The sequence below is a fragment of the Acinetobacter sp. SwsAc2 genome, assembly GCF_013391465.1.
Lineage (GTDB): Bacteria > Pseudomonadota > Gammaproteobacteria > Pseudomonadales > Moraxellaceae > Acinetobacter > Acinetobacter johnsonii.
Genome location: NZ_JACBEZ010000002.1, coordinates 115,344 through 173,014 on the forward strand (window position 1 = coordinate 115,344; position 57,671 = coordinate 173,014).

Genomic DNA, 57,671 nt, shown 5'->3' on the forward strand with positions numbered 1-57,671 from the left:
AATTTTTCCAGCAAAATGCTGAATAGCTGGAATAGAAATTCCTGCTTCCGAAGGTGAGCATGGACCGGGGCCAATCACAAGATACTTAGGTTGCCATCGCTCAATATCCTCCAATGTCACGGCATCATTACGTACTACTTTTACTTCTTGATTTAACTCGCCAAAATACTGGACGATGTTGTAGGTAAAAGAGTCATAGTTGTCGATCATTAAAAGCATGAGCTTAACCTATTGAAATTTATGCATATAAATGTGCTTGAAGAGTCCTATGGTATTCGTGCGTTTACATTATAATGCTATAAGTAAATTATTTTTCTCATTCAATGACTTGAATGGAGGCACAAAACCGAAATTATCATAGCAAAAAATACACAGCTAGGGCGCGACATTTTTTTCCGGACCTAAAAATTACAATGGGTTTTGTTACTAACTGATATAGAGTTTATGAATATCTCAGATTCAAATCCTAACGAGAAACCTCGTGGACTATGTGTAAATATCATGAAGTATGTACATTCAAGGAATATAAAAGAATATCTTTTAATGCAGTGAGCCAAAAACTCCCCTAATGTCACCAAAACAGAGCATATTTTTTTGCTTGCTCACATCTGAAATGTCGGCTTTATATTTAGTTTGAAAGGAGAGGTTTTTTGTTTTTTGAAAATCAAATAAAAACAGTTAATTACACCGCTTATATTTGATTTCAGGTATATCGCTCGCCGTGATATGAGGTGTTGAAGTCAAATCAAGGCGAAAATAACAGCTTAAAAAGCACTCTAATTTATAAAAAACGGGTGTAAATCGACCCGTGATATTTAAAAATGCACCATTATGATCCACACTCAAAATCTTTTAGATTAAATGTGAAGAAGCGTGCTTGAATATGGTGCATTTACTTTTTAGCTCAGTATAATAGAGTCAAAGCAAACAGCTTAAAACTGTTATTCTGATAATGAATTCAATATTTTAGCTAAGCTTTTTAAAGTTGGTACGGTAATTGCTTTAGAACAACCAACTACTAACACGCACTAAAGAGTGCAACAAAAATTCATCGGAGCAAAATGAGCATGGCGAACAAGGTCCTACAACTCATCCAAGAAAGTGGCGCAAAATGGGTCGATTTCCGTTTTACGGATACTAAGGGTAAAGAACAACACGTAACTTACCCAGCAGATACTATCGACGAAGATACTTTTGAAGACGGTAAAATGTTTGATGGTTCTTCAATTGCTGGTTGGAAAGGCATTGAAGCATCTGACATGATCTTACGCCCAGATGCTGCAACTGGTTTTATCGACCCGTTCTTCGCTGAGCCTACAGTAGTTGTTACTTGTGACGTTATTGAGCCATCAACAGGTCAAGGTTATGACCGTGACCCGCGTTCGATTGCTCGCCGTGCTGAAGAATACCTAAAATCGACAGGTATTGGTGATACTGCATTCTTTGGTCCAGAACCAGAATTCTTCGTATTTGACGAAGTAAAATGGGAAATTGATATGTCTGGCGCGCGCCATACATTGATTGCTGAAGAAGCTGCTTGGTCAACAAACAAAGATTACGAAGGCGGAAACTCTGGTCACCGTCCACGTGTTAAAGGTGGTTACTTCCCAGTTCCTCCAGTTGATTCTTCACATGACATGCGTGCTGATATGTGTGCGCGTATTGAAGACATCATGGGCCCAGGTCGTGTAGAAGTACACCACCACGAAGTTGCATCTTGCCAATTAGAAATTGGTGTAAGCTTCAACACAATGGTTCGTAAAGCTGACGAAGTACAACAGTTCAAATATGCGGTTTGGAACGTTGCACACCAATATGCTAAAACTGCGACTTTCATGCCTAAGCCAATGGTTGGTGATAATGGTTCTGGTATGCACGTTCACATGTCTATCTCTAAAGATGGCAAGAACTTGTTTGCTGGTGATGAATACGCTGGTCTTTCAGAAATGGCGCTTTACTTCATCGGTGGTGTAATCAAACACGCTCGTGCATTGAACGCAATTACGAACCCTTCTACAAACTCGTACAAGCGTTTAGTTCCACACTTCGAAGCGCCGATTATGTTGGCATACTCAGCACGTAACCGTTCTGCTTCTATCCGTATTCCTTACGTTTCTAGCCCTAAAGGCAAACGTATCGAAGCTCGCTTCCCAGATCCAATGATGAACCCGTACTTAGGTTTCGCAGCATTGTTAATGGCGGGTCTTGATGGTATCCAAAACAAGATTCACCCAGGTGAAGCAGCTGACAAAAACTTATACGACCTTCCTCCTGAAGAAGAAGCGAAAATCCCTACAGTTGCGCACAGCCTAGATATGGCTCTTGAAGCGCTTCAAGCGGATCATGAGTTTCTTCTTAAAGGTGGTGTATTCACTAAAGAAATGCTTGATGCATATATTGAACTTAAAACTGAAGAAGTGCGTCGCTTGAACACGACAACTCACCCAGTTGAATTTGATATGTACTACAGCTTGTAATTCTGAACTGAATTTCACTGTAAAAAACCCGCGCTAGTCGCGGGTTTTTTTGTATCATCTGTTTAACTTGAAAAAAATTGATGAGAGCAATGGCACAGCGTAAGAAGCACACCAGTTTTTATCCTTGGATTGACCCTAAAGATCACGACAAAGGTTTTAAGCTAAATTTTTCGATGGTGACTTATATCGAAGTTGGTCGCACCCCTGAAGGCTACAAGCAGGCAGAATTTGTTGCATTGAAAAGCCCAGAGTTAGCACTGGATTATGATTATCCTCAAAGTTTTTATTTGAGTGCTGAAGGTTTTATTTTGGTGAAAACTCCGCAAGGTAAATTTGAAACCATTGCAAAAACAGATAATTGCTAAAGATTGATCTTAGAATTGAATCAATGACATTCTTCATAACTCAAAAAGCGTTTAAGCGCACAGTAAATCAATGGTACAGGTAGGCTTATGCAGCAGATTCCAGCTGAACTGAAAACATGGTTATATGCTTCAGGTTCACTTACTCAGCAACTGACGGATTTGGCTGATGGAGCGTTTAGGGTTCAACCAACCAAAGAGCATTTTCAGCGTCTTCAGTTTATCGATGCAAAATGGATGGGCATGCCGTTTCAGCATACGTCATGGGTACGAGAAAGTTTTTTATATGGCAGTGATGCAGAGCCTTGGGTTAAAGCTAAAAGCATTTTCCCGATCTTGAGTTTGCAAGGTCGCGCACGGCTTTTTAAACATATTGGTAAAAAACCGATTGGCTGGTTCTTGTTTCAGCGCACCAATCCAGCATGTGAACGTCGTGTGATTTGGCTAGAAGATGGCTGGACTAGACAGAGCTGTTATACTTGGCACGGCTGCAAGTTTATTGTTCAAGAAACTTTTTTAGCGAGTTTTGAGCAATTTTTGCAAAAGCAGAATTCAGCATCTGAAGGACAGTCATGACAACTGCGCATCAAATTACTTGGCGTGAACGTTTAGAAGCCTATTATTATTTATGTCGTTTTGATAAGCCTGTTGGCACAGAATTGGTGTTCTGGCCTACCATGTGGGCACTATGGATTGCAGCAGAGGGCATACCGCCAATTGGTATTCTGATTCCGATGGTACTTGGCACGATATTTATGCGTGCGGCTGGGTGTGCAATTAATGATTTTGCTGATCGTAAGGTCGATGCGCATGTAGAGCGCACTAAAATGCGGCCTTTAGCAACAGGGATTATTACGGCTAAAGAAGCCATTTATGTGTTTTTAGCTTTAGTCTTTGCCAGTGCTTGTATGTTGTTGTTTCTACCGATTGAAACGTTTTATTGTGCTTTAGGTGGGCTTTTTCTCGCATTTATATATCCTTTCATGAAGCGCTATACCCATTTGCCTCAGGTTGTTTTAGGCATGGCTTTTTCGTGGGGAATTCCGATGTCATTTACGGCCATGGGTAAACCATTAGATTTAACCTGTTGGTTGCTGTATTTTGGCAATCTGGCTTGGACTGTGGCGTACGATACTCAATATGCGATTACCGACCGTGAATATGATTTAAAAATTGGGGTGAAGTCTACAGCCATTTTGTTTGGTCGTTTTGATATTCAAATCATTGCACTTTTACAGGCGATGAGTGTGGTTTTGATTGGTATGGCGCTTTACCTTGAAAATTTATTGATGCCATTGGGTTTAATCGCATTGCTGGTAGTCGTGGCTGACTTTATTTATCAATGGTCAAAAACTAAAGACAGAGATCCACAGTATTGTTTTTGGGCATTCCGTCACAATCGTTGGGTGGGATTCATTATTTTTACTGGAATCTTTTTAGAATTAATTATTTAAAGTGATTGTTTGGTTGAAAAGCGTCCTATACAGGGCGCTTTTTTTATGTCTTAATAAAACGGCATGTAGTTTCATGCTTAAAAAAACAACGAATAAAAGGATATTTTATGAAACGCTCGAAAATAGCATTAGCCCTTACAGTTGCCGTTTCAATGCTGTCTTTAACTGCTTGTAATGACGATGATGATTCGCCCGCTTCAAATCAAAAACAGACCTATGTTTCTGAAAGTACCTATTCAGAAGACACATTAACCACTGCAGCTTCTATTAAGGTAATGACGTATAACATGGAAAATGTTCAAGGTCAGACCGCTAAAGCAACGGCGCTGGTGATGTTCCCTAAAGTAGCACCACCTACAGATGGTTATCGCGTAGTGGTTTGGGAGCATGGCACGGTTGGGGTTGGTGATAGTTGTGCGCCAAGTAATAATATGATTCACCCACGTTTTAAAATTTTAGCAGACAGTCTACTGGCTGCTGGTTATGTGGTTGTTGCGCCAGATTATGAAGGTTTGGGCACGCCAGGGATTCATCCATATTTAAACTTATCTAGTGCTGCGAAGTCAGCGCTTTCTGCTGTACAAGCGGCAAAAGATCATTATGGTAAGCAGTTGAATGGTGCGTGGATGTCTGTGGGCCAATCTCAAGGGGGTCATGCCTCATTAGCGACCGCAGAATATGCAAATACAGATGCAACCTATAAAGGTGCTGTGGCGGGTGCACCAGCTTCGAGTTTGGGTAAAATTATTTTAGAGGTTGCACCAGCAGCTTTAGCTGGCATTGAAGAGCAAGAAATTAAACTTGGTGTACCTTTGGCTGCACGTACTTCGGTCGATTCTTATGCAACCTTATTGGCTTATGCAGCATTAACGGGCGTTGGTATTAAAGCTTATGAGCCGCGATTTAATTATCAGGACATTTTCCAATCACGTGCCAAATCTTTGGCTGAGTTTGCAGAAGGTTCAACAGGGGATAATGGTCTGTGTTTAGATAATGATAATGACCCAAGTCTAAGTCTAATTAATAAGTTTAAAGATGATATTATTCAGTTTATGACTGCAAATCCTGATAAAAAAGTCATGGATTATCCTGGTTTAGATACTAGTGTGTTTGCGACCAATGAAACCGTAAAAAACTTCTTAATTAGTAGTCAGCCAGGTACTAAACGAATTGATAAACCAGTTTATGTAATACAAGGCACAGCAGATACAAATGTACCCTATCCAATTACCCAAGCTTTGGTTGCAAACTTGAAAACATTGGGTTCACCAGATGTGACACTTGATCCAGTTATCGGTGCATCTCATACCCAAGCCATAATTTGTCGGAATGCGGAGGCTGTAGACTTTATTCAGACCCATATGTCTGCGGGTACGGGTATTGTACTAACTGATGCACAAAAAGATGCTAGCATCAATGAAAATTGTACAGGTATAGCACCGACATAAAATTAACCATTTAAACTGAAGATAGAGCCTCATGATTGAGGCTCTTTTTTTGTTATAGTATTGGCCCATCAAAATCTAGATATTGGAAATAGGCTGGCTATGACGAAATCAACTCAAAAACTAACGCCAAAAGTGATGTTTTTGGCGAGTCTTGGTATTGTGATTCCATTGCTTATTTTAGGGATTGCTTTTTTAGCGGTAAAAAGCGATGCAAAAAACCAAGCGGAGTATCAGCGTATTAAGGAAGAGCAACAACAGCGTATTCAAGAAAAGTTGGCTACCGAAAAGCAATTCACACAGCAGGAAGCGAGCAGCGCGGTCTCAAAGTAATTTAAGCACGCATTGCAGGCGTGATACCAATGTGTTTGTGCAGTTGGCGAATACTTGGAATTTCTGTAAAACGCAGAACAATGTAACCTGCTTCATTGAGCATGGCATCACGTTCTGCATCTTCTTGTTTTTTGCCGATGTGGGAATGATCATCGAGTTCAATAATCACCACAACCGCTAATTGTTCATCTAATAAAACGAAATCGGTGACTTTGCGGTTAAATTTGGCCCGTATTTTATAGTGGTCACTGGTAATCAGTGAGCTAAATGAAACTTGAGCTAGAACATGATGGCGTGGGAAGGCTTCTTTTAAGCGAATAAACATTTTACGTTCAAACGGCGTAATGACGTGTTTGGCATAAAACTTTTGCTTACGGCGAAACAGGTCAGGGTAGACCGTCATCACTAGTGTAATAGTGGCAAAGCAGCCGATGATAAAAAAGATGATTTGACTCAGATCGAACACAATATTTTCTAGCACAAAGAAAAAACCCACTCGCATGGAGTGGGTTTTTAGAATTTTGGCTCTCCAACCTGGGCTCGAACCAGGGACCTGCGGATTAACAGTCCGTCGCTCTACCGACTGAGCTATTGGAGAATCTGCACGCATTCTATGTGGCAAAGCTCAAAGGGTCAAGTCCTTGGCCTGATATTTTTATATAATCTGCTTTAAATGATTTAAAAATAAACGGTTTAGCTTTTATTGATACGATTTGATTCAATCTTTTTGGTTTTCCATGGAGATATTTGGGAGATTCAAGCTGAGAAGAGCCTGTATGGAAAGCTGCTTTGGAGTGATTTTGAGAGATTGGTTTTACGTATGGGTGAATGTCATTTTTATAGACAGAAAAAAGCCCAAGTCATAATGCTTGGGCTTTTTAAAATTTGGCTCTCCAACCTGGGCTCGAACCAGGGACCTGCGGATTAACAGTCCGTCGCTCTACCGACTGAGCTATTGGAGAATCTGAAATGCAGTATAGAGAAAATTACACATCGGTCAAGTTACAATTCTAAAAAAAGTCGAATTTTAGATTAAATGTTTTTTTTATAAACAATTTGATATGTCATAGCTGTATACCAGAAGGGTATAGGGTGTGGATCAAAACAATGAGTGATAAAAAAGCCCAAGTCACGATGCTTGGGCTTTTTAGAATCTTGGCTCTTCCACCTGGGCTCGAACCAGGGACCTGCGGATTAACAGTCCGTCGCTCTACCGACTGAGCTATGGAAGAATAGTGGCTCTCCAACCTGGGCTCGAACCAGGGACCTGCGGATTAACAGTCCGTCGCTCTACCGACTGAGCTATTGGAGAATCTGATGCGCATTTTAGGGAGGAAAGGAAAATGGGTCAAGCAAAAAATATTGAGAAATGAATTGTTTGCTTTATAAATATGCGTTTAGGCAGCAAAAACAAAAAAACCGCTCAAAAAGAGCGGTTTTTTAAACAAGACGAATCTTATTTTTCAACGCCAGCAGCTTGGCCTGCATATTTCGCGTTTGCATAATCCCAGTTTACAAGACTTTCAAGGAAAGTTTTGATGTAAACAGGACGCGCATTACGGAAGTCGATGTAGTAAGCATGTTCCCAAACGTCTATGGTTAACACTGCAACTTTACCGTGTGCAAGTGGAGTGTCTGCATTTGAAGTTTTAAGGATAGAAAGGTTGCCATTTACTTCGTCAGCAACTAACCAAGCCCAACCTGAACCGAATTGAGTTGTTGCCGCAGCAGCAAATTCTTCAGCGAATTTTTCGTAAGAACCGAACGCTTCATCAATTTTAGCAGCTAAAGCACCTGTTGCTTTACCACCACCGTTTTTAGCCATACAGTTCCAGTAGAATGTGTGGTTCCAAACTTGTGCTGCGTTATTGAAGATACCTGCTTTAGATGCATCACCAGCAGAAGCTGTGATGATTTCTTCTAAAGTTTTACCTTCAAGGTCAGTACCCTTGATTAGGTTGTTTAGGTTAACAACATAAGTATTGTGGTGTTTGTCGTGGTGGAATTCTAAAGTTTCTTTGCTGATGTGCGGAGCAAGATCTTCGTAGCCATATGGAAGTGCAGGTAAAGTAATGGTTGTCATGTTTCATTCCTTGCAGATTTGCTGGGTTTTACTTTAAGTGCATTTATTGTAAATGATTCTATGGACAATAGGGCAGTCTTTTAATACACAAAATATGCAAAAAACTTCGCATGGAGACATATACGATACACAAGATATCGTTAGAGTCTTTCGTGCAGAATATATTCATTTTAAAAGACTCTAAGCTCTAGATGGATTGAGGTGGTGATTAATTTTTAGTCTGCAACGCAGCATGGTAACGGCGATTTACTTCATCCCAATCGACCACATTATAAAAGGCATTGATATATTCAGGACGGCGGTTTTGGTATTTTAGATAATACGCATGTTCCCATACATCTAAACCGAGAATAGGGGTATGACCGTGCATCAGTGGTGAATCCTGATTTGCACTGCTTTCAACAATCAGCTGGTGTTCAGGTGTTACGCTCAGCCATGCCCAACCACTGCCAAAACGGCTAATCGCTGCTTTGGTAAATGCATCTTTAAAAGCATCAAAACCACCGAGTTGCTCATCAATAGCCTTTGCCACAGCCCCAGTCGGTTGCCCACCACCTTGTGGACTCATAACTGTCCAAAACAGTGAGTGGTTGGCATGACCACCTGCATTATTGATCACCATATTTTTAAGATCAGTAGGGACTTCATTGACTTTGGCAACCAAATCTTCCACAGACAGTTTCTCCCATTCTGTGCCTGCAATCGCGCCATTAATGTTATTGATGTAGGTTTGATGGTGTTTACTGTGATGAATTTCCATCGTTTTCGCATCAATATTGGGTTCGAGTGCATCATAGGCATATGGAAGAGCGGGTAAAGAATAAGCCATGTGTTTGATTCCTTTAATCATCAAAGTTTGTTTTATTGGGAGTTTTTAAAGCAGTTTTATTATCCACCTAAAAGTTAATGAGAATCAATATGTTTATTATTTGCATTTTTAGGGTGGAAGGTAGCAAGTTTTATTGTTCATATTGGGTTGGAAGTTCAGTATGTATAACAAGAATGAGATGCAAAGCGTTTTTTTGAAATGATGCTATGTTTTGATTTAAAAAGATGAAAGGCTAGGAATAATATTTTAGAAATTAATAATTTGCTGAAATGGAAGTGATATCGGATGCCATGCGATGTAAGCGCATTGAAAGGACTGGGATGAAAGAAGTCTCATCCCAGTGATTGCTTAAATCGGGTTATTTAGCTCGAAATAAACGTATTCAATATCAAATTGTTCTGAAATGGCTTGACCTAATCGCTGCACACCATAGCGTTCAGTCGCATGATGTCCGCAAGCAAAATAATGTACGCCTAATTCTTTGGCTTCATAGAAGGTACGTTCACTGACTTCGCCTGAAATATAGGCATCACAGTCTTGTTCAGCTGCTTTTACAATAAAATCTTGTGCACCACCGGTACAAAAACCGACTTTTTCAATCATGGTCTTGTCCGCAGGAAGATGGGTGACATCAAACTTTAATTTCTCAGACACAAACTTTTTAAACTCTTCTACAGGCATAGGCTGGTTTAAATAACCAATATTGCCAATAGGATGACGCTCAGATGGGTCAAGCGCTTCAATACGTTCTAGTTCGAGCAAATCTGCAATCGCTGCATTATTTCCAAGACTCGGATGGCTGTCGAGGGGGAGGTGATATGCCAACAAAGAAATGTCATGTTGAATCAGACTCTTGATCCGTTTACCGCGCATACCTGTGATGGGAGAGGCTTCACCTTTCCAAAAATAACCATGATGCACCAGTAAAAGATCTGCATTTTCTTGGATCGCGGCATCTATGGCATCTTGCGATGCTGTCACCGCAGCTAAAATTTTACGTACTTCGGTCTTACCTTCAATTTGAAGGCCATTCGGTGCATAGTCCTTAAACTCAGGTGATTTGAGGGTTTGATCACACCACTGAATAATGTCTTGTAATTTTGCCATATCGACTTAAAAACTCTTTTAAATTGATTACATCGGAACCTATTGTTTATTGTAACTAAAGCATGACAAAACTCTTGCTTATTTTTGTGCTTCGGCTTGAATTTCGCTTTACAATAGGCATAAATTACTTAGTCATCAATGAATTAAAACATTTTAGAGGGTGAAATCGTGCGCAGGACCTTTTCCTGGTTACCTTGGGTATTACTCATTTTAGTCATTGCTGGATTTTTTGCTTGGCAGCAGTATCAAAAGCCAAAAGCGCCTGTGGCGTCCGATGGGATTAAAATGCCTGCTGAAAAGGTGGAGCCTTTAATTAACACCACGCGTACCGGTGGTGTAGTTTCTTATAGCGCTGCAGTGAAAGTGGCTGCACCAGCAGTAGTAAATATTTTTACCACGCAAAAAGTCAAACAGCTTGACCATCCGTTACTCAATGATCCTGCGTTCCGTGAATTTTTTGGCAATCAAATTCCAGATCAGTTTAGCCAAAATAAAAATGAAAACAGTTTGGGTTCAGGTGTTATTGTTCGCCCAGATGGTTATATTTTGACAAACAACCATGTAATTGCTCAAGCTGATCAAATTGTTGTGGCATTGCAAGATGGTCGTCGTGCAGTGGCAAAAGTGATTGGTACCGACCCCGATACCGATTTGGCTGTGATTAAAATTGAGCTGGCAAATCTGCCTGTTTTACCCTTTAAGCTAAGTGGCAACGAAGTGGGTGATGTGGTCTTGGCTATTGGCAACCCATTTGGCGTAGGTCAAACCGTTACGCAGGGTATTATCTCTGCTACAGGACGCTCTGACCTGGGTATTAACACTTATGAAGACTTCATTCAAACCGATGCTGCGATTAATCCCGGCAATTCTGGCGGTGCTTTGATTGATGTCGCGGGGAATTTGATTGGAGTGAATACAGCAATTTTCTCTCAGTCAGGTGGGTCTTTAGGTATTGGTTTTGCCATTCCTGCAAGAATTTGCCAGCAAGTACTGAACTCTATTCTTAAAGACGGCCGTGTGGTACGTGGTTGGCTAGGTATCAGTTTATTGCCTGTTGAACAAGTCAATATTCTAGAGCCTAAAGGGCCAGGTGTGGTTGTCGCGGACGTATTAAAAACGGGACCTGCTGCAAAAGCTGGTTTAAAGAAAGGCGACAAGATTGTGAAAGTGAATGATGAAGTGATTACTTCAACCTCACATTTGATTAATTTTGTGGCTCTACAACCGCCGAATAGCACCATTCAGATTTCACTTGAGCGCGATGGCAAACCTTTAGATGTTGCTGTGGTTGTTGGGGAAAGAAAAGAGCAAAATCAGGACTCTCAATTTATCCCATTACCTGAATAAGACTAAAAAACGTAAATAAAAATGCCTCTTTTATAGAGGCATTTTTTATGTGTAGATGATTTACAGTGTAAATATTAAATGCAGAGCATGATCAGTAGAAAACCTTGTGCATTTTAAATGCCTAAGATTGGTAAATGATGATCTTAGTTTGAGTCGAAAATCAAAGCTCACTTATTTTTACATATTGCCCAATGGCATCAAGCATTCATAACGCGATTAACTTATGTGGAGTGGAAATATAAGTCTAAGTAAAATGAAAGTGTGTGGCTGAGGGTGCATTGTACAGCCTCTCATTACGCTTCTTATTTAACATCGATGATAGTTTTACTTCTAGGAAATGTTGAGCGTAACTTTTAAAAAACCATTGCTGTTATCGTTTTTGATGGTGTTTTTGTTTAAGCGAGGCGCTGATGACTCGGTTGAATCGATCGGAGGATTTATTAAGGCACAAAAAAACAGCAACCGAAGTCGCTGTTTTTATATATCTAGAAATTATGCTTCTTGTTGGATACCCGCAACGAGCCAGTCTTGGGTAGAACCAGCTGGTTTTACAAAGTGCCAAACTTCAGCAAAAGGTTGCGGTAAGCTGTTGAGATCTTCACTTACTGTACCAGTAAAACGTACGCTAACCACGTATTGGCTATTTTCTGTCGCAGAGTCCGCAACCATCGCATTAAGGTTTGAAAACTCAGCTACATCTTGATCTTGATTCGCCATAATGTCTTGATACATAGACTGGTAAAGATCAGGTGTTAAGTAACGCTGAATTTCAGAAATGTTACTTGCAGTGTTCATCGACTGAATATGATTGAAACGTTGACGAGCAATACGTAAGAAAGCCGCAGGTTCTGTACCGTCTGGCAGCTGACTACCACTATTGGTATAGGCAGCGCCAAAAGGTGCGTTGTTTTGTGGTGTAGCAGCTGAACCACCTACAGACTGACCAAAAATATTGCTATTGTCATTTGATGTACGTGGTGCAGCTTGTTGGCCAAACGGTGCTTGAGTTGAACCATTGTTTGGCGCGTATGGATTAGCTGCTACTTTTTTTTTTGCGCCCATTTTACGGAAAATGAAGAAGGCAACAGCAGCGGCAAGAAGAATCCAAATCCAGCTCGGAATACCACCTTTTTCTTCCTGTGCTTGCGCTTGAGAAGCAGAGTTATCATCTGCCAATGCATTTGCAGCAACAGCACCAATTGCAGCACCAGCTACACCAGCCGCAACCATACCGCCGACGCCTGGACCAGATTTAGCTGGAGCCGTAGCAGGCGCGCTAGGTTGTTGAACTGGAGTTGCTTGACGAGGTTGTTGATAAGACTGAGTTGGTGCAGCTTGACGGCTCATGCCGTGGCTTTTACCACCACCTGCACGTTTAGCTTCTGCGGCTAAGGGTGCAACTAAAAGAGCCGCTGTTAAAAAACCAGCAATCAAACCACGCTGTCGAACTTCCATCAAATTTTCCTACTCTATAAAAAATAAATTTTAACTCTACCTTTATGCAGTCTTTCAGCCTAAATTTCAATAAAAAACGTGTTTATTTTATGAGAAATCCAAACGAATGGAATTTAGCTTAGTTGAGTTCGTCACTTAAGCCCATGGCTTCAGTGAGCGCCTCATGTAAGCGCGCCACAGCGATGACCTTCACCCCAGCAATGTCTTTTTGCGGTGCGTTGCCTCGCGGTAGAATAATGTACTTAAAACCATGTTTAATGGCTTCTTTTAAGCGTTCCTGTCCATTGGGGACTGGGCGAATTTCCCCGGAGAGCCCTACTTCACCAAAAACAGCCAGTTGTTGTGGCAGCGCTTTACCTCGCAGGCTAGAGGCACAGGCCAATAAGACAGCCAAGTCAGAGCCTGTTTCCGTGATTTTTAAACCACCGACAACGTTGACATAGACATCTTGTCCAGATGTTTGCACGCCACCATGGCGATGCATTACCGCCAAGAGCATATTTAAACGGTTTTGTTCTAAACCTAAGGCGACTCGGCGCGGTTGACCATGTGCATCATCAACCAAAGCTTGAACCTCAACCAACAGAGGACGTGTGCCTTCACGGCTGATCATCACGATTGAGCCTGCAATGGCTTCATCATAACGACTTAGGAAAATGGCTGAAGGATTCGCCACTTCTCTTAATCCTTTATCGGTCATGCCAAAAACCCCGAGTTCATTGACTGCACCAAAACGATTTTTAACGGCACGAATCATCCGATAACGTGAGTCGGACTGACCTTCAAAGTACAGAACACAGTCCACCATATGTTCAAGCACACGCGGGCCAGCCAGTGCACCTTCTTTGGTGACGTGTCCGACAATGAACAAGGCTGTACCACTATTTTTAGCAAAACGTGTCAGTAAAGCTGCGGACTCGCGAATTTGAGAAACGCCGCCCGGCGCTGACTGGAGTGTTTCGGTATATAGGGTTTGAATGGAATCTAAAATTGCCACGGCGGGACGCTCGTGGGCAAGCATTTCACATATCCGCTCAACACAGGTTTCAGCCATGACTTTGAGTTTATCTGTGGGTAGATCAAGACGATTTGCACGCAAAGCTACTTGAGAAAGTGATTCTTCACCTGTGACATACAATGCCGCACTGTTGGCCGCGGCCATATGCGTTGCTGTTTGCAATAAAATGGTCGATTTCCCAATGCCCGGATCACCGCCAATCAGTACCACGGAACCCGTGACGAGACCACCGCCAAGCACACGATCAAACTCACCAATTCCTGTAGCCAGTCGAGTCTCATGTGAAACTGAAATTTGATTTAAGGTGCTAATAGCAGCAGCTTGACCTGCATAGCCGCCCCCCATTTTGGGCTGCGCACGATGTGTGACTGCAGGTGCAATATTGACTTCAACTAGACTATTCCATTCTCCACATTCAGAACATTGACCCGCCCATTTTGAATGGTCAGCGCCACATTGTTCACAGCGGTAAACACTTTTTGCTTTTGCCATGCTTTATTTGATGCACTATTTGGAGTATTCGATGGTTCAACAGCATACAGAGGATTGCATTTGAAATGAATGCTCTGAATCAAAAAGCCACCCGAAGGTGGCTTAACTATTGAAGATTTTAAAAATGTGCTTTGAAAATAGCCTTAGTACAACTCACCTGATTTACGTTTTTCGACAAAATCACGTGACTCTTTCACAATCACCGTCGACAGCAATAACAAGGCAATTAAGTTTGGAACCGCCATTAAACCATTAAAGGTGTCAGCAAATAGCCAGACTAAATCAAGTGATGCTACACAACCAATAAAGACTGATGCGATGTAAATGAGACGGTACAACAGCACATACTTTTCACCGAGTAAATAAGTACAGCATTTTTCGCCGTAATAGCACCAACCTAAAATGGTGGAATAAGCGAAGAACACAATACCAAAAGTCACGATCCAGCCTCCAACACCCGGCAGTAATTGGTTAAAAGTATGGGTAGTTAATACCGCGCCTGTTTCGCCACCAAAACTATTGCCCGCCATAATAAAGCCCATAACCAAAACGATCCCTGTAATACTACAGACGATAATGGTATCGATAAACGTACCTGTCATTGAGACTAAGCCTTGACGTGCAGGGTGGTCGGTTTTTGCAGCAGCTGCGGCGATCGGCGCCGAACCCATCCCTGCTTCATTTGAGAAGACGCCACGAGCGACACCGTAACGAATGACAGCACCAATTGCGCCACCTGCTACAGCTTCACCCGTAAAGGCATCACGGAAGATCAGTTCAAGTGCAGGCATGACGAGTTCAAGATGGTTGAAGATAATAATGAGGCCACCGAGGACATAGCCAATCGCCATAATCGGAACGATGAAAGAAGCGGCTTTAGAAATAGATTTAATCCCGCCTAAAATAACCAAAGCAGAAAATACCGTAATGACGATACCTGTGATCCATGTTGCAACTCCCGTACTGTTTTCAACAGCGAGCGCAACTGTGTTGGATTGTACTGAACTACCAATCCCAAAAGACGCCAAGGTGCCAAATAGTGCAAAAATCAGTGCTAACCATTTCCATTTTAGGCCGCGTTCAATGTAGTACATTGGACCGCCAGACATTTCACCTTTTTCATTTTTGATTCGGTATTTAACTGCCAGTACGCCTTCACCATATTTGGTTGCCATACCGAACAGGGCTGTCATCCACATCCAAAACACCGCACCTGGGCCACCAAGGACACAAGCGGTTGCAACACCAGCGATATTACCCGTACCAATGGTGGCAGAGAGTGCTGTCATGAGGGATGCAAAGTGGGAAATATCTCCAGTATGAGAATGTGCTTGGTCATGTTTGCCAAATACTTGTTTAAAGGCCAGAGGCAACATGCGGATTTGCCAGAAGAACAAGCGTAATGTGAGGAATATCCCTGTTCCGACAATGAGGACCAACATATAGGGTCCCCAGACCCAACCACTGATGGTTTCCATAAAAGTTTGTAAACTTTGTGTATTCATTTTTCTTTTAGTCCTCTATGTTTTAAAACTTGAAATTTCTAGAAAAATTTTGAGTTTTATTAAGCAATTGATATGCCACAGTCATGCTTCCTGCACGATTTTTTATTGATTTTTAGTCTTGTTGTATTTGTTACACGGAAATTTATTTTTGACAAGTGTTTTGCTGATTTTTTCAACAGGAACTTTTACGTGTCCTTTGTCGTGTTAAATATAAGAAAAATTAATTAACTTTTCAAAAGATGTTGAAAATATAGATTAATACAATTTTATTTTTATTTTTTTGTTCTTTTCGGGTAATTTTGGCGACTGGAAATAAAAGACGACATCAAGAATGAGTTTAGAAAATACAGAATCGACCTCTGAACAAGGTGATTTAAAACGGAGTTTATCCAACCGCCATTTACAACTCATTGCGATTGGCGGTGCGATTGGTACAGGTTTATTTATGGGGTCGGGGAAGACGATTAGTCTCGCTGGGCCATCTATTTTAATCATTTACATGATTATTGGTTTTATGGTGTTTTTGGTCATGCGCGCGCTTGGCGAATTACTGCTGTCTAACTTGAAGTACAAATCGTTTATCGATTTCTCTACCGATTTGATTGGGCCGTGGGCAGGCTATTTCGTTGGCTGGACCTATTGGCTATGTTGGATCACGATTGGTATCGCGGACTTATCAGCCATTATTTATTACCTTCAGTTCTTTAATGGAGGGATGCCGTTCACACCTGGGGAAGGGGTGATGATCAGTGTTGCGGCCATTGTGTTCATCATGGGCTTGAACTTGGTCACGGTGAAACTGTTTGGTGAGCTGGAGTTCTGGTTTGCACTGATTAAGATTATTGCCATTGTGGTGTTGATTGCCGTTGGTCTATGGATGATCTTTACAGGGTTCACTTCAACGACGGGTGAAATTGCATCATTTAGTCATCTTTGGTCACATGGAGGAATGTTCCCAACAGGCGTGACAGGCTTCCTTGCTGGTTTCCAAATTGCGATCTTTGCCTTTGTAGGTGTAGAGCTGGTCGGTACCACGGCTGCTGAAACCAAAGACCCAGAGAAAAATTTGCCTAAAGCGGTGAACTCGATTCCAATTCGTATCATTGTTTTCTATGTACTGTCTTTAGTGATTGTGATGTCAGTGACACCATGGAACGTGATTGATCCAGCGGTTTCGCCTTTTGTGAACTTGTTTAGTCAAGCGGGTATTGCAGCAGCAGCAATCATCATGAACTTGGTGGTATTGTCTTCTGTGATGTCATCAATGAACAGTGGTGTGTTTTCAACGTCGCGTATGTTGTTTGGTTTGTCTCGTGAAGATCAAGGGCCAAAAGCATTTAGCCACTTAAACAAGCGTGCTGTTCCTGCAAATGCATTGTACTTTTCAGCCATTTGTTTACTGTTAGGTGCTGCACTACAGTACTTTGTACCAAATACTGTTGAAGCCTTTACTTTGGCAACTACACTGTCGACGATTTTGTTTATCTGCGTCTGGATTATGATTATCTGGAGCTACATTGTGTATTACAAAACACGTCCAGAGTTACATGTAAAATCGACCTTTAAGCTACCGGGTGGTCTGTTTACCTGTTGGTTTGTGATTGTTTTCTTTATTGGTGTGATCTATGTGTTATCACTAGAAGCCGATACCATGAAAGCTTTAATGGTGAGTCCGATTTGGTTCATCATTTTGATTATTGGTTATTTTGGTTTCTACAAACCGAAACATAAATAATCGATGCGATTGAGAAAAACGCCAGTCTTTAACTGGCGTTTTTTTTTAACTCACTATAATCTTTAGCGCTTAGTGGTTTGGTCATGTATGTTGATCAGGTTATACTTCTTCAAAATATCAAATAGGTGATCAGATGCGTTCTGTCATTTGCTGCATCAGTGTCTTGGTGATGAGTACTGCATTCGTCGGTTGTGGTCAGTCTGGTACATTACATATGCCAAATGATCCAAACTACGACAAGCGAGCGAAATATTTGCTTTATAAAGACGCAGCATCTAAGCCGTCTGTACAAAAGGAAGATACAGCGCCCGTTAAGCAAGAGTTTGCTGCACCTTCAGTTGAAACCAATCAGCCTTAATACCTTAAACGCTTCATAGAAAGGATACATTCATGAGTTTTACCCGCAATCATGGGGTTTTGCACGCTGAGCAATGCTCGCTGCAACAGCTTGCGCAGCAATTTGGTACACCACTGTATGTTTATTCAAAAGCGACTTTTGAAAAACACTTTACAGAGATGGATCGTGCTTTTGACTTTATCGATCATCAAATTTGTTTTGCGGTCAAGTCGAACTCAAACATTGCGGTATTGAATGTCCTTGCGAAGCTCGGTGCAGGTTTTGATATTGTGACCGGCGGAGAACTGGCTCGTGTACTAAAAGCGGGTGGCGATGCTTCTAAAATTGTCTTTTCGGGTTTAGGTAAAACTGAGATCGATGTTCAAAAAGCATTAGAAGTGGGTATTGCATGCTTCAATGTCGAGTCTCATGCCGAGCTAGATCGTATTCAAAAAGTTGCAGCGAAGCTCGGCAAAAAAGCACCCATTTCACTGCGAGTCAATCCAGATGTAGATGCGAAAACGCATCCTTATATTTCAACAGGCTTAAAAGAAAATAAATTTGGTATTCCTTCAGATACGGTGTTTGAAACCTATCAATATGCTGCAACGCTGCCGAATTTAGATATTATTGGTATTGACTGCCATATTGGTTCCCAGTTGACCGAAACACAGCCTTTTGTGGATGCGCTAGATCGTGTGATTGTGATGATCGATCAGCTGAAAACCATGGGTATTCAGTTGAAACACATCGATATTGGTGGTGGTTTAGGCGTGACCTATAAAGATGAAGTACCGCCTACCGTTTTTGAATATGCCAATGCAATGAAGCCCGCTTTAGAAAAATTGGGTTTGAAAGTGTATATGGAACCAGGACGTAGTATTTCGGCAAATGCAGGGGTCCTCCTGACCAAAGTTGATTTACTCAAACCGACTATTCACCGTAACTTTGCGATTATTGATGCAGCCATGAACGACTTGATTCGTCCTGCACTGTATGAAGCATGGATGGATATTCAGCTCGTTACCCCGCGTTCAGATGTCGAGGCAAAAGAGTGGGATGTGGTTGGTGCGATTTGTGAAACAGGTGATTTCTTGGGTAAAGAGCGTCTGCTTGCACTCAAAGAAAATGACGTACTGGCGGTATTGGGTGCTGGCGCTTATGGTTTTGTCATGAGTTCAAATTACAACAGTCGCGGTCGTGCCGCTGAAGTAATGGTGGATGGTGAAAACGCACATTTGATTCGTGAGCGTGAAACCATTGAGTCGCTTTGGGACAAAGAACGTTTATTGCCTGAAGGATAATTCAAGATGTTATTAGAATTTACCAAAATGCATGGTCTAGGCAATGACTTTATGGTGGTTGATTTAATCAGCCAAAGAGCATTCCTTGATACTGTTACGATTCAGCGCTTGGCGGATCGTCATTTCGGCATCGGTTTTGATCAGTTATTGATTGTTGAGCCACCCGATTTACCTAATGTCGATTTCAAATACCGAATTTTCAATGCCGATGGTTCTGAAGTTGAACAATGTGGTAATGGCGTGCGTTGCTTTGCACGGTTTGTACATGAGCGCCAGCTCACTACAAAGACCAAGATTAAAGTGCAAACCAAGGCTGGAATTGTAGAACCTGAACTCGGTCAAAATGGCTGGGTACGTGTGAATATGGGTTATCCAAAGTTCTTGCCACAGGAAATTCCATTTATTGCGGATGCACCAGAAGCTTTGTATGACATTGCTTTGACGAACAATGAGCAATTGACCATTGATGTGGTGAATATGGGTAACCCTCATGCAGTTACAATTGTTCCCGACGTAATCACAGCTGATGTTGCACGTCTAGGGCCTCAGGTTGAATCGCATGAGCGTTTTCCGCAGCGTGTGAATGCTGGGTTTATGCAAATCATTGATGAAAAGCATGCGCGCTTACGTGTGTTTGAACGGGGTGTAGGCGAAACCTTGGCCTGTGGAACTGGAGCTTGTGCGGCTGCGATTTCAGGTATGCGCCGTGGTTTACTCGATTCATCTGTTGAGATTGAGCTCGCAGGTGGTAAGTTGCATATTGAATGGCGTGAAGGTGATGTGGTTTGGATGACGGGACCAACCTCAAATGTCTACGAAGGACGTATCGATCTGAGTTACTATCAAAACTAAGTTTAGCGTCACACAAGAAGCACTGATTCATCAGTGCTTTTTTTATGAAAAATGTACATAGGTATAGAAAGAGCTGAGACAGTGCTACTATGCAAAAGAAAATCAATCTTCCACAGAATAGAACTATAGAGGCTGACTTGTGACTTTTGAGCCCATGCAACTGCTCGCGATGTGGTTAAAACAACGAGAAATACAAAATCAGTCTACCCATACTTTGCAGGCTTATGAACGAGATGTGTCTGAATTTCTGCTATTTTGCGAACAGAAAAAGCTTGAGTTGGGCGATGTTGAAGCTACTGATTTGCGAGAATTTATTGCACAAAAAGTTGAATATCAACAGTTGAGCTCTAGTAGTTTACAGCGGATGTTGTCCTCTATTCGTCAGTTTATGAAATGGGCTGAGCAGGGGCAACATTTGGCTTTTAATCCTGCCGATGACTTTCAACTTAAACGTAAACCTCGTCCTTTACCAGGTCTAGTGGATATTGAAACCATCAATCAAATTTTGGATCAGGCCTTGCCTGAGAAAGAAGTCGAACAGCAAATGTGGTATCGAGACAAAGCTTTGCTTGAGCTGCTTTATTCCAGTGGATTACGCTTAGCGGAAGTGCAAGGCTTAAGAATTAAAGATATCGACTTTAACCGACAGTTACTGCGTATTACAGGTAAGGGTAATAAAACTCGGGTTGTGCCTTTTGGTTCTAAAGCCAAAGATGCAGTAATGAAATGGCTGAGCATTTATCCGCTGTGGAATGGTGATTTTGTGCCCGATGCACAAGTTTTTATTACTCAAAAGGGCAATCCTTTGGGGATGCGCCAGATTGAAAATCGGGTCAAGTTTCAGGCACAGCGTGCAGGCGTAAATATCGATCTGCATCCGCATTTACTCCGTCATTGTTTTGCTAGTCACATGCTGTCAAACAGTGGTGATTTGCGCGCAGTGCAGGAAATGTTAGGCCACAGTAACTTAAGTACCACCCAAATTTATACCCATGTCGATTTTGACAGACTGGCTCAAGTGTATGATCAGACACATCCACGAGCACAGCAAAAGGTGAAAAATTAGTTCATTCATACTTTAAAAATAGTGTCACAGAATGCATGCACTATAGCACTGTGTTTTAGGTTATATGCCAAAGGTCAGAACAAACGGCGTAAACACATTAGGGGATATCTATGAAAGCGCTAGGATGGACTGTGAGATTTGGCATTATTCTTGCTTGAATCAACTAGATCAATAAGTAGCAATGATCGCTCACTTTTGTTAGAAAAAGTGTGATTATGAACTTTTGTAGAATAATAAATCGGCAAAAAATAGAGTATAAACTTAAAAGAGGATGGGCTTAATGTTCCAGTTTAATGAAACGGTAGATTTAAGCTTATATTGAAGATGACAAATGTGAAAATAGGTCAGTATATGATTTCAGATATACAAGCAAAGTATGATCAACTCAGCTCCGCGCAAAAAGATATTTTTGCGGGCTATGGTTTGCGTCAGGTCAAACACTTTGTTGAAATTAGTTTAGCCAATATTGAGCCTGTACTGCCTGAAAATGCATTTGTTCAAGGTGTCAATGCAGCAGGTAAAGTTCAGGCTTTTAATGCAGAGACTGGGCAATACTATTTATGGATTTCCGATTTACAGTGGCAAGCGACTGCACAACCCTCAAATAGCATTGATTTAAAAGACGACTTTCTTGAAGTCTGGAAAATTTTTAATCTTGGACAATATGAATTGATTGATTTAAGTCATATTCATCGTGATTTTTTAGAAAGTCAGTTGGCTTAATGGCATAGAGCGTATATCGAAGCAGTGGGCTATTTTGATCAAGTTTAGGATGATTAAAATAGCCCCGATGTTGCATGCCGAGACGTTTCATTACCGCTTCAGAAGCCCTATTTTGAACTGCGGTAAAAGCAACAACCTCATCCAAGTCTAAAACCGAAAAAGCGAAATATAGGCAAGCCCGTGCAGCTTCTGTAGCATAGCCCTGATGCCAAAACTTCGAGTCCAATCGCCAACCGATTTCGACACAGGGTGAAAAATCAAAGCGTTCAGGTTGAGCATGTAAACCTGTAAATCCAATGAATTCCTGACTATGCTTTAGTTCAACTGCCCAGAAGCCCCAACCATTTTGATTGATGAATTGCTGAAACGTTTGCGCAAGGGCATCGCTTTCTGTTTGTGTGAGTGAACTAGGAAAATAACGCATCACTTGAGCATTGGCATTTAACTGTGCAAATGCAGGAAAGTCATCTGCGCGCCAAGCCCTTAGACGTAAACGCGCCGTTTCTATCGCAAACTTTAAATGCGTTGACATTAGATTTCATCAAGTGGGAGTTGGAAACTTTGTTTAATGATTTGACTTGGCAAGTCTGTTTTGACACTGGTAATGCCATTCTTTTTGGTCAAATGTGTGGATTGGAACTCGCGATAACTTTCTAAATCAGGTACTACAACTTTCAGCATTGCATCGCATTCCCCTAAAATAATGTAGCATTCCATGACTTGAGGGAGCTCTTTCATGGCTTCAATAAAGGTGTCGATGGTTTCGGCATCTTGACCGACCAGCCAAATACGTGAGAACAGAATCAGTTGAAGGCCAATTTTTTGTGGATCGACCACTGTGGTATAATTTTGAATAACACCTGCTTCTTCTAATAGTTTGACGCGTCTTAGGCATGAAGACGGTGATAGACCGATTTCTCGTGCTAAGTCATTATTTTGAATACGACCATTGTCTTGTAAGTGGCGAATGATATTTTTATCAATACGGTCAAGTTTTATGCGCACAGACTTTGGTGATTGTTTCATATCTTAGAATATAATTTGAAAAATACGTTTTATTATAGAATAAATTGAAAGCCAATTTTGTATTATTTCGCACATACTAATTTTCACTTTCTAATGGATGAAAGGGGAAAGGAAATGTCTGTATATGTACTCTTTGCACTGACCGTGCTGCCGCTGATTTTTACACCTGGGCCAGATATGTTATTTATTCTGTCTCAAGTTATGGGCAAAGATGCAAAAGCAGGCATGATGGCGACTGTCGGCGTATGTACAGGCTATTTACTACATTCAATTTTAGTGGCTTTGGGTATTGCTGCCATTATTGTGTCTTTCCCGCTTTTATTTGAAACCATCCGCTGGTTAGGCATTGCATATTTGTTGTATTTGGCCTTTGGTTTATTAAAGTCGGTTTTTAGTACTAAAAAATTGCAACTAGACCGAAAAACGGAAAATAACTTGATCAAAAAAGGCTTTTTTACTGCACTATTAAATCCCAAAGGTATGCTTATCTATTTTGCGATCTTGCCGCAATTTATCGACAAATCTGCCAACACTGTCAGTCAAGGTTTGATTTTATCTTTACTTTTTATCGCGATGATTTTTGTGGTCTACTGTAGTTTGAGTCTGGTTTTTGCAAAACTGACACAGAAGTCCCCAATAGATGAACGTAAACAAAAATGGATTGATGGTACTTCAGGTGGTTTGCTGGCATTGGCCGCGACATGGCTGATTGCCAATTAAACTCAGAGAAGCATGTCAAAATGGCATGCTTTTTTTTTGAGGAAGTTTTTTAGAATGGTTAATAAAGCAGCAATATTGTGTCATCGTATATCTAGAATAATGAGTATTTGAATCTAAGGCTGTGTGATCTATCTTAAATGACAGATTTGTGAAGCCTGATAAAGATGTGAACAGACAGTCAATAATCTATTTGATGGTGAATATTAGAGAAAAGAAATCAAATCTTTGAATAATGTAAATCAGATAAAAATATAATAAAAATCATAACTTAATCTGAGTGCGATTTTGTGCAAATATAGTGCGTACAAAAAAGTATGAACGCGTCGTTCAGCTAAATTTACGCATTTTTACAGCTCTTTGGTGAATTGTGACTTGACCGAAATGCCGTACACATTGCAAGATAGGGCACCTAAAAAAATTTAAGTGAAGAGTTAAACTAACTTTTCTCAACATTTACATTTGCTAAAACAGCCGAGGATTACATGAAGGCTCTTGTTGCTGTAAAACGTGTGGTTGATGCCAACGTTAAAGTTCGCGTTAAGCCGGACAACAGTGGTGTTGACTTAACCAACGTTAAAATGTCAATTAACCCATTCTGTGAAATCGCAGTGGAAGAAGCGGTTCGCTTAAAAGAAAAAGGAACTGTTTCAGAAATCATCGTTGTTTCTATTGGTCCTAAAGAAGCGCAAGAGCAAATCCGTTCTGCTATGGCGCTTGGTGCTGACCGCGGTATTTTAGTTGAAGCTGATGACAGCCAACTGGGTGCTTTAGAAATTGCGAAAGTGTTGAAAGGCGTTGTTGACGCTGAACAACCTCAGTTGATTCTTCTTGGTAAGCAAGCAATTGATGATGACTCTAACCAAGTCGGCCAGATGCTTGGTGCGCTTTTAGGTGCAGGTCAAGGTACTTTTGCTTCTGAAGTTAAAGTTGATGGCGACAAAGTACAAGTAACTCGTGAAATCGACGGTGGTTTACAAACTGTTGAACTTGCACTTCCAGCGATCATCACCACTGACTTACGTTTGAACGAGCCACGTTATGCTGCTCTTCCAAACATCATGAAAGCGCGTAAAAAACCGCTGGATACGAAGTCTCCTGCTGATTTTGGTGTTTCTACAACAACTAAACTTAAAACAGTTAAAGTTGAAGCGCCTGCTGAACGTAAAGCTGGCGTACAAGTGAAGTCTGTAGACGAACTTGTAGAAAAACTAAAAAATGAAGCGAAAGTGATCTAATACAGAAGGATAAAATCATGAGTATTTTAGTTATCGCTGAGCACGACAACAAAGCACTAAATGGTGTAACTTTAAACGTTGTTGCTGCAGCTCAAAAAATCGGTGGTGATATCACTGTATTAGTTGCTGGTTCTGGCGCTCAAGCTGTTGCTGATGCTGCTGCAAAAGTTGCGGGTGTAAGCAAAGTATTACTTGCTGACAACGCAGTTTATGCAAACCAATTGGCTGAAAACGTTGCAGCTTTGGTTGCAGATATTGCTAAAGGTGGTTTCAAACACGTATTGGCTGCATCAACTACAACGGGTAAGAATATTCTTCCACGTGTTGCTGCTCTTCTTGACGTGAGCATGATTACAGACATCATTGCTGTTGAATCTGCAAATACGTTCAAGCGTCCAATCTATGCAGGTAACGCGATTGCAACAGTTCAGTCTGATGAAGCAATCATTGTTGGTACTGTACGTGGTACAGCATTTGACCCAGTTGCTGCTGAAGGTGGTTCTGCTGCGGTTGAAGCTGTAAGCGAAGCAAAAGATGCGGGTATCTCTAAGTTTGTTGCTGAAGAGATCGTGAAATCTGAACGCCCAGAATTAACTGCTGCGCGTATTGTGGTTTCAGGTGGTCGTGGTGTGGGTTCAGGTGAGAACTACCATACTGTTCTTGATCCATTGGCTGACAAATTGGGCGCTGCTCAAGGTGCATCACGTGCTGCGGTTGACGCTGGTTTCGTTCCAAACGACATGCAAGTAGGTCAAACAGGTAAAATTGTTGCGCCTGATCTGTATATCGCTGTAGGTATCTCTGGTGCAATCCAGCACTTGGCAGGTATGAAAGACTCTAAAGTGATCGTTGCGATCAACAAAGACGAAGAAGCACCTATCAATGCAGTAGCAGATTACTGGTTAGTAGGTGATTTGAATACCGTTGTTCCAGAGTTAGTATCTAAAATCTAATTCCTGACAACGTTTCAAAAAACGCTTTTGTGCAAGCAGTTTAAGCAATGCTTAGCTGTCATGTGCAGGAGCGTTTTTTTATGTGCGTAAATCAATCTCAATATTATAAAAAATCAAAATCACTCGATATTTATTTTGTTATTTTAAGTCCTTGTATTTTGCAAATAATAATGAAAATTTAAGCATTTCTTAAGATGAGTGTGCATCTGAATATTCAGATTTATGATACTATTTGCCATCCATTTTTAAGCTTAACTTACACAAAACATTTTTTGTTAAGTTGGGAGTTGTAATCTTGCTGATTGATACGCGTGTATCTTGGTCTGTTCTGATCCTTGCTGTTCTGTGTCTAATTTTTCCATTTTTAGCTGATCTGCAGTTTCCACTTTTAGGTGGTGCTGTTGTACGTGGCGTCGAAAATATTCAAGCATTACTTTTATTGATATTTGCTGTATTTAGCTATTTTTACATGCAGCCAATGCGTCTTTCTGATGGTAAAAAGTATTTTTGGATCTGGGCTGTGCTGTGGTGGTTGCTTTTGTTTGGACGTAGCACCAGTTGGGGTAGGGACTATTTCCCTGAAGTCCCAAAAGTATATTTTCGTGGCATCTCGGTGGTTTTGATTGGTTCAGTCGTATTTATGTTGTTGGTTAAACCATTGCGCCATGAGATTGCGATAAAAATGAAGAACATTACGATACCTGCTTGGGCAATGCTGCTCACGGTGTTGGGTTTGATTATTTCTGACGGCATTGAACACAGTCGCATTTATGGTGGAATTTTCTTACATCAGATTGCATATAAAGACCTGATGGAGGAGCTATATGAGTTTCCTTTAATACTGGGCTTGTTTATGGTGGCATTTCATATTATGCAGCGCGATAAGCAAGAGATCGATCAGTAAGTTCAAAGATAGGCAAGACATGGCTTAAAGCTCTCAAAAATGAGGGCTTTTTTGCATTTTACGCAACGTTAATAGGGAATGTGATCGAGCTGTAAATGTGTATCCTATACATGTGTAAAAAATAACCCCTAAATTAAAGAAAATTAACGAGATTAAGTGTTGTGACGTGACACAAAAATCAGAGTGTTTATGCTATAATTTGCGGCTATATTTCAGTTTTTAGTTCAGTATTTTGAACTAATAATTTTGCAAGTTTTACGACATATAAATGCAAGCGGTTTTACGTTTGTAGAATAAGGAGTATGCATGAGCGTATCGGAAATCAGACCGATTGCGATTGAGGATGAACTCAAGAACTCGTATCTTGACTATGCAATGAGCGTGATTGTTTCTCGTGCTTTGCCAGATGTTCGAGATGGTCTAAAACCTGTTCATCGTCGTGTGCTTTATGCAATGCACGAATTGGGTAATGACTACAACAAAGCTTATAAAAAGTCTGCCCGCGTGGTTGGTGATGTGATCGGTAAATATCACCCACACGGTGATTTGGCTGTTTATGAAACCATTGTTCGTATGGCTCAAGACTTTAGCTTGCGTTATCAATTGGTTGATGGTCAGGGGAACTTTGGTTCGGTCGATGGTGATAGCGCAGCTGCGATGCGTTATACCGAAGTTCGTATGCGTAAGTTGACTCATGAAATCCTTGCCGATCTTGAAAAAGATACGGTGGATTGGGAAGACAACTACGACGGCTCTGAACGTATTCCGCAAGTGATGCCAACGCGTATTCCGAACTTACTGATTAACGGTACTACAGGTATTGCTGTGGGTATGGCGACCAATATGGCGCCGCACAACATGACTGAAGTAGTGAACGCTTGTTTGGCCTATGCTGAAAACCCAAATATTTCAATTGAAGGATTGATGGAATATATTTCGGGTCCAGACTTTCCTACAGGTGGCATTATTTACGGTAAAGCGGGCATTGTTGATGCTTACCGTACGGGTAAAGGTCGTTTGCATATTCGTGGTAAATACCACTTTGAAGAAGACCAAAAAACAGGTCGTACCACGATCGTTTTCACAGAAATTCCATATCAAGTCAACAAAGCGAAAACCATTGAACGTATTGCTGAGTTGGTGAAAGAGAAAAAACTGGAAGGCATTTCTGAGCTACGTGATGAATCTGACAAAGACGGGATGCGTATTGCCATTGACTTAAAGCGTGGTGAAAACGCTGAAGTTGTGGTAAATAACTTATTCCAAAACACGCAGTTGGAAAACTCTTTCAGCATTAACATGGTGTGCTTAGACAACGGCCAGCCAAAGTTAATGAACTTGAAAGACATTGTTGCGGCATTTATTCGTCACCGCCAAGAAGTAGTGACGCGTCGTACTATGTTTGAGTTGCGCAAAGCACGTGAGCGCGGCCATATTTTAGAAGGTTTGACGGTAGCATTAGCAAATATTGATGCGATCATTGAAACCATTAAAACTTCTGCAAACCCAGCTGAGGCGCGTGAGCGTTTACAAGCAGGTGAGTGGGCAGCAGGGAATGTGATTGCATTGCTTGAAAAAGCAGGTTCTGTTTCTGTACGTCCCGACGAAATTGAAGGTGAAGATCCAAGTCGTCCGTTTGGTTTAGATGGTCAGATTTATCGTTTATCGCCTGCGCAAGTTGGTGCGATTCTTGAGCTTCGTTTGCACCGTTTAACGGGTCTTGAACAAGACAAGTTACAAGCTGAATATACTGAAATTTTAGGTCAAATTACTGAACTCACAGCGATTTTAAATGACTTCAATTTATTGATGGCAGTGATTAAAGAAGAATTAGCTTTAATTTTGCAACAATACGGCGATGCTCGTCGTACCGCAATTGTTGAGTCTCGTATTGACTTCTCGCGTGAAGATTTAATTCCTGAAGAGCAAGTGGTACTGACTGTTTCAAAAACAGGTTATGCGAAAACTCAACCACTTTCAGACTATGCTGCGCAGCGTCGTGGTGGACGTGGTAAATCTGCGACCTCGATGAAAGAAGATGACTACATCCAGCATCTGATTGTGACCTCTAACCATGCCACAGTGTTGTGCTTTACCAATGTTGGTAAAGTCTATCGCCTGAGAGTGTTTGAAGTGCCTCAAGCATCGCGTGGTTCAAAAGGTCGCCCAATGGTGAACTTATTGCCACTAGATGCCGATGAGACAATCACAGCAATTCTTCCTGTGATTGATGCGCCGAAGAAATTTAAAGAACGCTTAGCTGAGTTCAAAAACTTTGTGCGTAGCAATGTCGCGACATTACGTGAAAATAGTATTATCGACGCGCATTATGAAGCGTTAAAAGCTTCATTCGATGAGTTGGCTGAAGATGCTGATGAACTCTCTGATGCATTACGTAAGCAATTGAAAGAGTTGGGTGTTGAGCTTTCAACAACTGATTTAGACAATGAAACCGTTGTTGAATTTGCTGATCTTGCAGAGAAAATGCGTAAGAATTTCTTTGTATTTATGGCAACAGCATCTGGTACAGTCAAGCGTGTTGAATTAGAGCAATTTAGTAATGTTCGTTCAAACGGTTTACGTGCAATTGAGCTGAAAGAAGAAGATACCTTGATTGGTGTTGCAATCACCGATGGCGAACAGCAAATCATGTTGTTCTCAAATGAAGGTAAAGCAATTCGCTTCTCTGAAACTGATGCACGTGTGATGGGACGTACTGCAAAAGGGGTACGTGGTATGCGCGTCACTTTAGCTGCAGCTCAGGCCGAAGATGATGGTGAAACCGACACAGATTCAGATGATGAAGAATCTTCTGATTTAAGTGTGGCGAGCCGTATTGTTTCATTGGTTGTTGTGCCTGAAACTGGCGAAGTACTGTGTGCTTCTGCAAATGGTTATGGGAAACGTACGCCAGTTGATGACTTCCCAACCAAGAAACGTGGTGGTAAAGGCGTCATTGCAATCAAAACATCTGAACGTAACGGTGAGTTGGTTGGTGCGGTTGCCATTGATGAATCTAAAGAGTTGATGTTGATTTCTGATGGCGGTACTTTAGTTCGTACTCGTGCCTCTGAAGTTGCTAGAACGGGTCGTAATGCACAAGGTGTACGTCTGATTCGTTTAGGTAATGAAGAAATCTTGGTCGGTGTCGTTGCTGTTGAAGCAGTTGAAGTCGAAGATGATATTTTAGATGCTTCTATTGAAACAACTGAAGAAACTGTGGTTGACGAAGTAAATGTAGATGCATTTGAAAATACAACAGATACCAACACATCGAACGAAGACTAACTGAATGAAAAAGAAAAGGGCGCTTCGGCGTCCTTTTTCGTGTTGGCGATGACCGAGTGGTGGATAAGATTTTATGAAAGCAAAATTACTGGTTTTGAGTTGTGCGTTGGCTTTAACAGCGTGTGATAAATTGGGACAACAGGCATTGGATTCGATCCCAAATCCGAGTCCTGCTCAAGAGAAAGCAGCTCAGCAGGCTTATCAAGCCTTTACTCAGGGCGATTTTCCGCAGCTATATACTTATTTTGAGCCAGAGTTACAGCGTAAATTTAAAACTCATGAAAAAGACATGCGCAAATTTGCAAAATCGATTCCTAAACAAGCCATAACGACTCAAAAAATTGTATCGAAACATATTGAAAAATCGACAGAAAAACCAAGTTTGTATGCAGTTACCTATGAGTATGCTTATAGCAATAAAAACCTAGTTCAATATGATGTTGGTTTTGACAAAGCCGGCGGAAGCACAAAAATTCGCAGCTTTGATGTCAAACTTTATGGGGCTTCAACGGATTAAATGGATAGGATTGCTATCAATACGTTCTAAAATTTAGCGATGCTTGAGACGCCAATAAGCAAATGCTGCGCAAACTATACCAAACACAAAGAGATAGAGTAGTTTCGACAGAATAAGTGCAGTTGGTACACCCATTTGGTTCAGTTGAATAAACATTTGAATCCCTTGGGTCGATGGCAAAACATTGCCCAAGTGTTGCATCCAAACCGGCATTGCGGCGTGTGGCCATGCTGTTCCTGAAAGTAGAAATAGCGGAATAGAGGTAAATACAATGACATGTCCTGCACGCTCAGGCATATCGAAAAATGTTGAAATCAACATGCCTAAAGCCACGATACAGCCTATAAAAATCGGCACGGCCAGTAACATGCCACTAAAATTTCCTCCATGTGGGTAGTCATTTAACCAATAAATAAAGCCAAATAAATATAAACAACCGAGCATACCAATGGTCAGAATGGCGCAAAAAATCGCAAAAAATTCTGTCGTCGTTGGTCGCCATTTCTGTTCGCGGTATCCGGCCAATAACATTCCTAAACCGAGCACGATGGTTTGATGAATAATCAGCGGAGCAATGGCGGGGAAAATATAACTGCCATAACCCGACATGGTGTTAAAAAGCGGCGTTTGATGAATGGAAATGGCTGGAGAAAAGTGCGAAATATTGCCAAATTTTTCCACATGCTCACGTACAGTATTTTCAATTGAGGTGGCCAGACCTAGTCCAATTTGCTTGGTTTTTAAAAAGTTTGCCGCGCTGAGATAGAGCCCAATCCCACCGACTTCGCCATGCCGAAGACTATTGGAAAGATTTTCGGGTAAGAGCAAAATACCATCGGCTTGCTGTTGTTTAATCATATTTTCAGCATCGAGGAAATTGCCTGTCACAGCTTTCACTTCAACATTTGGACTGAGCGAAACTTGCTGAATGATGTTATTGGTCACGATACTTTGTTCTTCATCCACAATCACAATCGGCAAAGCTTCTGCTTGCTGTGCTTTGTAGGCAGTCGGATAGAAAGCACTATAGAAAATCACCGAGAGGATGAGCGTGGTTAAAATCGACTGATTGGCGATAATGTCTTTAAATGTCTTGATGTAATAGTGCAAAAATGACTTCATGACACTGCTCCTTTGATTCTTTTTTTGAGGAGCAGGATAGAGGTCAAAGCGTAAAAGACCACATAGAGGATAAGTATGAGTAAAGGTAACAGCGATGAACTGATTGGGCTACCAATGACCCATTGTTCGGTTTGTAGTTTGGCATAAGGTGTGTAAGGGATAATATTGGCCCAAAATTTGGTAAACAGTGGTGCGTTATTTAAGGGGAGCGTCACTCCTGCAAAACTGAGTGATGAGCCGCCGTACACAGCAATTAAACCAAAGGTTTTGGATAAGTTATTGGTGGCTAAAACAATGGTGCTACTGATCAAGGCATAGGCACTATAAAATAAAAGCTGTGCCAACATGATCAACCAAAGTTGACCTGCAACAAACCAACCGCGAATCTCAATCAGCCAAAACATCCACGCCCATGTCCATAAGCTAAAAATAAGTACATAGGTCAGGTTTTTCGTGAGGATGGCTTTAAAAGCAGATTGGTTGTTTAGCCAATTTTGCGCTGTATGAAACTTAAATTCTTGACCGACTGAAAATGCGACACAGCAGCAGAGTAGTAAATGCAAAATCGCAGGAATCATAAAGGGTTCTAAATAGAACTCATAACTCAAATTTGGGTTGTATAAGGTCGAAATTTTAACGTGTGGTGTAGGTACATCTAAATAAGGAATAGTATTTTCTAAATAGCTTTCACCAGCATAGTCTGCCATGGCTTCAACTGTGCTGAGTAACATAGCTGATGAAATGGTGTTCCCCACACTAAAGTAACTTTGGTTATAGGCAATGCTGATTTCAGCATCTTTAGCTTGAACAAAACGTTGTTCGGCACCATGGGGAATACTGACGTAACCCCAAACTTTGGTTTGGTTCAGCAACTTTTCAACTTCGGCATTTTGATCACTGACGATGGCGACATCTAAAGTATGGTTGAGTCTCAAGTAGCGCTGTATATTTTGGCTCAGTTCACTTTGGTCTTGGTCAATAATCGCAATAGGCAAATGTTCGGGTTTACCTTGGGCAAACATGCTGGAAAACAGCACGATGATAAACAGTGGGGCAAGCGTGACTAAACATAGATCCCACTTATGCTTCAGTAAATAGTTCAGTTCCCGCAGTAGCCCACTTAGCATTATTTGCTCTCTTTGACTTTAAACAACACACTCATGCCAACTTTTAGGTCTGGAATGGCTTGCGCAGGCGTCAAATGAACTTTAAAGCTACGAATGTCATAGCCTCCTGTTTGGCGTGTGGTCTTAATGGTGGCAAATTCGCCTTCGGCATCAATATTCTTAATATTAAAGTGGGTATGTAGATTTAAGGCTGGAATAAAGCCTTCAATTTGTTTTGCTTGATAGATGTTGGCGTATTGGTCTTCACGAATATTCAGTGATACCCAAAGCTCGTGATCTTGAATAATACTGACAATCGGCACCCCCATCGCCACCAATTCAGAGGGTTTGCCATAGGTTTTAGACACGGTACCGTCAATGGGTGAAAGTAGTTTGGTTTCAGCTTCAAGTGCATTGACTTCAGCAACAGCTGCTTTTGCAATTTGCACTTGCGCATCTGCTGAACTTTTTTGTTGTGGGGTGCTGCCACGTTCAGCCCGAGCATATTGTTGATATGCGGCTTCTGTCATTTGAGCAGCTGATTGTGCCGCAGCATGCATTTCATCGCGACGTTGGCGTGAGATGACACCTTGTTGATACAAGTTTGTACCACGTTGATAGGTGGTTTGTGCCAAAGTTTGCTGTGCTTTCAGTGCTTGCCAGTTGGCGTATAAACTTGCAATATTTTCTTCCTGAGAGCCACGGTCAGCGGTGGACTGGAGTGCTAAAGCAGCCTGTAAGCTGGCCAATGCTTGCTGTTTTTTGGCATCGACTTCTGGGCTATACAGTCGAACGAGTTCTTGGTTTTTGCTGATCTTCTGTCCGTCATGTACATAAATTTCATCAATTCGACTTGGCACTTTGGTGCTAACATGGATCGTTTCTGCCTCAACCCGACCTTGGATTTCAACCGTTTTCGGTTGATAGGCCTTCCACAGTCCAAAAGCAATCACGATGAATAGAATAATGAGAGCAAGCCCCCCAATCAGCTTGATCGCTTTGGACTTTTGCTCGGGGTTTGTATTGGCTGATGCTGGCTCAGTCTGTGCCTGTTCTTGAGTATTATTTGTGGTTAATTCCTCTGTTGATGGCTCCACTTGATCTTCTTGTTTTTCAGGTTTTTGCGGATCAGATTGGTTTTGATCTTGATTCATTAAATGGCTCTCATCAAAGAATTAACGAATAAATCGCGTATTGGGTTGCAGAAGATAGGTTTGGAACTGATGGATCGAACCATGACTTTGTAGAAGCGTCGCCAGTGACATGACATATTTATAGGCATTCAGTGCGGTTTCTGCTTTTAAAGCACTGAGCATATTTTGTGCATCGATCACTTGGGTCGCTGTTCCCATATCTTCTTTAAAGGACAGTTCTTGTATACGTAAATTTTCTTGCGCTGCTTTTATATTTTGCTGTAATAACTGATCACTTTGCTGCGCTGTGGTGGCTTCGCTATACGATTTATAAATCACATTTTCAATTTCTTGTTTAGTCCGTGCTGTCATCAGTTCAGAAGCGTAGCGTTGTAACTCTGCTGCTTGGACATTTTTGTTTTTATCAATGCCTGAGAACAGATTGTACTGTGCGGCTAAGCCAACGATCCAGTTATTTTTATCGTCTAGACTGTATTCACCAAAGGCAAAAATATGTGGTTTCTTGGCGGCGTTTTGTGCGGTGACATTGGCTTGTGCCAGTTGGGTGTCCATTTGCAGTTTTTGTACTAAAGCCGATTGATCTGCATATGACTTGAGTAGAGTATTTAAATCTTGGTTTTGGGTACTGTTAATAAAGAGTGGTGTGGTGAGCTCAGTAATTTGGCTGCTTTGCAAAAGGTTATTCAGTTGAAATAAACTGGCTTTTAAATTGGCCTGACTGGCTTGTTCACTGCGCTGTGCATTGTTTTTTGCCACTTCAAATTGCATGCGCTGGCCTTTACTAATAAAGCCCTGTTGTTCAAGTTTAAGTGCATTGTCATAGTGTTTTTGCATCGCATGCCAATTATATTGGCTAGACGCGAGTAACTGTTTTTGCAGTTGAACATTGAAATAGGCTTGAATCAGCTCAAAGCGTTGTAGGTCTTGCTGTTGTTTCGTATTGAGTTCGCTACGTTTTGCTTTGATATTGGCGACTTGTTTTGCACTTGAGGTTAACCCACCTGTATAAAGCGGCATCATTGCAGAAATCGTCGGGCGTATGACTTGATCTTCTAAGGTAATTTGAGAGTTGTCTGGAATAAGCCCGACACCATTATGGATGGTTTGATTAATACCTTCTTTTAAAGGGTCAGAAATATTAGGTGGTAAATTTTGTTGATTTATACGGTCATTAATGTTTTGAGAAAGTGTGTGTTCTAAATTATTTTTGAGTGCACCCAGAGGCACATCGAGCTCATTATGAAAAGCATAAGCACGTACGTTCAGATCAATACGGGGGAGCCCCAAACCTTTGACCGCTTCAGCCTCTAGTTTTGAGGCTTGTTGTAAGGCTTGGGTGGCCTGTGTGCTATACGAGTCTTGTAACACACTTTGCTCAGCTTGTTGATAGCTGATAGATGCAGCAAAAATTGTTGAGCTGATTCCGAGACTGAGACCAAACATGCTTAATGACAAGATTGATGGCAGTGATGTACGCAATAAGAATTTGTTGGCTGGTATATTAAGCATGTTGAATAGTCTTTGTGGCATGAGCACGACTCTTTTCTATGTTTTTGCACATTATACGCATAATCTAACTGTTCTGAATGCTGACTCAGTTACTGAATTGTTTAATTTGCAAATGTATATCAATAGATTAGCGACATTTTTAAGCAAAGGAAATGCTTTCGTTTGAGCTTTGGTGAATCGGAAAGTGCTGCTGTAATTGATTGAGCAGTGCTGAGTTCAAACTGGATCGTTGATCTTGATTGAGTTTTTGACTGTAAAGGTGAGATTACATTGAAATATTTTCAGTTGAATTTACTGCAAGCACTGGCTATCTGTGGTTAAATGCGATCATTTTATTGTGTTTCACTTTGAAAGGAAAAATCATGCGCGCGTACAACTTCTGTGCTGGTCCTGCTGCATTACCTACTGCCGTTTTAGAAAAAGCACAAGCTGAAATGCTTGACTGGCAAGGCAAAGGTCTTTCCATCATGGAAATGAGTCACCGTAGTAAAGACTATGTTGCTGTGGCTGAAAAAGCAGAAGCAGATTTACGTAAACTCATGAACATTCCAGAGAACTATAAAGTCTTGTTCCTTCAAGGTGGTGCTTCACTTCAGTTCTCCGCGATTCCTTTAAATTTGTTGGGTAAAAACAGCAAAGCGGACTATATCCATACTGGAATTTGGTCTGAGAAAGCACTGAAAGAAGCGCAGCGCTATGGCGATATCAACGTCATTGAAGCGGGTACGCAAATTGATGGAAAACTTGCCATTGCAGACTCAAGCACTTGGAACTTATCTCAAGATGCGGCTTATGTGCATTATGTAGACAATGAAACGATTGGTGGTCTTCAGTTTTCGGCTATTCCAGAAACCAATGCGCCATTGGTTGCAGACCTGTCTTCAAGTATTTTGTCTGCACCTGTTGATGTGACTAAATTTGGTATCATTTATGCAGGCGCGCAAAAGAACATTGGCCCAGCGGGTTTAACCTTGGTTATTGTTCGTGAAGATCTGCTAGATCAAGCCAAACCTGAAATTCCAAGCATTTTGAAATACGCTTCGCAAGCGAAGAATGATTCGATGGTCAATACACCGTCGACCTATGCTTGGTACTTATCAGGTTTAGTGTTTGAATGGTTGCTTGAACAAGGTGGTGTTGAGGCGATCCATAAAGTGAACCTTGAAAAGGCAAAACTGCTTTATGGTTATATCGATGCAAGTGATTTTTATGCAAACCCAATTGCTGTGCAAAACCGTTCAATTATGAATGTGCCGTTTACTTTGGCGAATCCAGACTTAGAAAAACTTTTCCTTAAAGAAGCTGAAGAAAACCATTTGTTGAATCTTGCGGGTCACCGCTCAGTTGGTGGGATGCGCGCAAGTATTTATAACGCAGTTCCACTAGAAGGCGTTCAAGCGCTAGTGAATTTTATGGATGATTTTGCTAAACGCAATGCTTAAGTCATAGAAATAAAAAAGCCCATCAAACGATGGGCTTTTTTATTGGTTTTTTAACAGATTATCTAAAACAATCGTGACATTTTGGTGTCATACCAATCAATTATTCATTTTATTTATCGCTTAGTAAGGACGTCCACCTGCAAGACTAATACGTTTGAGTAAGCGACGTTGATCGACAGGAAAGGGACGACGTGAATGTAGTGTCACCTGATTATCCCAAAAGACAATATCTCCAGTTTCCCAGTGATGTTCATAACGAAACTCAGGTTTGAGGATGTGCGCATGGAGGGCAGCAATCAGTTCACTGCCTTCGCTATCATCGACATTGAGTAATTCAACTTCCGAACGGGTATTGAGCCAAAGCGCTTTACGCCCAGATTCTGGATGTGTGCGGACTAAGGGATGAGGATAGGCATGACCTAAAATGGGTTGATCTTTAAAGCGATAATAAGGGCTGTCTCCATAACCCGTATTGCCTGTATTACTTTGCGCACGGACGAATGGGTTATAAGTAATCAGCTGTAGCTGGTCGATCTGCTTTTTGACGTCATCGGGAAGTGCATCATAAGCTTTGATGGTATTGAACCAAGAGGTTTGTCCGCCGTCTTGAGGAAGCTCAAGGGCATAGAGCAGAGAGCCAAAAGAGGGAAGCGGTGTCCACTGGTGATCGGCATGTGGGGTGAGTTCGCCATGGCCGGTGTAGTTGCCTTGACCGACCGCATTGGAAACAGGAACCACATCGGGTGGAACACCAGTGTCAGTCTGGCTAGCCAGCACAGGATTGTCTGCACTTGGGCGGAAAATAGAACCAAAATAGCTGGCAAAGGCTAAATATTGCAGATCATCCAAAGTTTGGTTTTTAAAAATTAAAATCAGATGTTCAGCCAAAGCTTGTTTTAAGCGATAGATGGTCTCTCCTGCTTGGGCTTTACGGGCATCTAAACCAAAAACCACAGCACCTAAGGCTTCTTCCGCCAGTGGGATAATTTGTATTTCTTCTGGATTTTGAAATTGTTCAGGTTGATGCCAACGCGGGGCATCATGAATCGCTTGTGAAAGTTGAGTTAATGCGGTCATTTTGATTATTTTCTCTAGATATAGGGTCTAGAGAAAATGTAATCAAAATATGTGTAATCTTAAAATTAAAAGAAGTTCTAAACTTATGAAAAAATTTAAAAAATACTAAGCTGATGATTATATTGCTTTTCTTTTATAATGAAATATTGAGCTCAAAATATGCAGATTTAATGTGCGCAAAATGCCTGATTAAAATACTCAAACAGGTCAGGCGTATTCAGCCAAAGGCTAATCGCCAGAGCAAACAACGCAATAATACTAATGCCGATACCGCATTTGAGCCATAAAAATGAATTAGTCATGGACAACCGCCTTTTCATCGACAAAGAAATGTACCAGTACGCCAAAAACACTCAGAATAATAGAGAACAGCCAAATCAAGTCATAATTACCTGTCACGTCATGGTTCACACCACCTAGCCATCCACCGAAAAATGAACCGACTTGATGAGTAAAGAACACGATGCCGCTCAGCATGCTCAGATATTTAATACCAAACATATTGGCCACAATACCGTTGGTCAAAGGCACTGTAGATAACCATAATAAACCCATCACTACACCAAAGCTATAGATGGTGAATGTGCTGAGCGGGAGCATCAAAAAGGCAATAATGGCAATGCCTCTGAGTCCATATAAGCCCATCAGTAACTTTGGTTTAGAATATTTCCCACCTAGCCAGCCCGCAGTGTAAGTACCAACGATATTAAATAAACCGACCAGCGCTAAAAAAATGGTTCCTGTGGTTGCATTAAAACCATGGTCAATCAAATAGCCAGGTAAATGGATACCTATAAAGACCACTTGAAAGCCACAGACCAAAAAACCAAGTGATAGGAACCAAAATGGTTTATGGTTTTTCGCAATGACTAAAATATCTTTAAAACTGAGCTGAACTTGGTTGGTTGACGCATTCGGTACAACAAAGGCGGGAGCTTTGAGCATCCAAGCCAGCGGAACAATCATCGCAATTAAAAGTGCACTAACGACCAACGCCGCAGACCAGCCAAAGTTTTGTAACAGCAGTAAGGTTGACGGCAGCATAATGAACTGCCCAAAAGAACCCGCTGCACTGGCAATACCCATAGCAAGGCTACGTTTTTCAGGCGGTGCAGCACGACCCACCGCGGATAATAATACAGAGAAAGAGGTCGCAGATAATGCTAGGCCCAAAATAAGACCGACACTTAAGTTGAGTAACCAACCCGTAGAGCTGACTGCCATGAGCAGCAAACCAATGGTATACAACACACCACCGACGGCAACCACAATTTTAGAGCCATATTTATCTGCTAATGCGCCTGTAAAGGGCTGCGCAGCGCCCCAAATCAGGTTTTGCATCGCAATCGCTAGACTAAAAACATTATGTCCCCAGCTAAACTCATCACTCATAGGCACAAGGTAGAGTCCAAAGCCATGTCGGACACCCAGTGATAATGCCAGAATTATTGCACTTCCAATGAGCATATAAATCAGCGGTTTGGAAAAACGAGTTTCTGACATATTTCAACCAAAAAATGAGCTTAGAGTTCGCTATATTAAGTGAATTATTTGCTGAAAGCGATGATAAAAAATTGACTATTTGATCAATAAAAACAATGAATATTCATGAAAAAAGACGACTTGGTGTCGTCTTTTTGGTAGTTGTTTGAAGCTTAGAACCGGTAGCCGACACCTGCATAAGCCAGAATGGGGTTAATTTCAATATCGGCTGTAGATTTGATTAGTTCACCGTGCGTAGCATCTTTGACGGTGATCGTGGTTTCATTTTTAAGATGAGCATAGGACACGGAACCGACAGCAAACCATTTATCATTAAAGTCATAGGTGAAACCGACGGTTGCAATAGGGGCGAAGGCATCGGTTGCTTCTAGCTTAACTTTGGGATTGGCTGAACTTTTTTTCCCTTCAAGTGATGCGCCAGCATTGCCTTCTTTAATATTGGCAATCATATGGCCTGCTGCAATCAAGTCTTTTTCAGTTTGTGGGTTAATTTCCAGCTCATTAAAGTAGGCATACATCATTCCAACACCGACATACGGACGGAATTTATTCACCCCTGTTTTACCAAAGTGATATTGGAACTCGAAAGCAGGTGTCCATGCACGTGCAGATGCCGCAGGGCCGTGTGCTTCCAAATCGGTAATGAAAATATCATTTTCAAGTTCTAAATTGCCTAAAGCTCCGCCCATAGGTGTTGCAGTTGCTGAAAAAGGCGCATAAATTTTGCCTTTACCTTGTAAGTCGACTTTCGGTGGAATCCCTGCTTTCATTTCAAAAGAAATATTGTCGGTAAAAAAGTAATTAGTCATGATGCCCAATGTGGTGACATCATCGGCTTCTAAACCCGTACCTGGATTATCCCATTGACTGAGTCCACGGATTTCAGCAGTCCCACTTAATGCTGAGGGGACATCAGCATTAATTAAAGCTAGCCCATCAAGAGTAGCTTTTAAGAGAGGATTGACGCTACTTCCTGGCTTGATATTGTCGAGCACCGTTTGTGCTTTGATATCTCCAACTTTTGCAGTTTCACCTTCTTTAACTGATGTGTTAACTCGGAAGGGTTGAGCTTTACCTTGTGGCATGACGTGTAAAGCACCGACCGATACAGAAAAGCGTTTAAATCCATCACCATCTTGTAGACTAAAATAAGGTGAATCTGCATGTGTAAGCATAGGTAAAGCAGTAATAGACGTTGCTACACAAAGCAATGTTTTTTTCATTCTGGGACTCCATGTCCAAATTAGCTATTCGTTTTTATAGAGCGTATTATTAAGGTTGCTGCTACGATAAAGCTGTTGTTTTTGAGGGACATGTGTTTTTGACATTTGTGAATGTCAAAACCCGTTTTGTGTGATCGTGTTACTAGCTTGCAATCTTTGTTACAGATGAATGAATGTAATAGAGCGCTACAGTTGAGTGTTTTTTGATTCTATATATTTGTAAAATAAAGAATAAATTTCAAATCCAATATTTGCTTAGTCATAAAAAAGACCACCAGTAGGTGGTCTTTTTGACAGATGGCATCATATTTCATGCCAATGACATTATTTAAGACTGAAAACGTGATAAATCTTCTTCAGGACGTGCAGTTAACACTTCAACCCCGTTTTTAGTGACCAACAACGTATGTTCATACTGTGCAGACAAACTATGGTCTTTGGTCACTACCGTCCATTTATCCCCCAATAATTTAGTTTTCCAGTCACCACCATTGACCATTGGCTCAATGGTAAAGGTCATGCCTTCTTCTAAAATCATGCCTGAGTTTGGCTGACCATAGTGTAAGACTTGAGGTTCGTCATGGAACACAGTCCCAATACCGTGACCACAATATTCACGCACGACACCAAAACGTTCCGATTCGACATATTGTTGAATGGCATGACCAATGTCGCCAATGGTTGAACCCGGCTTCACTGTTGCTATTCCACGGTACATTGCTTCTTGTGCCACTTTACATAAACGATTCGCAAGAATAGAAGTTTCGCCACCCACGATGTACATCATGTTGGTATCGCCGTGGAAACCATCTTTAATGACCGTCACATCAATATTTAAAATATCGCCTTTTTTCAACACTTTTGCATCTGAAGGAATGCCGTGACAGACCACATGGTTTACAGAAGTACAAATCACATGTTGGAAAGCAGGGCGACCCGGTGCTGCACCGTAACCTAAACATGCTGGAATTGCGTCTTGTTTATTGACAATATAATCGTGACAAATCGTATCTAACTCAAGTGTAGTCACACCTGGTTTAATATGTGGCTTGATCATATCCAAGACTTCAGCCGCCAGTCGTCCAGCCACACGCATCTTTTCGATGTCTTCAGCGCTTTTGATGAGTCGACGGGGTGCTTCGTAAGTACTGTTCATGATCTCTAAAAACTTTTGGAAATTTGTGTGTGACTATGGTATAAATAGCCGCCCATTTTATCAAATGCTTTTTCGTGAATAAATTTCACGGGCTTTGTGCGATGGGGCAATAAAATCCGCACATATATCGACACATTTCTCTGGGTGCCCGTTAGGGTGGAGGATGCGGATATATGGAGGCCTAACCCAAACTTTAAGGTAAAGAAAATGGCAGATTACAACGTAAGCATGCGCGACCTTCTTCAAGCAGGCGCACACTTCGGTCACCAAACACGTTTCTGGAACCCAAAGATGCGTCAATACATCTTTGGTGCGCGTAACAAAATTCACATCATCAACCTTGAGCACACTGTTCCTGCGTTAAATGATGCTTTGAACTTTGTTAACAACCTTGCTAGCAAAAAGAATAAAGTATTGTTTGTTGGTACGAAACGTGCTGCTTCTAACATCATCCGTGAACAAGCACAACGTGCTGGTCAACCATATGTTGATCACCGTTGGTTAGGTGGTATGTTGACGAACTGGAAAACACTTCGCCAATCTATCAACCGTCTTAAAGACCTTCAAACTCAATCTCAAGATGGTACTTTCGCTAAGCTTACTAAACGTGAAGCTTTAGAGCGTACTCGTGAGATGGAAAAACTTGAACGCGCTTTAGGCGGCGTTAAGAACATGGGTGGTTTACCTGACGCATTATTCGTAATCGACGTTGATCACGAAGCAATTGCAATTAAAGAAGCTAAAAACCTTGGTATTCCTGTAATCGGTATCGTTGATACAAACTCTAACCCAGATAACGTAGACTACGTTATTCCGGGTAATGACGATGCGATCCGTGCAGTTACTTTGTATGCTTCTGCTATGGCTGATGCGATTCTTGCTGGTAAAGAATATGCTCAATCACAAGCAAATGCACAAGCTAAAGTTGAAGAAGCTAAAGAAGCTCCTGAGGCTTAATGCGTTTGACGTAAGCTTGTCATTTTTGCGACATGTGATGGTGGCAAAGTAAGCGTCATGTATGCAGACGGCCCAAGAGACAGCTCTGGGCCGTTTCTGTTCTAAAAAGAATTCATTTTCTACCGTATTTAGGAGATTGACATGACTGCAGTTACAGCAAGCATGGTTAAAGAATTGCGCGATCGTACTGGTCTTGCAATGATGGAATGTAAAAAAGCATTAACAGAAGCGAATGGTGACATCGAATTAGCGATTGATAACCTTCGTAAATCTGGTCAAGCTAAAGCGGCTAAAAAAGCGGGTAACATTGCAGCTGATGGCGCAATCACTATCGCTCAAGACGGTAACAAAGCTCTTCTTTTAGAAGTAAACTGCCAAACTGACTTCGTTGCTAAAGACGAAAACTTTGCTGGTTTCTCTGCTCAAGTTGCTGCTGCTGCGTTAGCTGCTGGCGAAACTGATGCTGCTAAAATTGCTGAATTGAAACTTGAAGATGGTGCAACTGTAGAAGAAGCGCGTATTGCACTTGTTCAAAAAATCGGTGAAAACATCCAAGTTCGTCGTGCTCAAATCATTGAAGGCGAAAACCTTGCAGTTTACAAACACGGTTTAAAAATCGGTGTTGTTGTATCTTACACAGGTGATGCTGCGACTGGTAAAGGTATTGCAATGCACGTTGCTGCATTCAACCCAGTTGCTATCTCTGCTGAAGGTGTATCTGCTGAACTTATCGCTAAAGAGAAAGAAATTGCTGAAGCTAAAGCAATCGAATCTGGTAAGCCTGCAAACATCGTTGAGAAAATGGTCACTGGTTCAGTTGAGAAATACTTGAACGAAGTTGCTCTTGATCGTCAAATGTACGTAATCGACAACGACAAGAAAGTTGCGGACGTTCTTAAAGCAACTGGTACTACAGTTGTTCAATTCGCTCGCTTTGAAGTGGGTGAAGGTATTGAGAAAAAAGCTGAACTTTCTTTCGCTGAAGAAGTTGCTGCTGCTCAAGCTGCTGCAAAATAATTGAAAAATTATTTTGAGTAAAAAAGCCCCTTTGGGGCTTTTTTTATACAATTAATAAAAATAAAACGAGGAAGTAGATAAGTGGCCAACAAAACCAACCTGAGTATTGGCGCGGTGATCATACTATTGATTGCTGCATATTTCGGAATCGATCTTCAAGAAAATCAATTACAAACATCAACACCATCAGTCGCGGTAGAGCCCTCTACACAGACCAGTAAACCGCAAAATCAAGTATTTGATGGCACAGCAAAAATTGCCCAAGCGTTTCAAAGCCGGAAAAGTAATATTCAAGTTCAATCACAAGGGCGTGTTGTGGCTGTGCTTAAAGATGATAATGACGGTTCTCGTCATCAAAAATTTATTGTAGAACTTCCTAATGCAATGACGGTTTTGATTGCACATAATATTGATTTAGCACCCCGTATTGAACGCTTACAAAAAGGGGATATCGTTGGTTTCAATGGTGAATACGAATATAGTGAAAAAGGCGGGGTGATCCACTGGACACATCACGATCCACAACAGCGCCATGAAGGTGGTTGGTTAAAGCACCAAGGAAAAACCTATCAGTAGTAGAGCAATTTTGTTCTATACGTTTTGCTGAATCGCAGTATGCTGAGTGTTCAGGAGAGGCTAACTCATGCACGAAATCAGACCCAGTGAATTTTTAAATTACCATCATGTTCAAGAACTTGATGGTCTTGAAATGTTAAGAGCCTCCTATCAACATACGCAGTTTTCAAAACATACCCATGAAGGCTACTGTATTGGTTTAATTGATGAAGGTGCGCAGTCTTTTTTACGCACAGGGAATCAGCATATTGCACCGCAAGGCGACATTATTTTAGTGAATGCTGATGAGGTACATACGGGTTCTTCTGCTGTTGAAACTGGTTGGTGTTATCGGGCAATTTATCCGACCCCTGAAATGATTCAAGAGGTGAGCCAAGATTTTTTTCATGAAGCAGTACTATGCCGTGGTTTCCGCAAGCTGTGGTTCATGATGAAGGATTAGCCGAGCAATTGAATTTGCTGTTCGATTTGTTGTTACAGCCAAAAAATACATTGTTTAAACAGAGCTTATATATTTCAACTTTGGCCTATTTATTAAGTCGTTATAATCAATCTAAGAAAATATTAAAAGACTTACCCGAAGCACAGCGTAAAGTGGTCTTGGTACAAGAACTACTTGCTGCAGAACCTGAAAGAGAGCATCAACTGGCTGAGCTAGCTGCTGTCGTCGGGATGAGCCCATGGCATTTACTGCGTCAATTTAAAAAGTTTACTGGACTTCCACCTCATGCATGGTTGGTACAGTTTCGTTTACGTAAATCTTTATATTTACTCAAACAAGGCTGTGAGATTGCGACAGTCGCACAACTCTGTGGTTTCTCCGATCAAAGCCATTACACTCGTCATTTTAAAAAGTCTTTAGGCTGTACGCCTGCGCAATATCTGGCACATAAAATTTAAAATAACAGCAATTTCATACAAGAAAGCCGTCTAAGGTATGCAGCATATTGACTCTAGCGAGTTGAAAAATGGAGTCTGCTGTGCAGTCGCAATTGATCCAACAAAAAAGTTTAGGTTTTTTCCGTGGTGTGCAAGATATGTTGCCGCTTTCAGTCGCCGTTATTCCATGGGGGATATTGGCTGGCTCAGCGGCGATTAATGCGGGTCTGAGTGTCATGCAAGCTGTAGGCATTTCGGCGTTAGTGTTTGCAGGTGCGGCACAATTAGTCAGTTTGAGTATGCTCATGACGGGTGCATCTTTACTGAGTATTCTGATCACCGTGTTTTTTCTAACCAGCCAGCACTTTATTTATGCACTGAGTCTAAGAGAAGAGGTGAAGCCTTGGTCACTCAAAAGAAGATTGAGTATCGGTTTTTTACTGACCGATGAACTCTACGCCACCGCGATGCTAAAGGAAAAGCCGTCTTATGCCTATATGTTGGGTGCAGGATTCAGCTTTTATGTCAGTTGGGTGTTGTTTAGTCTAATGGGTATTTTGCTTGCAAATAAAGTACCTGATCTTTCAACTCTCCACTTAGAATTTTCAATTGTGGTGGTGTTCTTGGTTATGGCGGTGATGTTGATTCAAAATAAGGCCGCAATTTATGGCGTGGTGAGTTCATCGATCATGGTGCTGATTTTGAGTTGGTTAGAAATAGGATCAGCTATTTTGCTGGCTGGATTTAGTGGGATGTGGGTTGCTGCGCTCTTTGATCAAGCGGAGGACTAAAACATGACCTGGTTATTTGTTTTGAGTTTGACCTGTGTCACCTTTTTTAATCGGTATTTATTTTTAGAGCCTAAAACTCAAATTCGGCTGCCTAAATTTGCGACACGCATGCTGAAATATGCGGCGCCTTGTCTGATGGTTTCGATTTGTTTGCCACTGGTTTTTTTCGAAGGCGGGCACTGGAAAGGGATACTTCAAAATAGTTATTTTTATGGGGCAATTTTTACGTTGTTAATCACTCTTTTGACGAGAAAATTATTGCTTAGTATTTTGCTGAGTTTAGGATTTTTTTATGGTCTGAATCTATTATTCGATTTCTAGCATTTCATCAGCAAATAGGCCCATAAAATACCGAAAAAAGGATAAAAAAGTGTGCGAGCCCGATCTTTTTCATTGCTTTTAAATTTGTGTTGCTCTAAATGCTCACCATTTGCGATTTTTTCTATGTCTATCAAATTGGCGTAGCTTTGATTGGGGAACTAAAAAAGTTGAAAATAGAGCAAATGAGGTGGGGTTTGAGAACTTTGAAGAAATAAGAAGGTTTTCTTTTGCGTTTTGGTCCATAGAATTGACTCAATTATATAAAACAAGCAGGGCAATAGTGAATCTAATATCGCAAAAATGGCGCTTAATTTACTAGGTAATTCATAAAATCATTCTAATTTGACGAATGCATAAAACTACAGTTCAGGGTAGGCAGAAAAATTGGCTTTGATCAGATAAGAATGAGCTGAGAAAATATTTAATTCTGCTAGTCTTCCACCGCTGTAAAAATGTGAGCGCACTCACTTCAAAAAATCGGATCGATTAGATTTCGCATCTTATTCAAACTAAGTATCTGAGAGGGATCAAATGATGGAGATCGAGCTGTTTACGATTGTGTAAAACATTAGGCAAAGATAGGACAATAAAAAGCCACATTACTGTGGCCTTGCTGTCAAATGCATGCTGTAGGAAAGAATCTTAAGAGTTTGGTCCATCAATACGTTCAATGCTGACTTTTGCAGTACCTGCATTGGTAATACCCAGTTGCTTAGCAGCACCATAAGAAAGATCAAGCACGCGGTTACCGTGGAATGGGCCGCGGTCATTTACTTTAACCACAACACTTTTACCATTGGTTTTATTCGTTACACGAATAAAGCAGTTTAGTGGCAAGCTACGATGAGCTGCAGTTAATGCATTCATATCGAATGTTTCACCGCTTGCTGTTTTACGACCGTGGAACTGACGACCATACCAAGACGCCATACCCGTTTGACTAAACTTACGGACTGTATTTGATGCAACAGTATTTAACTTTTCAATCACTGAAGGCTCTTCTTCAGGGATCTCAATTTTTGCAGCGATTGTTTCGCGACGAATTTTATCACCTGAACGTTCAGTGATTGAAAGGCTATTTAAATTTGAGAAGTGTGAGTTGAAGCCTTCAGCATCTTTATTCAAGACACGCACAGCTAGGCGAGAGTTATCGTTATCATTGGTAAATGATGACTGAACCATCTCTGCTTGCGATTGGCTCAGCGCGATGGTCGAGGCAATGGCCAGTATATATTTAAGTGAAGACTGCATTTATAAACTCCAAAAGACAATACTTTTTTCTTTAAACTAAGTGGTTGAAAGATAAAAAAACTTGCCTGTTAATTCACTTTTGCAACAACATTTGACGAAATGGATAATATTCATGCAGTCATAAGCATGTCTAGTGTTTAATTAAAATAATGATAAAAACTACATAAACCGAACATTTTTTGATTAAAAAATAACCAATATTGTAACAATGTATGAAAAAAGCCGAAATTTACATCATTTTTAAATATTTTTTTATTGACATCTCAAGATTGAGTAAAAAGCTAGCCCTATCGGCTAGCAATTTCAGCCCCTAATTGCCAAACTGCAGTCGCATACATACGGCTCTTGTTATAGGTCGTAATCACTTGAAAGTTAGGGTAAGTGATGTAATAACTTTGCCCATAATTTTCCTGTAGTTGGATCACATTCACCATATCTAAATCATCGATTTTGACAATCGGATTGGTCGGTTGAATGCCCTGATTTTTTAAAACGCCATAAGGTGTCGGTAAAGTTAAATCTTTAGCAATGACCGCTTCAGGATTTGAGCCACTATAGCGTGCTGCGAATCCAATTGGCTGATTACGTTGCCAACCATGATTTGCTAAATAGTTGGCAATCGAGCCGATGGCATCGACTGCTGAATTTCGTAAATCGACATGACCATTGCCGTCATAATCCACCCCAAACTTTGGAATATTGCTTGGCATAAATTGTGGATAGCCAACCGCACCTGCATACGAACCTACAACCGAGTTGGTTGGCACGCCATCTTTATAGCTCCATGCGATTAAAGCACTGAGTTCGTCTTGGAAATATTGCTTACGACGTTCGTAGCCAAAACCTAGCGTAGCTAGGGCATCACGGCTGATAAAATTACCTTTGTTGCTGCCGAAACCCGTCTCCACTCCTAAAATACCGAGAATGATGGATTGTGGAACACCGAATTGTTGCTCTGCACGGTTTAAGGTGTCTGCATACTGGGCTTTAAAACGGACACCACGTTGAATGGTGCTGGCTGCCATAAAGTTGGTTTTATACTCGTACCAAGGTTTACTTTCACCCGGGCGGTTCATAATGTTGATGATGTTGGGCAAATTTTTAGAACCATTCATGGCCCAATCGACCTGTTCGGAAGATAGGCCATAATTTTGCATGGTTTTTTGTTTAAAGCTAAGATAATCGGGATGAGAAGCGAAATCGTTGGCTTGGCAAAAACTGGTGATCGACAAAGCGCCAATCAATAAAGGTAAACGTTTAACTTTGTTATAAAAGTTTAAATTTAACATAGAAGTCTAATTTCCAGAGTCGTTATTGGCAGTGGAGCAAAGCGAATAGGGGAATGCCCATAGTTCGCGTTTCTGTTATGTCGAAATTCTTGTGAACGGAGTCTAGCGTGAATAGGCTTTAAGATAACATTGTCTGTACTGAAGCGGGCAAATAGGTATACAAAAAAAGACAAACTCAGCCTATATAAAGGACAGATTATTCAAAATGGCGCAGATTTTTGGGCAGAGTATTTACGTGACTATATAAGTCAAGTTTTACTGACTGATATAAAAAAGTCTTCTATATATAGAAACAATTAAAACTGTAGTGTTTAGAGTCTAGTGACAATGACAAAAAGATCTGGTCTCAGCTTATATATCGCCTTTATATAGCTTTATATAAAGACTAAGAAATTACAGCTTAGAAACCAAAATGACCCTACACAAGTAGAGTCATTTTGATCTGAAAAGCATTGAAAGACTTTTAGTACTTAAGCATGAAATAAGGTGTCGTGATATTCAGCTAAAGCTAAAAGTTCATCTTTGGTTAAATTTGGGATGATTTTATTGGCAGCAATATGCACTGCTTTAATGACAGCTGCAGAACCGATATCGGCCGCTTTACGCTTAATCATGCCCAAATCGAGGGTTTTATTAAAGTCATTCATGAAGTGACGTACAGTCGCTTCAGCAAACTGTTTATACAGTTCGGTTAACGCGGCTTTATCTACTTCATTGCCTGCTTTAATTTCAGCATAGTTATATTTGAGGCTGGTCACTAAGCTTGCATCTAACGCTTCACCCACACGGAACTGACCTTCAGCATCTTTAAACAAGCTTTTTTCAGAAAACTGAATCGATGCTTGAACCACATCATTCGATGATTTGCCTAAAAGCTGCTTCAACAAAACCGCAACTGTTGACTTAATATAGCCAGCCAGTTTCTCGGCTGTGTCACGTTTATCACTCGGTGGAAAACGGCGAACTAACTCAGTCAAAATGGCATCAATAATTTCATCATTGATGAGTAGTGCTGTTTTATCTCGAAGTGGATATAAAGGCTCACTTGAGTCTTTCTTCTGCTGAGCAGTTTGAATAGTCTGTAAAAGTTCAGTCGATGGAATAAAACCAAAAAATGGCATCGTGTATTAACCTCAATGTTCTTTATTTTATTGTCGCGCCAATCGAATTGGGCGGGGCATCCATGACACATCTGACACACGACAAGGGTTAATGTCTAAACCACCACGGCGTGTATAAGCTGCGTACACCATCAGCTTTTCAGGTTTCAAATTTTGCCAAATATCGGCAAATATTTGTTCCACACATTGTTCGTGGAAACCGTTGTGCTGACGATAAGAGATAATATAAGCCAGTATGCTGTTATAACAAGGCTTTTTACCTTTATATCGGATAAATACCGTGCCCCAATCAGGTTGTCCAGTGACTGGGCAGTTACTTCTGAGTAAATGTGAGTAAATCTGTACTTCAACATCTTCCGCAGTATCATCTAATGCCAATAGATTTGCATTGGGATGATTTTCCAATTGGGTCGGAGTCAGTTCATCAATACAGATACCTTCAGGTTGACTAATTTCCACATCATCGACATGAAAAAGATCAATATTCACATCTGCGCCAGCCGCTGCCGATAAATCCTGTTCGACTGTTTCTTTAAACGTAGCTTTAGACTCAAACTGAGTAAAGTTCATGCTATTAAAGTAGAGTTTTAATGACTTTGACTCAATGAGGTTGGGCGATGTGGCCGGCAGGCTGATGCGACCAATGGCAACTTGCGGAACACCATGGGTGTTTAACCAAGAAATTTCAAAAACATGCCACCAGTCTTTACCTTGTTGAATACCTTCAACATGTGCATAGTGCTCACGTGCTGTAGCACGGGCTATAGGAAAAAGAATATCGGGTTGATAAGTTGGAGGGTAATTGGTGTCTTTACCCAAAAGAGAATGTTCTACACTCATTATTCACGCATTCCTGAACCACGAGAAAGTAAATAGTAAGCAATGCCATAAAGCACTGCACAGCATATGGTCATAACAGATAGGGAGACGACGACGTTAACATCGCTATGACCTAAGATACCGAAACGAAAAGCATTGACCATATATACAATCGGATTGATCAACGATAAATTTTGCCAAAAAGGGCTGAGTGCTGAAATGGCATAAAATACGCCACCTAAATAAGTTAAAGGCGTCAGCACAAAGGTTGGGATGATGGAGATGTCATCAAAAGATTTGGCATACACCGCATTGATAAAACCACCCAGTGAAAATAAGAACGAGGTGACCAAGACGGTGTAAATGGTAACAAACCAATTGGTAATATAAAGGTCAGTAAAAAATAAACTCATGGCCGTCACAATGATACCGACCAAGACCCCGCGACAGACACCGCCTAAGACAAAGCCCCATAAAATGGCATGCAAAGGTACAGGACTCATGATCAGCTCTTCAATACTTTTTTGAAATTTGGCACTAAAAAAGCTCGAAGAAACGTTAGCATAACTGTTGGTAATCACCGCCATCATAATCAGCCCAGGCACGATGAACTGCATATAGCTAAATCCGCCCATCTCGCCAATACGAGAACCGACCAAATTACCAAAAATTACGAAATACAAACTCATGGTAATGGCAGGCGGAAGCAAGGTTTGTGGCCAGATGCGCATAAAGCGACGAATTTCTTTATGCACCAGAGTATATAAAGCTACGCTAAGTTGATTTAAGTTCATGGCGTAGTTCCTTCGAGATTTTTTTCGACCATCTTCACAAACAGTTCTTCTAAACGGTTGGATTTGTTCCGCATACTACGAACTTGGATCCCTTGCGATTCGAGCAATTGAAATAAGTCATTGAGGGTATGCGCTCTATCCATAGTCACCTCTAAAGTCACGGCGTCGACTAAATGGAAACGAACCCCAATGATGTCGATATGAATCGGTTCAATCGGTGCTGCCAAATCAAAAATAAAGGTTTCCTCATTGAGTTGATTGAGGAAATTTTTCATGCTGGTGTCTTCTTTAATGACACCACGGTCAATAATGGCAATTCGACGACACAGCATTTCTGCTTCTTCTAAATAATGTGTGGTTAAAATGATCGATGTGCCTTTATTGTTCATTTCTGTGAGGAAGTCCCACATCGAACGACGTAGCTCAATATCAACCCCTGCTGTGGGTTCATCTAAAATAAGGAGTTTCGGTTCATGCATCATGGCACGGGCAATCATCAGGCGGCGTTTCATACCGCCTGAAAGCATACGGGCTTGAATGCCGCGTTTTTCCCATAAGCCGAGTTTTTCTAAATATTCTTCGGCACGAACTTCCGCAATTTTTTTAGGAATACCATAATAGCCTGCTTGTGTGACTAAGATATCGAAGGTTTTTTCAAACTGACCGAAGTTAAACTCTTGAGGTACAACCCCTAAGCACTGTTTGGCTTGAGAGGGGTGCGTGTCGAGATTATGTCCAAAAATTTCGACAGTGCCTGAGGTTTTCTTGGTCAATGAGCTGATAATACCAATCGTTGTAGATTTGCCTGCACCATTTGGTCCAAGAAGGGCATAGAACTCGCCTTCAGGAACAGTTAAATCGATGCCTTTTAAAGCCTGAAACCCATTTTTATAGGTTTTGGACAAATCCCTTAACGTCAATGCATCAGTCATGAAATTCTCGAATGATTAATAGTGGCACTATTGTGAGCGATTATGCCTAATAAACCAAGTAATCTACTCGCAATTCTGTGTTGCAGATATGGAACATTGTATAAAGCATAAGCAGGAAAATCACTCTAAGCTAGATAGATGCTTTACCTTGTGATTTTTTTTGATATGATGTGCTCGCGCGCTCATAGCTCAACTGGATAGAGTACAGGTCTCCGAAGCCTGTGGCGTGGGTTCGAGTCCCGCTGAGCGCACCACTTACCTATTTCAATACATACCAAAATAACCTCAAATGCCTATAAATACTGTATTATCTGCCTCTCTTGTTTCAACTTGTTCCATGTTGTACCGCTATAATCCATTTTTTTAGTGGTATATTTAGCAGTACATCAAAACAATAGTCTAAAATCTTTGTAAAAGCTTATTGGCTCATTCATTCGTGTGGCTTTACCACCCGCTAAAATCACTAGTGCTGTTGCTGGGTAGTTTTGCATGCCTTTGATCTAACATTCGTATGTAGGGATAATAATGCTCGTTAAATATTCAAGGGTACGGTCTAAGACAAAGCTGTCCAAGCCTTAGACCGTGTGCAAAAAGCATTTGGTTTGTATCACTATCCAATCGATGTCCTTAGATCGAGATGAAATCGACATAGTCCAATGTTACAGGAACATCAGATCGAGCAGGGATTCGAACAATACTATTGGCTCGATTTAAGTTACTGAGCATGTGGGATTGTTGTTTACCGAGTTTGGAAACGGTTAATTGTCCAAACTCGTTGACATCTAATACCATGCGAACCAGTTGCTCACGGCTGTCTTGTTTAATGCTGTCGTTGAAGCGAGCTTTTTTCCACGCGGGTGCAGGAGACGTAACTCCCTGTAAAGCCGCCAATAGTGTCGATACATGTACAGCAAGACAGGTGAGTACAGCAGCAGGGTTCCCAGGCAAGCCAATCAAATAAGAATGATGATGGTCTGTCTGATATTCAGCAAAATACAATGGTTTACCCGGTTTTTGCGCAACTTGCCAAAAAATCTCTGTTGCACCTACAGCCATTGAAACAGGTCGAATCAAGTCATAATCGCCTACCGAAACACCGCCTGTAGTAATGACTACATCATAATGATTCATGGCATTCGAGAGCGCTTGTGTGAGTATCTTCTCATCATCAATCACATGCTCTAAATGGGCTTCAGCAAAATCGTGTTCTTTGAGCCAAGTACGGATCATTGGGGCATTGGCATCGAACACTTGAGAGTCATTGTCCAGTTGCGTATTGACTTCATCACCAGTAATAAGCACTGCAATTTTAGGTTGGCGATAAACCTCGACATGCGGAACACCCGCCATACTGAGTGCCGCAATTAAACCGCTGCCTAAACGCTGGCCTTGTTGCGCAAGTGTTGTCCCGATGGACAACTCCTCACCTTGATAACGAATGTCTGCGCCTTTGTCCAAAGCTTGGGTTAGAGTCGCTTGATCATGGCTACGCGTGATAATTTCCTGCCGAGCCACAGTATCTGCTGAGTTTGGCAGCTTGCCCCCAGTAAAAATACGAACGGTTTGTCCTGCTTGAATCTCAATATGTTCTTCAATACCTGCACGAATTTCACCAACCAATTCAAAGCGAGTAATTCCTGCTTGCAAGTCTTCAGAGCGCAGCGCATAGCCGTCAACCGCACTTTGGGTAAATAGAGGCAAGGCAACTGTTGATAAAACATCTGCCGCTAAAACATGTCTATGCGCCTGTACTAAAGGCAAAGTAACGACAGGCAATGTTTGGACGGCGCTATAGTGTTCAAGAGCTTGATCGAGTGTAATTAAACCAACGCCAGAGCAACTCATTCATAACCTCCCGGGTGAGGTAGATCACGGCAGACATCAAAAATATGAACCAAAGCAGGTAAAATGGCTGCCATAGATTCACTTGCACCACCACGGCTGCCCGGAAGGGTAATCACCAATGAACGGTCGATAAAACCTGCAACGCCACGTGACATCGCAGCATAAGGGGTACGTTTTTGTCCGAAAGCACGTGCAGCTTCCATTAGTCCATTGAGTTCACGTTCAAGTAAAGGCTCAAGTGTGTCTACTGTAATGTCACGTTTGCCGATGCCTGTTCCGCCTACAGTAATAATGCAGGCATAAGATTGAGTGAGCTCTAAGACCAATCCTTTTAACTGATCGGCTTCGTCAGGTAAAATTTGATAGTGAATGGGATCAAAACCAGCTTCGGTTAAGGTCTCGACGACAGAGCGGCCAGCAGTATCGGGTTTACGCCCTGCGGCAACGGTATCTGATAGAACCAATACTGCCGCAGAAACAGGCTGACGCAAATGACGTTTAAAGTGTGATTTTCCGCCTTTTTTCAGATCGAGTTTACATTGTTGAATGATCAACTCATGCGGTTCGCAATGTGGTTTGAGCATGTCGTAAATGGTGAGAGCTGCAATACTGGCAGCGGTCAACGCTTCCATTTCTACACCTGTCGGCCCAATCGTTTCAACGGTTGCACGAATAACTACACGGTCGACAAGCAGTTCAAAATCGACATCGGCGCGGTAAATAGGCAGGGGGTGGCACAGCGGAATCAGTTCATCGGTACGTTTTGCGGCTAAAATCCCAGCAATGCGGGCTGTTTTGAGGGCATCACCTTTTTCGGTATTGCCGTCAGCAAGAAGTTGTAAACAATGTGCAGGGGCAAGCAGTTCAGAGCTTGCAGTTGCAACGCGATAGCTTTCTGGCTTCATGCCAACGTTTTTCATAAAGTATTCCGAAACATTGAAGTGTTGATCTAAAGTGAAACTGTTCGATCAAGAGAAAAAGTTTATGACGTATTTAGATAACACAAAAATAAAAGCGGATACAGTCGAATGACTGACAAACTCAAAATTAACTAGTTGATTAACCCCCTATGGCATGCATACTGATTTTGCGTGTTGGGGCATGTTGATGTTCAATAAACCCCGCTTTTTTATGCCATACCGCCTTCAGAATCTGAGCTTGTAATAAAGTGGGATCTTTTTGTTGAAGTAAATGACGCAGCGGTGTTCCGGTATTGGCAAATAAACAGGTAAAAAGCTCTCCCGTTGCAGTGATACGTAAACGGTCACAGCTTTGACAGAACGGTTTACTGATGGTGGAAATAATGCCTAATGTGTACTGATCATTAAGCAGATAAATGGTTGCTGGGTCATGTTGTCTGGCTTGTTTCTGAATTTGAAAATGGGGTTCAAGTATTCGGATAATGTTATCTTCAGTGATGACTTTTTTAGGCTGCCAGTGCTCAGGTTGATCTAAAGGCATATATTCAATAAAACGTAATGCGATATTCTGCTGATAAGCCCATTGAGTCAGTTCAAGCACTTCATGATCATTTTGTCCTGCGACTAAAACACAGTTTAATTTTATCGGCAGATTGGCTTGTTGAGCTGCAGCGATGCCTTCGAGGACTGGTGCTATCGGACGCTTGGTCATGTTCATAAAGGTGTCTGCATGAATGCTATCGAGACTGATATTAATATCATCTAGTCCTGCCTCTCTTAGCGCTCGTGCATACTTGTTTAAATAAAAAGCATTACTGGTCGTGGAAATACGTTCTAAACCGTGTGGCTTGAGCCGATTCAAAGTATCAATAAAATTGACCACGCCTTGACGCATTAAAGGCTCGCCACCTGTTAAACGAATGTGCCGAATGCCTAAACTGACCATCATTTCACAAAAGGTTAACAGCTCTTCAAAGCTTAAGATGTCTTTTTTGGCTAACCATTCAGGCGTATCGGGCATGCAATAACTACAACGAAAGTTACAACGATCTGTCAGAGAGATTCGGAGTTTATGTTTATGTCGGCCAAATTGATCGATCAGTTGTGCTGACCTATGTTCTAAGCGTGTAGTAGTCGAACCGTCCATAGTCGCTCCACCTCGTATTTACATACGATTTAGTTTTTATAAACGAGAGTATGAAATGTTTTATTTCAAAGATCAAACGGAGTCTTGAAGTCGCTTAGTTCGTTCATTCATTTTCAAAAATTGAGTTGGTGTTCCTCGAACGCGATCCATTAAGTCTTTGCTCTTTGTAATAATTCATCTATTGAAATTACATGCCAAAAGGGCGATATTTTTGATCAGAAGTGTTTTGGAATGGTGCCAAGAAACGCGGGCATGATGAATAAGAAATAGACAACAAAAAAGAGATGAGAAATCCAAATAGCTTACGAATGCTATGAGCAAAGTGAACAGTGAATTGATCATTGCAGAACTTTTTACCGAAGATAAATATTGAGGGCGGTGAGATGGAAAACACTGAAGATAAAAAGCATGACGATGAAGAAACCAGCTATGCGAGAATAGAGCCTTATACCAACCCTGCGGGTGGATGGGGCGCGTTGTTAAGTGTTGCAAGAAATTTAAAGAGACAGGAAGTTTTCAAAAAAGGTGCGATTACGCTTCTCAATATTAACCAACCCACAGGTTTCGACTGTCCAGGATGTGCATGGCCTGAAAAAAAAGATGCACATGCCTTTAACTTTTGTGAAAACGGTGCGAAAGCCGTTGCCTTTGAAGCCACTTCAAAACGTGTTACACCTGAATTTTTTGCGACCCATACGGTCAGTTGGCTGTCTGAACAAAGTGATTTCTTGCTTGAAGATTCAGGTCGTCTAACCGACCCAATGCGCTATGACAGCGTGACAGATAAATATGTGCCTATCTCATGGGATGATGCTTTTGCCTTAATCGCAAAACATTTACATGCCTTGGATCATCCAGATCAAGCGGCATTTTATACTTCGGGTCGTGCCAGTAATGAAGCAGCATTTCTGTATCAACTTTTTGTCCGCGCTTTTGGTACCAATAATTTTCCAGACTGTTCCAATATGTGCCATGAGACCACCAGTGTTGGCCTACGTGACTCAATTGGTTTGGGTAAGGGAACGGTGACTTTAGACGATTTTGATATCGCCGATGCGATTTTCAGTTTTGGGCATAATCCGGGCACCAACCATCCGCGGATGTTGGGGACTTTACGTGAAGTGTCGCGCCGTGGTGGCAATATCGTTGCCAT

The 57,671-nt window shown here is 41.4% G+C and carries 54 protein-coding genes, 5 tRNA genes and 1 pseudogene (2 of these 60 cut by a window edge); 28 read left to right on the forward strand and 32 right to left on the reverse strand.

All coding sequences use genetic code 11. From position 1 onward, the window contains the following. Window positions 1-219 carry the 5' portion of an aminodeoxychorismate/anthranilate synthase component II gene (locus tag HYI04_RS01790; RefSeq protein WP_010327241.1) on the reverse strand. 366 nt of this gene lie to the left of the window's left edge, so the window shows 219 of its 585 coding nt (coding positions 1-219); it begins with the start codon at window positions 217-219; its stop codon lies off the left edge, out of view. An 842-nt stretch (window positions 220-1,061) separates the two neighbouring features. Here HYI04_RS01790 and glnA point away from each other — a divergent pair. The 6 genes from glnA to HYI04_RS01820 all read left to right on the forward strand — a co-directional run bounded on the left by glnA (window position 1,062) and on the right by HYI04_RS01820 (window position 6,071). Continuing rightward, entirely contained in the window at window positions 1,062-2,477 is a 1,416-nt protein-coding gene (glnA, locus tag HYI04_RS01795) for a type I glutamate--ammonia ligase (RefSeq protein ID WP_005400480.1), read from the forward strand. An 89-nt stretch (window positions 2,478-2,566) separates the two neighbouring features. Then, window positions 2,567-2,842, forward strand: a complete 276-nt coding sequence (locus HYI04_RS01800; protein WP_004982609.1) for a hypothetical protein — start codon at window positions 2,567-2,569, stop codon at window positions 2,840-2,842. An 87-nt stretch (window positions 2,843-2,929) separates the two neighbouring features. Continuing rightward, window positions 2,930-3,415: a chorismate lyase gene (locus HYI04_RS01805; RefSeq protein WP_010327240.1), complete on the forward strand. Its 486-nt coding sequence runs from the start codon at window positions 2,930-2,932 to the stop codon at window positions 3,413-3,415. Further along, window positions 3,412-4,293 (forward strand): 4-hydroxybenzoate octaprenyltransferase, encoded by an 882-nt coding sequence (gene ubiA / locus HYI04_RS01810; protein ID WP_010327239.1) that lies wholly within the window; start codon window positions 3,412-3,414, stop codon window positions 4,291-4,293. Before HYI04_RS01805 ends, ubiA begins: the two co-directional genes overlap by 4 nt. Before the next feature lie 107 nt (window positions 4,294-4,400). Then, on the forward strand, window positions 4,401-5,741 hold the full coding sequence (locus tag HYI04_RS01815) for a S9 family peptidase (protein ID WP_010327238.1): 1,341 nt from the start codon (window positions 4,401-4,403) through the stop codon (window positions 5,739-5,741). 99 nt (window positions 5,742-5,840) lie between these two features. Next, complete coding sequence (locus HYI04_RS01820) at window positions 5,841-6,071, forward strand: hypothetical protein (RefSeq protein ID WP_004695712.1); 231 nt, start codon at window positions 5,841-5,843, stop codon at window positions 6,069-6,071. Between the two features lies 1 nt (window position 6,072). Here the strand turns inward: HYI04_RS01820 and HYI04_RS01825 are convergent, their stop codons facing one another. The 8 genes from HYI04_RS01825 to HYI04_RS01860 form a co-directional block, all read right to left on the reverse strand. Beyond that, window positions 6,073-6,552, reverse strand: coding sequence for a DUF2726 domain-containing protein (locus tag HYI04_RS01825; protein WP_159151465.1), 480 nt, complete (start codon window positions 6,550-6,552; stop codon window positions 6,073-6,075). 41 nt (window positions 6,553-6,593) lie between these two features. Continuing rightward, window positions 6,594-6,669, reverse strand: a tRNA-Asn gene (locus tag HYI04_RS01830). 288 nt (window positions 6,670-6,957) lie between these two features. After that, window positions 6,958-7,033: transfer RNA gene (locus HYI04_RS01835), tRNA-Asn, on the reverse strand. A gap of 194 nt (window positions 7,034-7,227) precedes the next feature. Next, a tRNA-Asn gene (locus HYI04_RS01840) sits at window positions 7,228-7,303 on the reverse strand. Between the two features lie 4 nt (window positions 7,304-7,307). Then, window positions 7,308-7,383 (reverse strand) — tRNA-Asn (locus HYI04_RS01845). Window positions 7,384-7,527: 144 nt separating this feature from the next. After that, a complete protein-coding gene (locus HYI04_RS01850; RefSeq protein ID WP_010327236.1) occupies window positions 7,528-8,154 on the reverse strand; it encodes a superoxide dismutase in 627 nt (208 codons plus the stop codon). Between the two features lie 208 nt (window positions 8,155-8,362). Continuing rightward, on the reverse strand, window positions 8,363-8,983 hold the full coding sequence (locus HYI04_RS01855) for a superoxide dismutase (protein WP_010327235.1): 621 nt from the start codon (window positions 8,981-8,983) through the stop codon (window positions 8,363-8,365). Between the two features lie 348 nt (window positions 8,984-9,331). Beyond that, window positions 9,332-10,090: a Nif3-like dinuclear metal center hexameric protein gene (locus tag HYI04_RS01860; protein WP_010327234.1), complete on the reverse strand. Its 759-nt coding sequence runs from the start codon at window positions 10,088-10,090 to the stop codon at window positions 9,332-9,334. 168 nt (window positions 10,091-10,258) lie between these two features. Here HYI04_RS01860 and HYI04_RS01865 point away from each other — a divergent pair, with 168 nt between their 5' ends. Then, window positions 10,259-11,437, forward strand: coding sequence for a S1C family serine protease (locus tag HYI04_RS01865; protein ID WP_010327233.1), 1,179 nt, complete (start codon window positions 10,259-10,261; stop codon window positions 11,435-11,437). Between the two features lie 492 nt (window positions 11,438-11,929). On the opposite strand, the gene HYI04_RS01870 is transcribed toward HYI04_RS01865, so the two are convergent. From HYI04_RS01870 to HYI04_RS01880, 3 genes are all read right to left on the reverse strand, one after another. After that, complete coding sequence (locus HYI04_RS01870; RefSeq protein WP_010327232.1) at window positions 11,930-12,892, reverse strand: Tim44 domain-containing protein; 963 nt, start codon at window positions 12,890-12,892, stop codon at window positions 11,930-11,932. Window positions 12,893-13,010: 118 nt separating this feature from the next. Next, window positions 13,011-14,402, reverse strand: coding sequence for a DNA repair protein RadA (gene radA / locus HYI04_RS01875; RefSeq protein WP_004982587.1), 1,392 nt, complete (start codon window positions 14,400-14,402; stop codon window positions 13,011-13,013). A 143-nt stretch (window positions 14,403-14,545) separates the two neighbouring features. Further along, on the reverse strand, window positions 14,546-15,907 hold the full coding sequence (locus HYI04_RS01880; RefSeq protein WP_005400491.1) for a sodium:alanine symporter family protein: 1,362 nt from the start codon (window positions 15,905-15,907) through the stop codon (window positions 14,546-14,548). A gap of 331 nt (window positions 15,908-16,238) precedes the next feature. Between HYI04_RS01880 and HYI04_RS01885 the strand changes: the two genes are divergently transcribed. From HYI04_RS01885 to HYI04_RS01910, 6 genes are all read left to right on the forward strand, one after another. Beyond that, the gene (locus HYI04_RS01885) at window positions 16,239-17,642 is read left to right on the forward strand and encodes an amino acid permease (RefSeq protein WP_010327231.1); all 1,404 of its coding nucleotides are present in this window, start codon (window positions 16,239-16,241) and stop codon (window positions 17,640-17,642) included. A gap of 133 nt (window positions 17,643-17,775) precedes the next feature. Beyond that, on the forward strand, window positions 17,776-18,000 hold the full coding sequence (locus tag HYI04_RS01890; RefSeq protein WP_010327230.1) for a hypothetical protein: 225 nt from the start codon (window positions 17,776-17,778) through the stop codon (window positions 17,998-18,000). A 32-nt stretch (window positions 18,001-18,032) separates the two neighbouring features. Continuing rightward, window positions 18,033-19,283: a diaminopimelate decarboxylase gene (gene lysA / locus HYI04_RS01895; RefSeq protein ID WP_010327229.1), complete on the forward strand. Its 1,251-nt coding sequence runs from the start codon at window positions 18,033-18,035 to the stop codon at window positions 19,281-19,283. Between the two features lie 6 nt (window positions 19,284-19,289). Then, complete coding sequence (dapF, locus tag HYI04_RS01900) at window positions 19,290-20,135, forward strand: diaminopimelate epimerase (protein ID WP_010327228.1); 846 nt, start codon at window positions 19,290-19,292, stop codon at window positions 20,133-20,135. A gap of 154 nt (window positions 20,136-20,289) precedes the next feature. Further along, on the forward strand, window positions 20,290-21,201 hold the full coding sequence (locus HYI04_RS01905) for a tyrosine recombinase XerC (RefSeq protein ID WP_035330499.1): 912 nt from the start codon (window positions 20,290-20,292) through the stop codon (window positions 21,199-21,201). A gap of 324 nt (window positions 21,202-21,525) precedes the next feature. After that, window positions 21,526-21,924, forward strand: a complete 399-nt coding sequence (locus tag HYI04_RS01910; protein WP_010327226.1) for a hypothetical protein — start codon at window positions 21,526-21,528, stop codon at window positions 21,922-21,924. Here HYI04_RS01910 and HYI04_RS01915 read toward each other — a convergent pair. Together HYI04_RS01915 and HYI04_RS01920 are read right to left on the reverse strand one after the other, a co-directional pair. Beyond that, window positions 21,851-22,456, reverse strand: coding sequence for a GNAT family N-acetyltransferase (locus HYI04_RS01915; protein WP_010327225.1), 606 nt, complete (start codon window positions 22,454-22,456; stop codon window positions 21,851-21,853). The two genes, HYI04_RS01910 and HYI04_RS01915, sit on opposite strands and share 74 nt — an antisense overlap. Further along, window positions 22,456-22,950: an Lrp/AsnC family transcriptional regulator gene (locus HYI04_RS01920; RefSeq protein ID WP_004695793.1), complete on the reverse strand. Its 495-nt coding sequence runs from the start codon at window positions 22,948-22,950 to the stop codon at window positions 22,456-22,458. Before HYI04_RS01920 ends, HYI04_RS01915 begins: the two co-directional genes overlap by 1 nt. 114 nt (window positions 22,951-23,064) lie before the next feature. Here HYI04_RS01920 and HYI04_RS01925 point away from each other — a divergent pair, with 114 nt between their 5' ends. From HYI04_RS01925 to HYI04_RS01950, 6 genes are all read left to right on the forward strand, one after another. Then, the gene (locus tag HYI04_RS01925) at window positions 23,065-23,670 is read left to right on the forward strand and encodes a LysE family translocator (RefSeq protein WP_010327224.1); all 606 of its coding nucleotides are present in this window, start codon (window positions 23,065-23,067) and stop codon (window positions 23,668-23,670) included. Between the two features lie 482 nt (window positions 23,671-24,152). Continuing rightward, complete coding sequence (locus HYI04_RS01930; RefSeq protein WP_005400499.1) at window positions 24,153-24,905, forward strand: electron transfer flavoprotein subunit beta/FixA family protein; 753 nt, start codon at window positions 24,153-24,155, stop codon at window positions 24,903-24,905. Between the two features lie 17 nt (window positions 24,906-24,922). Further along, entirely contained in the window at window positions 24,923-25,858 is a 936-nt protein-coding gene (locus tag HYI04_RS01935) for an FAD-binding protein (RefSeq protein ID WP_010327223.1), read from the forward strand. A 295-nt stretch (window positions 25,859-26,153) separates the two neighbouring features. Continuing rightward, entirely contained in the window at window positions 26,154-26,762 is a 609-nt protein-coding gene (locus tag HYI04_RS01940) for a hypothetical protein (protein ID WP_178895801.1), read from the forward strand. Between the two features lie 306 nt (window positions 26,763-27,068). Next, on the forward strand, window positions 27,069-30,050 hold the full coding sequence (gene gyrA, locus HYI04_RS01945; RefSeq protein ID WP_178895802.1) for a DNA gyrase subunit A: 2,982 nt from the start codon (window positions 27,069-27,071) through the stop codon (window positions 30,048-30,050). Between the two features lie 73 nt (window positions 30,051-30,123). Further along, entirely contained in the window at window positions 30,124-30,567 is a 444-nt protein-coding gene (locus HYI04_RS01950) for a hypothetical protein (RefSeq protein WP_004982555.1), read from the forward strand. 33 nt (window positions 30,568-30,600) lie between these two features. Here the strand turns inward: HYI04_RS01950 and HYI04_RS01955 are convergent, their stop codons facing one another. Genes HYI04_RS01955 through HYI04_RS01970 form a run of 4 tightly spaced genes read right to left on the reverse strand, consistent with a single transcriptional unit; the run spans window position 30,601 to window position 35,458 of the window. Next, the gene (locus HYI04_RS01955; RefSeq protein WP_130234920.1) at window positions 30,601-31,689 is read right to left on the reverse strand and encodes an ABC transporter permease; all 1,089 of its coding nucleotides are present in this window, start codon (window positions 31,687-31,689) and stop codon (window positions 30,601-30,603) included. Beyond that, on the reverse strand, window positions 31,686-32,816 hold the full coding sequence (locus tag HYI04_RS01960) for an ABC transporter permease (RefSeq protein ID WP_130234921.1): 1,131 nt from the start codon (window positions 32,814-32,816) through the stop codon (window positions 31,686-31,688). Before HYI04_RS01960 ends, HYI04_RS01955 begins: the two co-directional genes overlap by 4 nt. Beyond that, window positions 32,816-33,949, reverse strand: coding sequence for an HlyD family secretion protein (locus HYI04_RS01965; protein ID WP_130234922.1), 1,134 nt, complete (start codon window positions 33,947-33,949; stop codon window positions 32,816-32,818). The genes HYI04_RS01960 and HYI04_RS01965 overlap by 1 nt, the downstream gene beginning before the upstream one ends. 21 nt (window positions 33,950-33,970) lie before the next feature. After that, complete coding sequence (locus HYI04_RS01970; protein WP_130234977.1) at window positions 33,971-35,458, reverse strand: TolC family protein; 1,488 nt, start codon at window positions 35,456-35,458, stop codon at window positions 33,971-33,973. A 362-nt stretch (window positions 35,459-35,820) separates the two neighbouring features. Here HYI04_RS01970 and serC point away from each other — a divergent pair, with 362 nt between their 5' ends. Next, complete coding sequence (gene serC, locus HYI04_RS01975; RefSeq protein WP_010327215.1) at window positions 35,821-36,900, forward strand: 3-phosphoserine/phosphohydroxythreonine transaminase; 1,080 nt, start codon at window positions 35,821-35,823, stop codon at window positions 36,898-36,900. 120 nt (window positions 36,901-37,020) lie between these two features. On the opposite strand, the gene HYI04_RS01980 is transcribed toward serC, so the two are convergent. The 5 genes from HYI04_RS01980 to map all read right to left on the reverse strand — a co-directional run bounded on the left by HYI04_RS01980 (window position 37,021) and on the right by map (window position 41,859). Then, a complete protein-coding gene (locus HYI04_RS01980) occupies window positions 37,021-37,977 on the reverse strand; it encodes a TauD/TfdA family dioxygenase (RefSeq protein WP_130234923.1) in 957 nt (318 codons plus the stop codon). A gap of 167 nt (window positions 37,978-38,144) precedes the next feature. Then, complete coding sequence (locus HYI04_RS16840; protein ID WP_004982541.1) at window positions 38,145-38,279, reverse strand: hypothetical protein; 135 nt, start codon at window positions 38,277-38,279, stop codon at window positions 38,145-38,147. Then, window positions 38,272-39,480 carry an MFS transporter gene (locus HYI04_RS01985; protein ID WP_130234924.1) on the reverse strand — a complete coding sequence of 403 codons (1,209 nt, stop codon included), beginning with the start codon at window positions 39,478-39,480 and terminating at the stop codon, window positions 38,272-38,274. The genes HYI04_RS16840 and HYI04_RS01985 overlap by 8 nt, the downstream gene beginning before the upstream one ends. Before the next feature lie 152 nt (window positions 39,481-39,632). Then, on the reverse strand, window positions 39,633-40,703 hold the full coding sequence (locus HYI04_RS01990) for an OmpW family protein (protein WP_010327212.1): 1,071 nt from the start codon (window positions 40,701-40,703) through the stop codon (window positions 39,633-39,635). 328 nt (window positions 40,704-41,031) lie between these two features. Next, window positions 41,032-41,859, reverse strand: a complete 828-nt coding sequence (gene map, locus HYI04_RS01995; RefSeq protein ID WP_004695821.1) for a type I methionyl aminopeptidase — start codon at window positions 41,857-41,859, stop codon at window positions 41,032-41,034. A gap of 207 nt (window positions 41,860-42,066) precedes the next feature. On the opposite strand from map, the gene rpsB reads away from it, so the two are divergent. The 6 genes and pseudogenes from rpsB to HYI04_RS02025 all read left to right on the forward strand — a co-directional run bounded on the left by rpsB (window position 42,067) and on the right by HYI04_RS02025 (window position 46,400). Then, window positions 42,067-42,816: a 30S ribosomal protein S2 gene (gene rpsB, locus HYI04_RS02000; protein WP_004982536.1), complete on the forward strand. Its 750-nt coding sequence runs from the start codon at window positions 42,067-42,069 to the stop codon at window positions 42,814-42,816. A gap of 141 nt (window positions 42,817-42,957) precedes the next feature. Continuing rightward, window positions 42,958-43,833: a translation elongation factor Ts gene (tsf, locus tag HYI04_RS02005; RefSeq protein WP_004695824.1), complete on the forward strand. Its 876-nt coding sequence runs from the start codon at window positions 42,958-42,960 to the stop codon at window positions 43,831-43,833. Between the two features lie 81 nt (window positions 43,834-43,914). Next, window positions 43,915-44,409: a DUF3465 domain-containing protein gene (locus HYI04_RS02010; protein WP_010327210.1), complete on the forward strand. Its 495-nt coding sequence runs from the start codon at window positions 43,915-43,917 to the stop codon at window positions 44,407-44,409. A 67-nt stretch (window positions 44,410-44,476) separates the two neighbouring features. Continuing rightward, window positions 44,477-45,309, forward strand: a pseudogene (locus HYI04_RS02015) (AraC family transcriptional regulator). A 68-nt stretch (window positions 45,310-45,377) separates the two neighbouring features. Continuing rightward, window positions 45,378-46,079 carry an AzlC family ABC transporter permease gene (locus HYI04_RS02020; protein WP_010327209.1) on the forward strand — a complete coding sequence of 234 codons (702 nt, stop codon included), beginning with the start codon at window positions 45,378-45,380 and terminating at the stop codon, window positions 46,077-46,079. A gap of 3 nt (window positions 46,080-46,082) precedes the next feature. Beyond that, window positions 46,083-46,400: an AzlD domain-containing protein gene (locus tag HYI04_RS02025; protein ID WP_010327208.1), complete on the forward strand. Its 318-nt coding sequence runs from the start codon at window positions 46,083-46,085 to the stop codon at window positions 46,398-46,400. A gap of 642 nt (window positions 46,401-47,042) precedes the next feature. On the opposite strand, the gene HYI04_RS02030 is transcribed toward HYI04_RS02025, so the two are convergent. The 6 genes from HYI04_RS02030 to HYI04_RS02055 form a co-directional block, all read right to left on the reverse strand. Further along, window positions 47,043-47,651: a septal ring lytic transglycosylase RlpA family protein gene (locus tag HYI04_RS02030; protein ID WP_058951689.1), complete on the reverse strand. Its 609-nt coding sequence runs from the start codon at window positions 47,649-47,651 to the stop codon at window positions 47,043-47,045. Between the two features lie 287 nt (window positions 47,652-47,938). Beyond that, on the reverse strand, window positions 47,939-48,940 hold the full coding sequence (gene mltB / locus HYI04_RS02035; RefSeq protein WP_010327207.1) for a lytic murein transglycosylase B: 1,002 nt from the start codon (window positions 48,938-48,940) through the stop codon (window positions 47,939-47,941). A gap of 470 nt (window positions 48,941-49,410) precedes the next feature. Next, window positions 49,411-50,061, reverse strand: coding sequence for a hypothetical protein (locus HYI04_RS02040; protein WP_004695843.1), 651 nt, complete (start codon window positions 50,059-50,061; stop codon window positions 49,411-49,413). A 27-nt stretch (window positions 50,062-50,088) separates the two neighbouring features. Then, on the reverse strand, window positions 50,089-50,901 hold the full coding sequence (gene queF, locus HYI04_RS02045) for an NADPH-dependent 7-cyano-7-deazaguanine reductase QueF (RefSeq protein ID WP_010327206.1): 813 nt from the start codon (window positions 50,899-50,901) through the stop codon (window positions 50,089-50,091). After that, window positions 50,901-51,674 (reverse strand): ABC transporter permease, encoded by a 774-nt coding sequence (locus HYI04_RS02050; RefSeq protein WP_004982514.1) that lies wholly within the window; start codon window positions 51,672-51,674, stop codon window positions 50,901-50,903. The genes queF and HYI04_RS02050 overlap by 1 nt, the downstream gene beginning before the upstream one ends. Continuing rightward, on the reverse strand, window positions 51,671-52,606 hold the full coding sequence (locus tag HYI04_RS02055) for an ABC transporter ATP-binding protein (protein WP_058951690.1): 936 nt from the start codon (window positions 52,604-52,606) through the stop codon (window positions 51,671-51,673). The genes HYI04_RS02050 and HYI04_RS02055 overlap by 4 nt, the downstream gene beginning before the upstream one ends. Window positions 52,607-52,784: 178 nt before the next feature. On the opposite strand from HYI04_RS02055, the gene HYI04_RS02060 reads away from it, so the two are divergent. Next, a tRNA-Arg gene (locus HYI04_RS02060) sits at window positions 52,785-52,860 on the forward strand. A 373-nt stretch (window positions 52,861-53,233) separates the two neighbouring features. Here the strand turns inward: HYI04_RS02060 and HYI04_RS02065 are convergent. From HYI04_RS02065 to moaA, 3 genes are all read right to left on the reverse strand, one after another. Beyond that, window positions 53,234-54,451: a molybdopterin molybdotransferase MoeA gene (locus HYI04_RS02065; RefSeq protein WP_058951691.1), complete on the reverse strand. Its 1,218-nt coding sequence runs from the start codon at window positions 54,449-54,451 to the stop codon at window positions 53,234-53,236. Continuing rightward, complete coding sequence (gene moaCB, locus HYI04_RS02070) at window positions 54,448-55,371, reverse strand: bifunctional molybdenum cofactor biosynthesis protein MoaC/MoaB (RefSeq protein ID WP_058951692.1); 924 nt, start codon at window positions 55,369-55,371, stop codon at window positions 54,448-54,450. Before moaCB ends, HYI04_RS02065 begins: the two co-directional genes overlap by 4 nt. 139 nt (window positions 55,372-55,510) lie before the next feature. Next, window positions 55,511-56,518, reverse strand: coding sequence for a GTP 3',8-cyclase MoaA (gene moaA / locus HYI04_RS02075; RefSeq protein ID WP_029575079.1), 1,008 nt, complete (start codon window positions 56,516-56,518; stop codon window positions 55,511-55,513). Between the two features lie 383 nt (window positions 56,519-56,901). Here moaA and HYI04_RS02080 point away from each other — a divergent pair, with 383 nt between their 5' ends. After that, window positions 56,902-57,671, forward strand: partial view of an FdhF/YdeP family oxidoreductase gene (locus HYI04_RS02080; RefSeq protein WP_010327202.1) — the 5' end (the start) only. Its footprint extends 1,645 nt past the window's final position; 770 of the gene's 2,415 nt are visible here — the first part of the coding sequence; it begins with the start codon at window positions 56,902-56,904; its stop codon lies off the right edge, out of view.

Coding starts and splice junctions, on each gene's coding strand:
- lysA (WP_010327229.1), top strand. CDS start 18,033: ATGAGTTTTACCCGCAATCATGGGGTTTTGCACGCTGAGCAATGCTCG.
- HYI04_RS16840 (WP_004982541.1), bottom strand. CDS start 38,279: ATGACTAATTCATTTTTATGGCTCAAATGCGGTATCGGCATTAGTATT.
- HYI04_RS02055 (WP_058951690.1), bottom strand. CDS start 52,606: ATGACTGATGCATTGACGTTAAGGGATTTGTCCAAAACCTATAAAAAT.
- HYI04_RS01885 (WP_010327231.1), top strand. CDS start 16,239: ATGAGTTTAGAAAATACAGAATCGACCTCTGAACAAGGTGATTTAAAA.
- HYI04_RS01990 (WP_010327212.1), bottom strand. CDS start 40,703: ATGAAAAAAACATTGCTTTGTGTAGCAACGTCTATTACTGCTTTACCT.
- HYI04_RS01960 (WP_130234921.1), bottom strand. CDS start 32,816: ATGCTAAGTGGGCTACTGCGGGAACTGAACTATTTACTGAAGCATAAG.
- glnA (WP_005400480.1), top strand. CDS start 1,062: ATGAGCATGGCGAACAAGGTCCTACAACTCATCCAAGAAAGTGGCGCA.
- rpsB (WP_004982536.1), top strand. CDS start 42,067: ATGGCAGATTACAACGTAAGCATGCGCGACCTTCTTCAAGCAGGCGCA.
- HYI04_RS02050 (WP_004982514.1), bottom strand. CDS start 51,674: ATGAACTTAAATCAACTTAGCGTAGCTTTATATACTCTGGTGCATAAA.
- HYI04_RS01870 (WP_010327232.1), bottom strand. CDS start 12,892: ATGGAAGTTCGACAGCGTGGTTTGATTGCTGGTTTTTTAACAGCGGCT.
- HYI04_RS01915 (WP_010327225.1), bottom strand. CDS start 22,456: ATGTCAACGCATTTAAAGTTTGCGATAGAAACGGCGCGTTTACGTCTA.
- serC (WP_010327215.1), top strand. CDS start 35,821: ATGCGCGCGTACAACTTCTGTGCTGGTCCTGCTGCATTACCTACTGCC.
- mltB (WP_010327207.1), bottom strand. CDS start 48,940: ATGTTAAATTTAAACTTTTATAACAAAGTTAAACGTTTACCTTTATTG.
- HYI04_RS02065 (WP_058951691.1), bottom strand. CDS start 54,451: ATGAGTTGCTCTGGCGTTGGTTTAATTACACTCGATCAAGCTCTTGAA.
- HYI04_RS01965 (WP_130234922.1), bottom strand. CDS start 33,949: ATGAATCAAGATCAAAACCAATCTGATCCGCAAAAACCTGAAAAACAA.
- HYI04_RS02025 (WP_010327208.1), top strand. CDS start 46,083: ATGACCTGGTTATTTGTTTTGAGTTTGACCTGTGTCACCTTTTTTAAT.
- HYI04_RS01855 (WP_010327235.1), bottom strand. CDS start 8,983: ATGGCTTATTCTTTACCCGCTCTTCCATATGCCTATGATGCACTCGAA.
- map (WP_004695821.1), bottom strand. CDS start 41,859: ATGAACAGTACTTACGAAGCACCCCGTCGACTCATCAAAAGCGCTGAA.
- moaCB (WP_058951692.1), bottom strand. CDS start 55,371: ATGAAAAACGTTGGCATGAAGCCAGAAAGCTATCGCGTTGCAACTGCA.
- tsf (WP_004695824.1), top strand. CDS start 42,958: ATGACTGCAGTTACAGCAAGCATGGTTAAAGAATTGCGCGATCGTACT.
- moaA (WP_029575079.1), bottom strand. CDS start 56,518: ATGGACGGTTCGACTACTACACGCTTAGAACATAGGTCAGCACAACTG.
- HYI04_RS01850 (WP_010327236.1), bottom strand. CDS start 8,154: ATGACAACCATTACTTTACCTGCACTTCCATATGGCTACGAAGATCTT.
- HYI04_RS01980 (WP_130234923.1), bottom strand. CDS start 37,977: ATGACCGCATTAACTCAACTTTCACAAGCGATTCATGATGCCCCGCGT.
- HYI04_RS01800 (WP_004982609.1), top strand. CDS start 2,567: ATGGCACAGCGTAAGAAGCACACCAGTTTTTATCCTTGGATTGACCCT.
- HYI04_RS01925 (WP_010327224.1), top strand. CDS start 23,065: ATGTCTGTATATGTACTCTTTGCACTGACCGTGCTGCCGCTGATTTTT.
- HYI04_RS01820 (WP_004695712.1), top strand. CDS start 5,841: ATGACGAAATCAACTCAAAAACTAACGCCAAAAGTGATGTTTTTGGCG.
- HYI04_RS01905 (WP_035330499.1), top strand. CDS start 20,290: ATGCAACTGCTCGCGATGTGGTTAAAACAACGAGAAATACAAAATCAG.
- HYI04_RS01815 (WP_010327238.1), top strand. CDS start 4,401: ATGAAACGCTCGAAAATAGCATTAGCCCTTACAGTTGCCGTTTCAATG.
- HYI04_RS01880 (WP_005400491.1), bottom strand. CDS start 15,907: ATGAATACACAAAGTTTACAAACTTTTATGGAAACCATCAGTGGTTGG.
- gyrA (WP_178895802.1), top strand. CDS start 27,069: ATGAGCGTATCGGAAATCAGACCGATTGCGATTGAGGATGAACTCAAG.
- HYI04_RS02040 (WP_004695843.1), bottom strand. CDS start 50,061: ATGCCATTTTTTGGTTTTATTCCATCGACTGAACTTTTACAGACTATT.
- HYI04_RS01950 (WP_004982555.1), top strand. CDS start 30,124: ATGAAAGCAAAATTACTGGTTTTGAGTTGTGCGTTGGCTTTAACAGCG.
- queF (WP_010327206.1), bottom strand. CDS start 50,901: ATGAGTGTAGAACATTCTCTTTTGGGTAAAGACACCAATTACCCTCCA.
- HYI04_RS01890 (WP_010327230.1), top strand. CDS start 17,776: ATGCGTTCTGTCATTTGCTGCATCAGTGTCTTGGTGATGAGTACTGCA.
- HYI04_RS01860 (WP_010327234.1), bottom strand. CDS start 10,090: ATGGCAAAATTACAAGACATTATTCAGTGGTGTGATCAAACCCTCAAA.
- HYI04_RS01805 (WP_010327240.1), top strand. CDS start 2,930: ATGCAGCAGATTCCAGCTGAACTGAAAACATGGTTATATGCTTCAGGT.
- HYI04_RS01955 (WP_130234920.1), bottom strand. CDS start 31,689: ATGAAGTCATTTTTGCACTATTACATCAAGACATTTAAAGACATTATC.
- dapF (WP_010327228.1), top strand. CDS start 19,290: ATGTTATTAGAATTTACCAAAATGCATGGTCTAGGCAATGACTTTATG.
- HYI04_RS02030 (WP_058951689.1), bottom strand. CDS start 47,651: ATGCAGTCTTCACTTAAATATATACTGGCCATTGCCTCGACCATCGCG.
- HYI04_RS01930 (WP_005400499.1), top strand. CDS start 24,153: ATGAAGGCTCTTGTTGCTGTAAAACGTGTGGTTGATGCCAACGTTAAA.
- HYI04_RS01920 (WP_004695793.1), bottom strand. CDS start 22,950: ATGAAACAATCACCAAAGTCTGTGCGCATAAAACTTGACCGTATTGAT.
- HYI04_RS02020 (WP_010327209.1), top strand. CDS start 45,378: ATGGAGTCTGCTGTGCAGTCGCAATTGATCCAACAAAAAAGTTTAGGT.
- HYI04_RS01935 (WP_010327223.1), top strand. CDS start 24,923: ATGAGTATTTTAGTTATCGCTGAGCACGACAACAAAGCACTAAATGGT.
- HYI04_RS01910 (WP_010327226.1), top strand. CDS start 21,526: ATGACAAATGTGAAAATAGGTCAGTATATGATTTCAGATATACAAGCA.
- HYI04_RS01985 (WP_130234924.1), bottom strand. CDS start 39,480: ATGTCAGAAACTCGTTTTTCCAAACCGCTGATTTATATGCTCATTGGA.
- radA (WP_004982587.1), bottom strand. CDS start 14,402: ATGGCAAAAGCAAAAAGTGTTTACCGCTGTGAACAATGTGGCGCTGAC.
- HYI04_RS01970 (WP_130234977.1), bottom strand. CDS start 35,458: ATGCTTAATATACCAGCCAACAAATTCTTATTGCGTACATCACTGCCA.
- ubiA (WP_010327239.1), top strand. CDS start 3,412: ATGACAACTGCGCATCAAATTACTTGGCGTGAACGTTTAGAAGCCTAT.